Source organism: Gordonia lacunae (genome assembly GCF_002149015.1).
GTDB lineage: Bacteria > Actinomycetota > Actinomycetes > Mycobacteriales > Mycobacteriaceae > Gordonia > Gordonia lacunae.
The window spans coordinates 57,672-115,211 of record NZ_NGFO01000013.1 but is presented as its reverse complement, the minus strand read 5'-3'; the positions used below and the strand labels follow the sequence as shown (position 1 = coordinate 115,211).

Annotated in this window: 52 protein-coding genes (2 of these 52 running past the window's edge); 37 read left to right on the top strand and 15 right to left on the bottom strand. The window is 69.7% G+C overall.

Annotation, left to right across the window (positions count from 1 at the left end; all coding sequences use genetic code 11):
• Positions 1–202, bottom strand: partial view of a DNA integrity scanning diadenylate cyclase DisA gene (gene disA, locus CA982_RS13055; protein ID WP_064569491.1) — the 5' end (the start) only. 884 nt of this gene lie to the left of the window's left edge; the window shows 202 of its 1,086 coding nt (coding positions 1–202); its start codon is at positions 200–202; its stop codon lies beyond the left edge, outside the window.
• A gap of 86 nt (positions 203–288) precedes the next feature.
• Here disA and CA982_RS13050 point away from each other — a divergent pair, with 86 nt between their 5' ends.
• Positions 289–837, top strand: coding sequence for a PaaI family thioesterase (locus CA982_RS13050; RefSeq protein ID WP_086535740.1), 549 nt, complete (start codon positions 289–291; stop codon positions 835–837).
• Between the two features lie 12 nt (positions 838–849).
• Here the strand turns inward: CA982_RS13050 and radA are convergent, their stop codons facing one another.
• Positions 850–2,229, bottom strand: a complete 1,380-nt coding sequence (gene radA / locus CA982_RS13045; RefSeq protein WP_086535739.1) for a DNA repair protein RadA — start codon at positions 2,227–2,229, stop codon at positions 850–852.
• Positions 2,230–2,316: 87 nt separating this feature from the next.
• A complete protein-coding gene (locus CA982_RS13040; RefSeq protein WP_086535738.1) occupies positions 2,317–2,988 on the bottom strand; it encodes a hypothetical protein in 672 nt (223 codons plus the stop codon).
• Positions 2,989–3,434: 446 nt separating this feature from the next.
• Between CA982_RS13040 and CA982_RS13035 the strand changes: the two genes are divergently transcribed.
• The 3 genes from CA982_RS13035 to ispF are packed head-to-tail and all read left to right on the top strand — an operon-like array spanning position 3,435 to position 5,110.
• Positions 3,435–3,923: a CarD family transcriptional regulator gene (locus tag CA982_RS13035; RefSeq protein WP_004020903.1), complete on the top strand. Its 489-nt coding sequence runs from the start codon at positions 3,435–3,437 to the stop codon at positions 3,921–3,923.
• Between the two features lie 30 nt (positions 3,924–3,953).
• Complete coding sequence (ispD, locus tag CA982_RS13030; protein ID WP_086535737.1) at positions 3,954–4,643, top strand: 2-C-methyl-D-erythritol 4-phosphate cytidylyltransferase; 690 nt, start codon at positions 3,954–3,956, stop codon at positions 4,641–4,643.
• Complete coding sequence (gene ispF / locus CA982_RS13025) at positions 4,643–5,110, top strand: 2-C-methyl-D-erythritol 2,4-cyclodiphosphate synthase (protein WP_086535736.1); 468 nt, start codon at positions 4,643–4,645, stop codon at positions 5,108–5,110. Before ispD ends, ispF begins: the two co-directional genes overlap by 1 nt.
• Here ispF and CA982_RS13020 read toward each other — a convergent pair.
• Complete coding sequence (locus CA982_RS13020) at positions 5,107–6,339, bottom strand: nucleotide disphospho-sugar-binding domain-containing protein (RefSeq protein WP_086535775.1); 1,233 nt, start codon at positions 6,337–6,339, stop codon at positions 5,107–5,109. The two genes, ispF and CA982_RS13020, sit on opposite strands and share 4 nt — an antisense overlap.
• Positions 6,336–7,691 (bottom strand): non-ribosomal peptide synthetase, encoded by a 1,356-nt coding sequence (locus CA982_RS13015; RefSeq protein WP_086535735.1) that lies wholly within the window; start codon positions 7,689–7,691, stop codon positions 6,336–6,338. Before CA982_RS13015 ends, CA982_RS13020 begins: the two co-directional genes overlap by 4 nt.
• A 427-nt stretch (positions 7,692–8,118) precedes the next feature.
• Here CA982_RS13015 and CA982_RS13010 point away from each other — a divergent pair, with 427 nt between their 5' ends.
• The 6 genes from CA982_RS13010 (at position 8,119) to rlmB (ending at position 15,897) form a co-directional block, all read left to right on the top strand.
• Positions 8,119–9,099, top strand: coding sequence for an alpha/beta hydrolase (locus tag CA982_RS13010; RefSeq protein WP_086535734.1), 981 nt, complete (start codon positions 8,119–8,121; stop codon positions 9,097–9,099).
• A gap of 87 nt (positions 9,100–9,186) precedes the next feature.
• Positions 9,187–10,695 (top strand): condensation domain-containing protein, encoded by a 1,509-nt coding sequence (locus CA982_RS13005; protein ID WP_086535733.1) that lies wholly within the window; start codon positions 9,187–9,189, stop codon positions 10,693–10,695.
• Positions 10,695–12,149 (top strand): condensation domain-containing protein, encoded by a 1,455-nt coding sequence (locus tag CA982_RS13000; protein ID WP_086535732.1) that lies wholly within the window; start codon positions 10,695–10,697, stop codon positions 12,147–12,149. The genes CA982_RS13005 and CA982_RS13000 overlap by 1 nt, the downstream gene beginning before the upstream one ends.
• Positions 12,146–13,492 (top strand): condensation domain-containing protein, encoded by a 1,347-nt coding sequence (locus CA982_RS12995; RefSeq protein ID WP_086535731.1) that lies wholly within the window; start codon positions 12,146–12,148, stop codon positions 13,490–13,492. Before CA982_RS13000 ends, CA982_RS12995 begins: the two co-directional genes overlap by 4 nt.
• 63 nt (positions 13,493–13,555) lie before the next feature.
• Positions 13,556–14,947: a cysteine--tRNA ligase gene (gene cysS, locus CA982_RS12990; protein ID WP_086535730.1), complete on the top strand. Its 1,392-nt coding sequence runs from the start codon at positions 13,556–13,558 to the stop codon at positions 14,945–14,947.
• Positions 14,947–15,897 carry a 23S rRNA (guanosine(2251)-2'-O)-methyltransferase RlmB gene (gene rlmB / locus CA982_RS12985; RefSeq protein WP_086535729.1) on the top strand — a complete coding sequence of 317 codons (951 nt, stop codon included), beginning with the start codon at positions 14,947–14,949 and terminating at the stop codon, positions 15,895–15,897. The genes cysS and rlmB overlap by 1 nt, the downstream gene beginning before the upstream one ends.
• 15 nt (positions 15,898–15,912) lie before the next feature.
• On the opposite strand, the gene CA982_RS12980 is transcribed toward rlmB, so the two are convergent.
• Complete coding sequence (locus tag CA982_RS12980; RefSeq protein WP_086535728.1) at positions 15,913–16,671, bottom strand: LamB/YcsF family protein; 759 nt, start codon at positions 16,669–16,671, stop codon at positions 15,913–15,915.
• A 101-nt stretch (positions 16,672–16,772) separates the two neighbouring features.
• Between CA982_RS12980 and CA982_RS12975 the strand changes: the two genes are divergently transcribed.
• Positions 16,773–18,320 (top strand): carboxylesterase/lipase family protein, encoded by a 1,548-nt coding sequence (locus tag CA982_RS12975; protein ID WP_086535727.1) that lies wholly within the window; start codon positions 16,773–16,775, stop codon positions 18,318–18,320.
• 297 nt (positions 18,321–18,617) lie between these two features.
• Here the strand turns inward: CA982_RS12975 and CA982_RS12970 are convergent, their stop codons facing one another.
• Entirely contained in the window at positions 18,618–19,421 is an 804-nt protein-coding gene (locus CA982_RS12970; protein ID WP_086535726.1) for an alpha/beta fold hydrolase, read from the bottom strand.
• A 245-nt stretch (positions 19,422–19,666) separates the two neighbouring features.
• On the opposite strand from CA982_RS12970, the gene CA982_RS12965 reads away from it, so the two are divergent.
• From CA982_RS12965 to CA982_RS12950, 4 genes are all read left to right on the top strand, one after another.
• Positions 19,667–21,643: a hypothetical protein gene (locus CA982_RS12965; RefSeq protein WP_086535725.1), complete on the top strand. Its 1,977-nt coding sequence runs from the start codon at positions 19,667–19,669 to the stop codon at positions 21,641–21,643.
• A 167-nt stretch (positions 21,644–21,810) separates the two neighbouring features.
• Entirely contained in the window at positions 21,811–23,259 is a 1,449-nt protein-coding gene (locus CA982_RS12960; protein ID WP_244176253.1) for a hypothetical protein, read from the top strand.
• Positions 23,256–24,854, top strand: coding sequence for a glycosyltransferase (locus CA982_RS12955; protein WP_244176247.1), 1,599 nt, complete (start codon positions 23,256–23,258; stop codon positions 24,852–24,854). The genes CA982_RS12960 and CA982_RS12955 overlap by 4 nt, the downstream gene beginning before the upstream one ends.
• Entirely contained in the window at positions 24,851–26,506 is a 1,656-nt protein-coding gene (locus CA982_RS12950) for a glycosyltransferase family 39 protein (protein WP_086535723.1), read from the top strand. The genes CA982_RS12955 and CA982_RS12950 overlap by 4 nt, the downstream gene beginning before the upstream one ends.
• 12 nt (positions 26,507–26,518) lie before the next feature.
• Here CA982_RS12950 and CA982_RS12945 read toward each other — a convergent pair whose 3' ends face one another.
• Positions 26,519–27,646 (bottom strand): beta-mannosidase, encoded by a 1,128-nt coding sequence (locus tag CA982_RS12945; protein ID WP_244176245.1) that lies wholly within the window; start codon positions 27,644–27,646, stop codon positions 26,519–26,521.
• A 34-nt stretch (positions 27,647–27,680) separates the two neighbouring features.
• Here CA982_RS12945 and CA982_RS12940 point away from each other — a divergent pair, with 34 nt between their 5' ends.
• A complete protein-coding gene (locus CA982_RS12940) occupies positions 27,681–28,226 on the top strand; it encodes a DUF2599 domain-containing protein (protein ID WP_086535721.1) in 546 nt (181 codons plus the stop codon).
• Between the two features lie 135 nt (positions 28,227–28,361).
• On the opposite strand, the gene CA982_RS12935 is transcribed toward CA982_RS12940, so the two are convergent.
• The 3 genes from CA982_RS12935 to CA982_RS12925 all read right to left on the bottom strand — a co-directional run bounded on the left by CA982_RS12935 (position 28,362) and on the right by CA982_RS12925 (position 31,116).
• On the bottom strand, positions 28,362–29,231 hold the full coding sequence (locus CA982_RS12935; RefSeq protein ID WP_086535720.1) for a metal ABC transporter permease: 870 nt from the start codon (positions 29,229–29,231) through the stop codon (positions 28,362–28,364).
• Positions 29,228–30,046 carry a metal ABC transporter ATP-binding protein gene (locus CA982_RS12930; protein WP_086535773.1) on the bottom strand — a complete coding sequence of 273 codons (819 nt, stop codon included), beginning with the start codon at positions 30,044–30,046 and terminating at the stop codon, positions 29,228–29,230. The genes CA982_RS12935 and CA982_RS12930 overlap by 4 nt, the downstream gene beginning before the upstream one ends.
• 80 nt (positions 30,047–30,126) lie before the next feature.
• The gene (locus CA982_RS12925; protein WP_086535719.1) at positions 30,127–31,116 is read right to left on the bottom strand and encodes a metal ABC transporter solute-binding protein, Zn/Mn family; all 990 of its coding nucleotides are present in this window, start codon (positions 31,114–31,116) and stop codon (positions 30,127–30,129) included.
• Between the two features lie 128 nt (positions 31,117–31,244).
• On the opposite strand from CA982_RS12925, the gene mshA reads away from it, so the two are divergent.
• The 3 genes from mshA to CA982_RS12910 all read left to right on the top strand — a co-directional run bounded on the left by mshA (position 31,245) and on the right by CA982_RS12910 (position 34,925).
• Positions 31,245–32,600: a D-inositol-3-phosphate glycosyltransferase gene (mshA, locus tag CA982_RS12920; protein ID WP_086535772.1), complete on the top strand. Its 1,356-nt coding sequence runs from the start codon at positions 31,245–31,247 to the stop codon at positions 32,598–32,600.
• A 21-nt stretch (positions 32,601–32,621) separates the two neighbouring features.
• The gene (locus tag CA982_RS12915; protein WP_086535718.1) at positions 32,622–33,236 is read left to right on the top strand and encodes a type III secretion system chaperone family protein; all 615 of its coding nucleotides are present in this window, start codon (positions 32,622–32,624) and stop codon (positions 33,234–33,236) included.
• 81 nt (positions 33,237–33,317) lie between these two features.
• Positions 33,318–34,925 carry a 4-coumarate--CoA ligase family protein gene (locus tag CA982_RS12910; RefSeq protein ID WP_086535717.1) on the top strand — a complete coding sequence of 536 codons (1,608 nt, stop codon included), beginning with the start codon at positions 33,318–33,320 and terminating at the stop codon, positions 34,923–34,925.
• 84 nt (positions 34,926–35,009) lie between these two features.
• On the opposite strand, the gene CA982_RS12905 is transcribed toward CA982_RS12910, so the two are convergent.
• Entirely contained in the window at positions 35,010–36,455 is a 1,446-nt protein-coding gene (locus CA982_RS12905) for an APC family permease (protein ID WP_086535716.1), read from the bottom strand.
• A 151-nt stretch (positions 36,456–36,606) separates the two neighbouring features.
• Here CA982_RS12905 and CA982_RS12900 point away from each other — a divergent pair, with 151 nt between their 5' ends.
• The 4 genes from CA982_RS12900 to CA982_RS12885 all read left to right on the top strand — a co-directional run bounded on the left by CA982_RS12900 (position 36,607) and on the right by CA982_RS12885 (position 39,973).
• Positions 36,607–37,353, top strand: coding sequence for a phosphoglyceromutase (locus CA982_RS12900; RefSeq protein WP_086535715.1), 747 nt, complete (start codon positions 36,607–36,609; stop codon positions 37,351–37,353).
• Between the two features lie 82 nt (positions 37,354–37,435).
• Positions 37,436–37,756 carry a GNAT family N-acetyltransferase gene (locus CA982_RS12895; protein ID WP_086535714.1) on the top strand — a complete coding sequence of 107 codons (321 nt, stop codon included), beginning with the start codon at positions 37,436–37,438 and terminating at the stop codon, positions 37,754–37,756.
• Between the two features lie 118 nt (positions 37,757–37,874).
• Entirely contained in the window at positions 37,875–39,290 is a 1,416-nt protein-coding gene (locus CA982_RS12890; protein ID WP_086535713.1) for a sensor histidine kinase, read from the top strand.
• Positions 39,287–39,973 (top strand): response regulator transcription factor, encoded by a 687-nt coding sequence (locus CA982_RS12885; protein WP_010842049.1) that lies wholly within the window; start codon positions 39,287–39,289, stop codon positions 39,971–39,973. The genes CA982_RS12890 and CA982_RS12885 overlap by 4 nt, the downstream gene beginning before the upstream one ends.
• Positions 39,974–39,999: 26 nt before the next feature.
• Here CA982_RS12885 and CA982_RS12880 read toward each other — a convergent pair whose 3' ends face one another.
• Entirely contained in the window at positions 40,000–40,860 is an 861-nt protein-coding gene (locus tag CA982_RS12880) for a DUF3109 family protein (protein ID WP_086535712.1), read from the bottom strand.
• Positions 40,861–40,915: 55 nt separating this feature from the next.
• Between CA982_RS12880 and CA982_RS12875 the strand changes: the two genes are divergently transcribed.
• The 10 genes from CA982_RS12875 to CA982_RS12830 all read left to right on the top strand — a co-directional run bounded on the left by CA982_RS12875 (position 40,916) and on the right by CA982_RS12830 (position 51,045).
• Positions 40,916–41,893, top strand: coding sequence for a Ppx/GppA family phosphatase (locus CA982_RS12875; protein WP_208617937.1), 978 nt, complete (start codon positions 40,916–40,918; stop codon positions 41,891–41,893).
• 51 nt (positions 41,894–41,944) lie between these two features.
• Complete coding sequence (locus CA982_RS12870) at positions 41,945–43,756, top strand: hypothetical protein (RefSeq protein WP_086535710.1); 1,812 nt, start codon at positions 41,945–41,947, stop codon at positions 43,754–43,756.
• Complete coding sequence (locus CA982_RS12865) at positions 43,753–44,682, top strand: sugar phosphate isomerase/epimerase family protein (protein ID WP_086535709.1); 930 nt, start codon at positions 43,753–43,755, stop codon at positions 44,680–44,682. The genes CA982_RS12870 and CA982_RS12865 overlap by 4 nt, the downstream gene beginning before the upstream one ends.
• Positions 44,683–44,720: 38 nt before the next feature.
• The gene (locus CA982_RS12860; RefSeq protein WP_086535708.1) at positions 44,721–45,578 is read left to right on the top strand and encodes a thioesterase family protein; all 858 of its coding nucleotides are present in this window, start codon (positions 44,721–44,723) and stop codon (positions 45,576–45,578) included.
• Between the two features lie 6 nt (positions 45,579–45,584).
• Complete coding sequence (gene proC, locus CA982_RS12855) at positions 45,585–46,445, top strand: pyrroline-5-carboxylate reductase (RefSeq protein WP_086535707.1); 861 nt, start codon at positions 45,585–45,587, stop codon at positions 46,443–46,445.
• Between the two features lie 188 nt (positions 46,446–46,633).
• Positions 46,634–46,867 carry a helix-turn-helix domain-containing protein gene (locus tag CA982_RS12850; protein ID WP_004019963.1) on the top strand — a complete coding sequence of 78 codons (234 nt, stop codon included), beginning with the start codon at positions 46,634–46,636 and terminating at the stop codon, positions 46,865–46,867.
• Positions 46,868–47,193: 326 nt separating this feature from the next.
• On the top strand, positions 47,194–47,295 hold the full coding sequence (locus tag CA982_RS12845; RefSeq protein ID WP_003402602.1) for a 30S ribosomal protein bS22: 102 nt from the start codon (positions 47,194–47,196) through the stop codon (positions 47,293–47,295).
• A gap of 98 nt (positions 47,296–47,393) precedes the next feature.
• Positions 47,394–48,446 carry an NAD-dependent epimerase/dehydratase family protein gene (locus tag CA982_RS12840; protein ID WP_086535706.1) on the top strand — a complete coding sequence of 351 codons (1,053 nt, stop codon included), beginning with the start codon at positions 47,394–47,396 and terminating at the stop codon, positions 48,444–48,446.
• Between the two features lie 189 nt (positions 48,447–48,635).
• Positions 48,636–49,808 carry a lysophospholipid acyltransferase family protein gene (locus tag CA982_RS12835; protein ID WP_208617936.1) on the top strand — a complete coding sequence of 391 codons (1,173 nt, stop codon included), beginning with the start codon at positions 48,636–48,638 and terminating at the stop codon, positions 49,806–49,808.
• 73 nt (positions 49,809–49,881) lie between these two features.
• Positions 49,882–51,045 (top strand): zinc-binding dehydrogenase, encoded by a 1,164-nt coding sequence (locus CA982_RS12830; protein ID WP_086535704.1) that lies wholly within the window; start codon positions 49,882–49,884, stop codon positions 51,043–51,045.
• A gap of 51 nt (positions 51,046–51,096) precedes the next feature.
• On the opposite strand, the gene CA982_RS12825 is transcribed toward CA982_RS12830, so the two are convergent.
• Positions 51,097–53,463 (bottom strand): transketolase-like TK C-terminal-containing protein, encoded by a 2,367-nt coding sequence (locus CA982_RS12825; RefSeq protein WP_086535703.1) that lies wholly within the window; start codon positions 53,461–53,463, stop codon positions 51,097–51,099.
• Positions 53,464–53,571: 108 nt separating this feature from the next.
• Between CA982_RS12825 and CA982_RS12820 the strand changes: the two genes are divergently transcribed.
• Positions 53,572–54,102, top strand: a complete 531-nt coding sequence (locus CA982_RS12820) for an Lrp/AsnC family transcriptional regulator (protein ID WP_086535702.1) — start codon at positions 53,572–53,574, stop codon at positions 54,100–54,102.
• A gap of 23 nt (positions 54,103–54,125) precedes the next feature.
• Here the strand turns inward: CA982_RS12820 and CA982_RS12815 are convergent, their stop codons facing one another.
• A complete protein-coding gene (locus tag CA982_RS12815) occupies positions 54,126–55,253 on the bottom strand; it encodes an HAD family hydrolase (protein WP_086535701.1) in 1,128 nt (375 codons plus the stop codon).
• Positions 55,254–55,414: 161 nt separating this feature from the next.
• Between CA982_RS12815 and CA982_RS12810 the strand changes: the two genes are divergently transcribed.
• The 3 genes from CA982_RS12810 to CA982_RS12800 all read left to right on the top strand — a co-directional run.
• A complete protein-coding gene (locus CA982_RS12810; RefSeq protein ID WP_065629305.1) occupies positions 55,415–55,669 on the top strand; it encodes a glutaredoxin family protein in 255 nt (84 codons plus the stop codon).
• 151 nt (positions 55,670–55,820) lie between these two features.
• On the top strand, positions 55,821–56,609 hold the full coding sequence (locus CA982_RS12805; RefSeq protein WP_086535700.1) for a redox-sensing transcriptional repressor Rex: 789 nt from the start codon (positions 55,821–55,823) through the stop codon (positions 56,607–56,609).
• On the top strand, positions 56,606–57,540 hold the 5' portion of the coding sequence (locus CA982_RS12800; RefSeq protein ID WP_086535699.1) for a glutamyl-tRNA reductase. It continues 484 nt past the right edge of the window; the window shows 935 of its 1,419 coding nt (coding positions 1–935); its start codon is at positions 56,606–56,608; its stop codon lies off the right edge, out of view. The genes CA982_RS12805 and CA982_RS12800 overlap by 4 nt, the downstream gene beginning before the upstream one ends.

The following is a 57,540-nucleotide window of genomic DNA, read 5'->3' as shown; positions in this document are numbered from 1 at the left end:
GCAGTCTCGTCGGCGCGAATTCGACGTCGAGGTGGAAACCGCCGTCGCAGATCTTCTCCACGTCGGAGTCGTGGCCCAGCACGATCAGGGCGCCGGTGCCGCCGCGGAGGATGCGCTCGAGACCGTCACGGAGCCCGGTGCCGGGCGCGACGCGCGCCACCGTCTCACGCGTCAGCTCGGATCTCACGACTTCGGCGACCATGTCTCCCCTTCTCCGCGACCGGTCTTCGCGACCGGGCCAGATGCCCCGCGACATCGGCCGTTGCGATGTGACTAGGGTACCGGGGTGTGAAGAGCAGCAGTTTTGTGGTGCCCGACGAGCTGGACGAGGTGGAACGCCACCCCAAGGCGGCGAAGGCGGGTGAACCCGTGCGGATGCACAACCCCACGTGCTTCGGCTGCGGGCCGGATTCGCCGCAGGGACTGCACCTGGTGGTCCACGCCGGTGAGGGATTCACCGTCGACGCGTCGATGGAGGTCGAGACGCGGATGGAGGGCGGCCCCGGCGTCATCCACGGCGGCATCCTGAGCACCGCCTTCGACGAGGTGATGGGGACCATCCCGCTCCTGATCGGGCCGTCGGGGGTGACGGTGCATCTGGAGGTGGACTACATCCGCCCGATCCCGGTGGGCTCGACGCTGCGGTTCCACGGCAACCTGCTGGGGCGCCAGCGGCGGAAGATCTTCACCGAGGCGATCGCCCACCTCGGCGACCCGGACAAGCCGGTGGCCAGCGCGCATGCGATCTTCGTGACGATCGACGTGCGCAAGCATTTCGCGGAGCACGTCGACAAGAGCGCCCGGGCCGAGGAGTACAAACGGCGGATGTATCCGTAGGGACGCAGCCGGTCAGAAGGGGGCGTCCACCGGGTTCGCGGTGCGGAGACCGACGGCGTCCCCGATGTTCGCGACGCGCAGGATCCGGATGCCCTTCGGCAGTTCCTCGTCCGTGGCGGCGGGGATGATGGCCTCCCGGAAGCCGAGTCGCTTCGCCTCGGCGAGCCGGCGGGCGACCGCCGAGACGCGTCGGACCTCGCCGCCGAGCCCGACTTCGCCGATGACGACCGTCGACTGCGGGATGGGTTGGTTCTTCACCGTCGAGTAGACGGCGAGAGCGATGGCGAGATCGGCGGCCGGCTCGGTCACGCGCATGCCGCCCACGGTGGACAGATAGACCTCGCTCTTCGCGATCTGCTTCAGGCCCCCGCGTGCCTGCAGGACGGCCAGGACCATCGATACCCGGTTCATGTCCAGGCCGGACACCGCGCGCCGCGGGATGTTCATCTCGGTGCCGTTCGCCAGCGCCTGGACCTCCCCGACGAGGGCGCGCTTGCCGTCCATCGTCACCAGCGTGGCGCTGCCGCTCACGTCTGAATCCCGTTGGTGCAGAAAGATTCCCGACGGGTCGGGTACCTGATGGATGCCGTCGTCGCGCTGTTCGAAACACCCCACCTCGTCGGCGGCGCCGAATCGGTTCTTGACGCCGCGGACCATCCGCAGCGTCGAGTGCCGGTCACCCTCGAAGGCGAGTACGACATCGACGAGGTGCTCGAGGGACCGCGGCCCGGCGACCGCGCCCTCCTTGGTGACGTGACCGACCAGGATGACCGCGACCCCGCGGTTCTTGGCGAGCGAGACCAGGGCGGTGGTGACGGCGCGGATCTGGGTGACGCCGCCGGTCACGCCGTCGGCCCCGGACGCGACGAGGGTCTGCACCGAGTCGACGATCATGAGGGAGGGTGCCACCGAGTCGACGTGGCCCAGGATGGTCGCGAGATCGGTCTCCGCGGCCAGGTAGACGTTCGGATGCACCGCGCCGGTGCGCTCGGCGCGCATGCGGACCTGCCCGGCCGACTCCTCGCCGGTGATGTAGAGCGCGGTGCGGTCCTGTGCCGCCCAGTGTTTGACGGCCTCGAGCAGCAGCGTGGACTTGCCGACGCCGGGCTCGCCGGCCAGGAGGATGACCGAACCCGGCACGACGCCGCGTCCGAGTACCCGGTCGAGCTCGCCGATGCCGGTCGGGATCGCAGCCGATGTCTGGGCGTCGACCTCGGTGATGCGCAACGCCGGACTCGACGGCGCCACCGCCGCTGTCGAGCGCGACGACGTCGCCACGTCGGTGACCTCACCGACCGTGCCCCACTCGCCGCAGTCCGGGCAGCGGCCCACCCATTTGGGTACCTGATGGCCGCAGCCGGTGCAGCGGAACGAGGACTTGGTCTTGGCCACCCGGTCAGCCTAGGTGCCGGTCCCGACAAGACGAACGAGGCCCGGCGATGATCGCCGGACCTCGTCGTGACGTGGGATCGTGCGGGGTCAGTGGCCGCCCTCGCCGTTGCCCTCGCCGTCGGCGCCGTGTTCGCCGGTGCCCTCTTCGGCGTGGCCCTCGTCGCCGTGACCCTGGTTGTAGAACGTCGGCTCGGCGTTGCGCGCCACGTCCTGGCGTTCGAGCTTCGCGCCGCCGTCGACCGGGGTGTCGACGGTGGTCTCACCGGCATCGACCCAGCGGCCGTCGGCCTCGCGCTTCTCGAAGGCGAAGGTCAGTTCGGTGGTCAGACCGGCCGCGACGGTGTCGCCCGTGTTGTCCAGCTTCACGCTGAGGCGCTTCTCGAACTCGGGGTTGGCGCCCACCGGGGTGCCGCCGCGGAGTGCGCCGTTGGGCGGGATGACCCGGTCGTCGGCCTCGGCACCCTCGACGAAGGTCACCTGGCCCTCTTCCGGCCGGATCTCCTTGAGGCGGTAGTAGACCAGGGGATCGGAGTTGGCGACCACGAACGCGAGCTCGAACGGTCCGCCGTCGCCGAAGACGGTCGATGCGTCGTCCTCGGGGTACAGGATCTGCACGTCCCGGAGCTCGAGCTGGTCGACGTTGACGTTCGCGCCGTTCACCGCGGGGAGCTGATTGGCGGTCTGCGAGATCTGACCCGCACCGCACCCGGTGGTGCCCAGGGCGACGGCGATGCCGATCGCAGCAACCGCGGTCACCATGCGAGATGGCCGAACCGCCGACCGCCGCGCGGAAAGTGAAAGCACTGACACCCGATCCTCCCAGGTCAAACGAAGCCGACATGCAGCGCGCGAAACCCTGCACTACGCAGCGTAGTGGGCGTGGTGCGGAAAAGTCCGGCCGGGTACCCGATTGGTCTGGCGGTCGCGTGTCGCGGGGCGTCGCGGGCGGTCGGCCGCGGCGTCTCCCGGGGGTCGCCGGGCGGTCCCGCAGTGGCCGCCGCGCGGGGCGGCGACGGGTCGCCGGCGGCATGCCGCGAACGTCGTCCGGTGGGGCCTCCAGTGGGGTAGCCCACCCTCACCGCGCACCCCTCGCGACCTCGGAAGAGCCTGTCATGAAACGCGTTCACCGCGTTGACCTGCACCGTTGGGTGGGTGCCTCGGAACGCCCGTGCTAGACTGGCTCTACTCGAAAGGGGCAAGGAACATTGAATTTCAAAGTTGGCGACACCGTCGTTTACCCCCATCACGGTGCTGCTCGGGTCGAAGACATCGTGACCCGGACCATCAAGGGTGAGCAGATCGAATACCTTGTTCTCAAGGTTGCCGACGGTGACATGACCGTTCAGATTCCCTCGACGAAGCTCGAGTACGTGGGTGTTCGCGACGTGGTCGGCCAGGAGGGTCTCGACCAGGTCTTCCAGGTCCTGCGGGCGCCGCACACCGAGGAGCCGACCAACTGGGCGCGCCGGTTCAAGGCGAACCAGGAGAAGCTGATCTCGGGCGACATCATCAAGGTCGCCGAGATCGTGCGCGACCTCTGGCGTCGCGAGCAGGATCGTGGGCTGTCGGCCGGCGAGAAGCGGATGCTGACCCGCGCCCGTCGCGTTCTGGTCGACGAGCTGTCGCTCGCCCAGAACACCGACGACGAGAAGGCCACCAGCATGCTGGACGAGGTCCTCGCCGCCGCTTCCTGATCACCGGTCGCCACTGGTTCTGGACTCTCAGTGACCACCACGCCGGAGCGATCCGGCGCAAATGTCTGTGTCATCATCCCGGCCGCCGGGTCGGGTACCCGGCTCGGCGAGCCGGTCCCCAAGGCGTTCGTCGACCTCTGCGGCCGCACGATCATCGAGCGGTGCGTCGACAACATCCCGGCATCGCTGGGCGCGTCGGTCGTCGTCGTGGTGCCCGTCGATCTCGTCGACCGGGCACGCACGCTGCTTCCCGACGTCATCGTCGTCGCCGGTGGTGCCCATCGGTCCGATTCGGTGCGCGCCGGGATCTCTGCCGCCGGCGACGCCGGCATCCTGCTCGTGCATGACGCCGCCCGACCGCTCACACCCGCGCGCGTCTTCACCGACGTGGTCGACGCGGTTCGCTCCGGGCATCCGGCCGTGGTCCCCGCGATTCCCGTGGTCGACACCCTCAAGCAGGTCGTCGCAGTCCCGGGCGGCCTCGAGCGCGTGACCCGGACCGTCGATCGCGACGAGTTGCGCGCCGTGCAGACGCCGCAGGGTTTCACCCGCGAGGCTCTCCGGCGTGCTCATGAAGACGCCTCCGGTCTCGCCACCGACGACGCCGGTCTCGCCGAGAGATGCGGGATCGACGTCCACCTCGTCCCCGGAGACCCACTTGCCATGAAGATCACCACACCCTGGGACCTGCGCATCGTGCGAGATGTGGTGGGCCGGTGATGCGGGTCGGCATCGGAACCGACGCCCATCGGGTCGACTCGTCCGCCCAGTGCTGGATGGTCGGCCTGCTCTTCCCCGACGAACCCGGATGCGAAGGGCACTCCGACGGAGACGTCGGCGCTCACGCGCTCTGCGACGCAGTGCTCTCGGCCGCCGGTCTCGGCGACGTGGGTTCGGTGTTCGGGACCGGTCGTCCGGAGTGGGAGGGTGTCTCGGGTGTGCAGATGCTCGCGCATGTACGCACCCTCGTCGAGGCGGAGGGGCTGCGTGTCGTGAATGCGGCCGTCCAGGTCGTGGGCAATCGGCCCAAGATCGGACCGCGCCGCGCCGAGGCGCAACAGGTGCTCTCCGACGCCCTCGGCGGCCCGGTCTCGGTGTCGGCGACGACCACCGACGGGCTGGGCATGACCGGCCGCGGTGAGGGCATCGCCGCGGTGGCGACCGCCTTGCTGGACGCCGCGGGCTAACCCGCGGCGGTCAGCAGGATGTCGCAGGCCCGGTCGACCGCCGCGGCCGGCGGGGTCAGGCGGACGGCCAGCCGTGCGGCGCCCGCCGCGATCGCGGGATCGGTGAGCGGGTCGAGATCGTCCGGGCCGAAGCGGGCGAGACGATTGCCCGCGCCGGCGTTCGCTCGGCGCAGGGCGGCCGCCCACATCGGCTGGTCGGCGCTCAACCAGGCGATGACCGACGGGATCCCCGCACGAGCCGCAGCCGCGGTGGTGCCGGCACCGCCATGATGGACCGCGCCGCGGCACTGCGGCAGCAGGACTTCGTGGTCGACGGGGTTGCTGATGTGCAGAAGTCGATCATCATGTGGCAGAGCGTGTTCGGTGTGTCCGACGACCCGGAGGCCGCGAGCGAGCAGGGTCGCCACGATGCCGGCGATCTGCTCGTCGCCGATCTTCATGCTGCCGAAACCGACGTAGACCGGCGGCTCGCCGTCGGCGATCCAGTCCAGTGCGGCCGTCGTGTCGTCGGAGCCGGCCGACATCGCGTTCCGGGTCGCGGTGTCGGGCAACAGGAAACCGACCAGCGGGCGCTGCGCACCCCATTCCTCGGCGAGGCCCGGGAAGAACGCGGCGTCGTAGGCCTGGATCTCGGGTACACCGCGCGCTCGAAGCCGACGTCCGAGTGGGCCGTTCGCCGGCGGCAGGCCGAGCTCGGTGCGGAGGCGCCGGTCGGCTCCGCGCACCGTCAGCCAGTACGTGCGGTCGGCGAGGGTCCACATGGCCCGGGAGACGGGCCGGGGATAGTGCCTATAGCGGACGTCGAGACTTCCGTTGGGGCGCAACGGACAGTAGTGCAACGGTACGAACGGGATTCCGCGACTCCGGGAGATGGCCTCCCCACGGTCCTGGGCGAGTGGGGCGGTGACCAGCAGATCCGAGGTGTCGGCGAGTTCGGCCATCACCCGCTCGGATGTCGCGCGGCCGTGTTCGGCCACGTCGCCGAGTGCCCGCAGGCGCACGCGCGGATTCTTCGACTTCAGACGCTCTTTCACCAGCGGACTGGCCAGGAGTTCGGCGGTGGAGGGGGCCAGGAGCCGGGTCGGCAGACCCGACGCAGCGGTCATGTCGACCAGGTCCTCCGGCACGGCGAGCCGTACCTCGTGACCGCGTCGGGCGAGCTCGGCTCCGAGGGCGATGGCCGGCTGGATGTCCCCGCGGCTGCCGTGCACCGCGAAGGCGAACCTCATGCGCCCCATAGCTTTCCGGAGATCCCCCAGGCGGTGAGCTCGTCGTCGACGAGGGTCCGCAGACATGCGGCGTCGGGTATACGGACGGGATCGAGTGAACTGACGCTGAACATCACGTGGTCGTCGTTGATCGCGAGCCAGCCGCTGATGCCGCCCTTGCGATCCCGTAGCCGAGCCGGGTCGCCGGTGGCGGTGATGGCCCGGATCGACAGCTCCCCGGGTGTCCCGGTGCCGAGGGTTGCGAATTCGTCGGGCGCCTGGCCGACGTTCGACGCCAGACACAGCGGCGTGGTCACGTTCGAGGCGAGGCGCCGCGTGATCGACCGGCTCAGCGCCTGCAGCACGACCGCTCGCTGCGCGACGGCGCCCGAGTTCGCGGCCAGTCTCCCGTAGGCGTCCTTGCAGGCGGTGCGCACCGCCGTGAGGTCCTCGTAGCGATGCGGGTCGACCTCCACGAAAGCCGTTGCGCCCGAACTGGCATTCGCGCGCCGGTCGTCGAGCGTCCGGGACGAGACGGGCAGCGACACCGGGACCACGTCACCGGGCGAGACGCGTCCGCTGCGTTCCAGGACGCCGACCATCAGCGCGGCGAACAGGCTGTTGTCGGTGCCGCCCCGTGACGTCGCCGCAGCGGTGTAGTCCGCCTGGGGGATCAGGACCGTGACATTCGGCGCGGTCTCGGCGTCGGAGACGTCGGTGCCGGGTGTCGGCCGGCCGGTCACCCGCACCGGCGACGCCGGCGGGGTGGACCGACTCGCGCGCCAGATCCGCACCGCGGTCCGGCCGGCGGTCCACAGCAGATCGGCGGCATCCCGGACGTCGGAGATCAGGCCGGGTTCGGCGCCCGGGACATAGTCCAGGCCGTGGATGGCCTCGATGACCGCCACCGCTCCGGTCCCGCCGTCGGCGATGACATGGGAGATGATCAGCGAGACCAGGACGGAATCGTCGGCCGCGGCCCGCGCGACGACGAGCCGCCAGGCCGGACCGTTCTCGAAGTCGAGCGGGGCGTCGGCCTGGGCGCGTCCCCATGACCCTTCCTCGCCGGCCGGCACCGGATCGTGCTGAACCTCGACCGCGCCTGCCTCCGGGGTGTAGCGCCAGTACGCGCGGCCGGGCCCTCGGTGACGCGCGACGAGCCTGCTCAGGCGTCCGTGGCGGAGTTTCTGTCCCAGCGCGGTGATGGTGTCGACGTAGACCGTGGCCGGGAAACGCCACAGTGTCTGATTCACCACGGGGAGACCGAGGACGACATCCATCCGGACGAAGAGGTCGTCGTCGGCCGTCAGCCGGTCGACGATGGGGTCCGGCGACGACTGGTCGTCGTGGCGGACCAGGGATGCGAAGTTCATGTCTGCCCTGCCGTTGATGGATGCACGCCGTCCGTTGATGTACGCGGGCGTCTACTCGAGGTCTGTTCCAGCGTCCGGGCCATGCTAAGGTAAGCCAACCCTAGGCCAGGCGACGGGTGTCGACAGTGCCCCGGACGCCGCAGGCTTCTTACCACAAGTCGCGCTGCGCCACTTGACTCATGATTGTTGAGGAGCGGTTTGCGATTGCACGATTAGCTTGCCGAACTATCAATTCGGGTTAGATCCGGTTACTGTCGTGACCATCGTGAGACCCGCCGGGGTGCTGCCATGACGTCTGTCAGCCCCGAAAGCCTTGTCAGAAGATGACTTTCCCGCAGAACTCGGAGGACGCGACGACATGACGGGTATTTCCCGCCGGACATTTCCTCGCCGCGGAACAATGCGCACCCTATTCGCAATCGGAGCAATGACAGCGACGATCGGCGTCGTCGGCCCGCTCGTTTCGGCCGGCCCCGCGACGGCCGCGCCCGCTGTCGAGCGGACCGGGGTCGAACGTTCGTTCATCGAGCGCACAGTCGCCGACGGGCCGCATCAGCACCTGGTCGACGTGTACTCCGCGTCGATGCGGAAGACGATAAAGGTCCAGGTCGTGACGCCGCGCGTAGAATCCGGGCCGCGTCCGTCGCTTTATCTGCTCGGTGGTCTCAACGAAGAGGACCCGAACAACAGCATCTGGACGCTCAAGACCGACGTGGCCGGGTTCTACGCCGACAAGAACGTCAACGTCGTCATGCCCATCGCGGGCGACGGCAGCTTCTACACCGACTGGCAGCGCGACGACCCGACCCTCGGGCGCTACAAGTGGGAGACATTTCTCACCCGGGAGTTGCCGTCCCTGATCGACGAGCGGTTCGACGGCAACGGCGTCCGCGGGATCGCCGGTCTCTCCATGGGTGCCGGCGCGGCTCTCGTGCTCGCGGTCCGGAACCCGGGCTTCTACGACGCGGTGGCGGCCTACAGCGGGTGCTTCACCACCACGGGTCCGGCGGGCCAGGCGTACCCCCGGGGGATCGTGGCGGCCTTCGGCGGCAACGCCGACAACATGTGGGGTCCGCCCACCGATCCGGCCTGGGCCGAGCACGACGTCGTCGCCAAGGCCGCGAACCTGCGGGGGTCCACCGTCTACGTCTCCACCGGCACGGGACGTGCCGGCCGGTACGACGCGCCGGGCTACCCGGGCAACGAGAACCCGACCGACCGCCAGGTCATCGGCGGCGCCATCGAGGTCGGCTCCCTCTGGTGCACGCAGCAATTGGATGCCCGGCTCGATCGGCTGAACGTTCCGGCGACCATCCGCTACATCGACCCGGGCACGCACTCATGGCCCTATTGGGTCGACCAGCAACGCGAGAGCTGGCCGACGCTCCGGCGCGGATTGGGCCTGTGAACCCCCCTGCGCCGGGCGCACTCGACGACCGCACCCGAACACCCGCGCCGACGGCGCACATAGACGACAGAAGGTAGGTGGACTGCAATGGAATACACCGAGCTGACCGACTATTCGATGCCCGGCGGCACCGTCACCGCCTGGGAGCCGCAGGTCGACGCCGAAGAATGGCAGACGGACTCCCGACAGCTGTCGTACATGCATCTCGAGCACGCCCGCCGGGCCGTGCGCGAGGGTTCGGAGTGGTACAGCCAGTGGATCGGCACGGCGTTCCGGATCGAACATCCGCTGGATCGGCAAGCCCTGTCCCGCACGATCATCGCCTGGTATCGCCGCCACGAGGCCTTCCGGACCTCGGTGCGCGTCCACGAGCCGCATCACCCGCAGGGCGACCTGACGCGCATCACCGTCGCGGCCGACGCGATCACCGTGCGCGAGCGGGGTTTCGGGGCCGACCTGCCCGCGGGTGAGGTCTCCGAACTGGTCACCGACTACTTCAACCGCACGGTCACCCCCCTCAGCTGGCCGCACTGCATCGCCGTGACGGTGGAGCCGACCGGCGACGACAGCGGGTTCCTGCTGGTGTTCGCGGCTGACCACACCGTGATGGACGCGTACACGCAGGTGTTCGCCATTCGCGAGCTCACCGCGCTCTACGCCGCCGAGGTGACCGGTGAACCGCACGCGCTCAACGAGTTCGGCAGCTACCTCGACTTCAGCGACGCCGAGCGGAGGCTCGGCGAGCAGATCGACGCGAACAACGCCGCGGTCAGCCAGTGGCGCGACTTCTTCGACGACACCCCGACCGCCGTGCAGCCCGAGCCGATCCCGCGTTTCCCGCGGTTCGAGGTCCCGTCCGACTCGCCGCGCACCATCGTCTCGGAAAGACTGCCGGAGAACGGTTTCCAGGCGACGCTGTCGCACTGGCTGCTCGATGCCGCGGAGACCAAGCGATTCGACGCGGTCTGCAAGGGTGCCGGATCGTCGATGACGGCCGGGATCTACACCGCCCTGTCGATGACCTCCGCCGCGCTGTCGGGCAGTGCCGATCTGCGGTTCATCGGACCGGTGCACACCCGGAACGCCATCGAGTGGGGCGAAGCCGTCGGCTGGTTCGTCGGCATCATCCCCGTCGCGGTCCGGCCCGGTCGCCCGGCGAAGTTCACCGATGCCCTGACCGCGGTCGCGGCGACGTCCGCGCAGTACAAGGGCGTGGGGGCGGCTCCGTTCGCGCCGGTCGCCGAATTGATCGGCGGCGATGTGACGCCTCCCGGTTTCGTCGTGTCCTACATCGATCTCCGTCATGCCGAAGGCGCGGCGGAGTGGACCCCGCGCCAGGCGCGGGTGCTGCGCAGCGCGACGCGCGACGCCGACGAGGTCTACTTCTGGATCAACCGGATCCCGACCGGCGTGAACGTGTCCGCACGATTCCCGGCCGACGAGAACGCCGGTGCCGTCGAGGTCTTCCTCTCCACGTTCCAGGCCATCCTGAAGAAGATCGTCGCCGACGGTGACTGCGAATACACCTATCGAGCGGTCGAGTCCGTGCCCGCCGGCGCGCACACCGGAGGATCGACGGCCGCTCTCGGCAGCTGATGGCCGGCGCTCTGCGGTCCGCGGTCGCGACGCCCCGGTTCGGTGCCGCGGGCTCGATGGTCGTGCCGCTCCGCGAGCACCTGTCCGGCGGTCGGACCGTCGAATGGGAACTGCGCGACGCCGAACGCGTGGGCCGTGCCGCGCAGCGGTGGGGCGACGGGGTGTCCTTCCTGCAGTCCGATCACCTCGCGACGATGGGCGACAAGCGGCGCCGCGGCGAGATCCACACCGGATTCCTGCTCGCCGCGCTGCGATTCGACGGCCCCCTCGACGAGGGCGCGATGGCCGCGGCGCTCACCGAGTTCGTCCGGCGACACGAGGAACTGCGCGCGCACTACCGGCCGGGGCCCGATGGTCCCGAACGCTGGGTGAGCGCGGCGGAGGAGTTCGTGATCGACGTCGCCGCCGCCGAGTCCCTCGTGGTGGACGACGCCGACGTCGGGTCGTGGGCGGGGCGTCGGGCATCGGAACGCGCTCGTGCCGAACTGGTTCCGGGCTCGTGGTGGGCGGCGACGGTCGACGACGCCGGCTTCACCTTCTTCGCCGCCACGGACCACGCACACGGCGACGGGTACTCGTCGGTGCTCGCCCTGGCCGAGATCACCGCGCTGTACCGCGCGCATCGGACGGGAGCCGGGTCCGATCTGCCGGACCCGGGCGCTTTCGGACCGGCGATCCTCGCCGAGCGATCCGCCGCGGCCGCGCTCACCGCGGACGACGACCGGGTGGCCGTGTGGCGGGATGCCCTGGCGGACAACGCCGGTCGCGCACCGCGGTGCCCCCTCGACCTGGGGCTCGCCGACGCCGCCCCGGCACCCGCGGTAGCCGTGGAACAATGGCTGCTCGACCCCGACGCGCTCGCGCGCTGCGATGCCCGGCTGGCGGCGACCGGTGGCGGGTTCGCCGGCCTCCTGTACGCCGCGCTGGCAGTGCGTCACCGCGAGATCACCGGGGAGTCACGGTTCTTCGTCTCCACGGTGCTGGCCACCCGCGACACCGAGACCGCGTGGACCCAGGGCTGGTTGTGCAATTTCGCGCCGATCGTCGTCGACCTCCCGGTCGCCGAGGCGGCGACGTTCGACGATGTCGTGCGCACCGCCGGGAACAGCGTGCGCGCCGCGCGCCACGCGGGATCTGCGCCCGCGCACGGGGTTCTGGCGCTACTCGCCGCCGAGGGCGCCTTCCGGGGCCTCGACGGCAGCCCGTACATGGTGTCCTACACCGATCTGGGCCGGCTGCCGATCGGTGACGACCCGGCGCTGGCGACCATGCAGACCTCGAGCGGCGTCGGACCCACCCGGAATGCCAATCTGTGGTTCACACGCACTCCCGATGGACTGGTCGTCCGATGTCATCTGCCCGACAACGAGGTCGCGCGCACGACTGTCGTCGACCACCTCGCGCGGGTCGGCGCCATCCTGAACGACTACGCGAACGAGAGGACCGAGCGGTGAAGCTCTCGAGTTCGGAGACATGGGAGGTCGAACCGGGGGAGCTGGTCCGATGGCGTCCGGTACCCGGGGGGATCTCGACGCAGGCGAGCGCGCCGGTGTCGGAGAACGAGCGGTTCCATCTGGACTCCATCGCGCAGGGGCAACCCGGCTGGATCGCGCTCACGCTCGACTTCCCCGAGCGGCTCGACCTGGGCCGGGTGGGGGAGGTGATGTCGACCGTCATCGCGCGCCACGACGTCCTGCGCAGCCACTACACCGCCACCGACGCCGGATATCAGCGACTGCTGCACGGCGGCGTCGATGTGCGGGAGGGCTCGCGCGAGGCGGATGCCGGGCTCGGCCCCGCGGCGTTCGCGGCCGCGCTGGCCGAGCGGATCACCGCGACCTGCAACCCGTTCGAGCCGCTACCGCACTTCCTGGCCGCCGTCCGGCGGGCGTCGAGCACGACACTCATCTGCGGCTTCGACCACTGCTATGTCGATGCGCGGTCGATGGCACTGCTGTCCTCGGAGATCTGCGAACTGCTCGCCGGCGCGGCGCTGGCGCCCGCGGAGTCCGGCCTGGACGCGCTGTGCCGGGTGGCCGGCGAGGAGGCGGCGGTGGCCCCCGACGACGCCCGACTGGGTGAGTGGGAACGGTTTCTCGCCGCGACCGACTGGCAGGTCCCGGAGTTCCCCGTCGACCTCGGTGTACCGGCGGGGGCCGCCGCCGACATGCGCACGATGGTGACGACCCTGCTGCCCGGCGACACGGCCCGGGCCTTCAGTTCGGAGGTCCATCGGCACGGTGGCCGGACGTACCCCGCGGTCCTCACGTGCGCGGCGAAGGCCCTCAACACCGTCGGCGGTCCCGCCGAGGTGGCGACCGTGGTGCCCACCGGAACCGGCGCCGGACCAGGATGTGTCGGCTGGTCGGTCGGCAACGCGCCGCTGCTGATCACCGCCGGCGACGATCTGTTCGAGGCGGTGCCCGTGAACACCGCCCGGCTCGCCGCAGCACTGCCGCTGGCCGAGATCGGCCTGACGCCGGTCTATGCCGCCTTCGGCCATCGACTCCGCCAACGCCGCAGCGACGTCTTCATGATGTCCTACGTCGACTACACGCGGCTGCCCGGTCCGCATCCGGGCGTACGGGCCGAACAGGTCTCCAGTTCCAAACCCACCGACACCGCGCAGTGGTGGTTCTGGCGGGATTCCGACGGCATCCACGTCCGGGTGCGACATCCCCACACCGAGCGAGCGGTGGCGGTTCTGGCCGCGACCCTCGAGGAGATGCGGACGCTGGTCACCGCGGTCGTCGCGCGGACGGCCGAGCCGGTCGGCGTCTCCGGCGAACGTGCGTGAGGTGCGCGCACCTGCGGCTCGGGCGGTCGGTGGCCAGGTCAGGGTCCGGTAGGATTGCCGGTCGTGACCCTGCGCCTGTATGACACCGATTCCCGAGAGGTGCGCGACTTCGTGCCGCTGCACCCAGGCCAGGCGTCGGTGTACCTGTGCGGCGCGACGGTCCAGGGAGTACCCCACATCGGGCACGTCCGCAGCGGTATCGCCTTCGACATCCTGCGGCGCTGGTTGACCCACCAGGGTCTCGACGTGCTGTTCGTGCGCAACGTGACCGACATCGACGACAAGATCCTGCGGAAGGCCGCCGAGGCGGGACGGCCGTGGTGGGAGTGGGCGGCCACCCACGAGCGCGCCTTCGACGACGCCTATCGTGCGCTGGGGGTCCTGCCGCCGTCGGCCGAGCCGCGGGCCACCGGTTTCGTCACGCAGATGGTCGGCTACATGGAGCGCCTGATCGAGCGCGGCCACGCCTATGTCGCCGACGGCAACGTGTACTTCGACGTCCAGAGCCTGCCGGACTACGGTTCACTGTCCGGGCACCGGCTCGACGACGTGCACCAGGGCGAGAGCGCGGGAACCGGCAAGCGCGATCCCCGCGACTTCACCCTGTGGAAGGCGGCCAAGCCCGACGAGCCGTCGTGGCCGACGCCATGGGGACCCGGGCGGCCCGGTTGGCACCTCGAGTGCTCGGCGATGGCCACCTCACTCCTCGGTGCGGAGTTCGACATCCACTGCGGTGGGATGGACCTCATCTTCCCGCATCACGAGAACGAGATCGCGCAGGCGCATGGTGCGGGAGATCCGTTCGCGCGCTACTGGTTACACAACGGCTGGGTCACCATGGGTGGCGAGAAGATGAGCAAGTCGCTCGGCAACGTGGTGTCGATCCCGGCGATGCTGCAACGTGTCCGCGCCGTCGAGCTCCGGTACTACCTCGGCAGCGCGCACTACCGTTCCATGCTGGAGTACTCGCCGGGTGCGCTCACCGAGGCCGCCGCCGGTTACCGGCGCGTCGAGTCGTTCGTGGAACGGGTCGGTGCGCGGGCGGGCGAGGTGGTCGTCGGCGACGTCGATCCCGAGTTCGCCGCCGCGCTCGACGACGATCTGGGCGTTCCGGCCGCACTCGCGGTGGTGCACAACGTGGTTCGGCAGGGCAACACCGCGCTCGAGTCCGGCGACGGCGCCACCGCGCTGGCGGCGGCCGCCGCGGTGCGCGCGATGATGGGCATCCTGGGCGTCGACCCACTCGACGATCGGTGGGCGGGCACCGCCGACGAGTCGGCCGCCACCTCGGCGCTCGACGTGCTGGTGCGCGCGGAATTACAACGGCGGGCCGACGCGCGGGCCGCCAAGGACTGGGCGACCGCGGATGCGGTGCGGGACCGGCTGGCCGAGGCCGGCATCGAGGTCACCGACACCCCCGACGGTGCGCAATGGGCTCTGAAGGGTGAGGCGTGATGGCAGGGAATTCCAAGCGTAAGGGCGCGATCCGCAAGGACGGCACCAAGAAGGGCCAGACCGTCGGCTCGGGCGGTCAGCGCCGCCGCGGGCTCGAGGCCCGCGGTGCGACGCCGAAAGCCGTTGATCGGCCCTACCATCCGGCCCACAAGCGCGCGAAGGCCGCGTCGAAGTCGGCGACCGGTCGTGGTGGGGCGCGCGCCCGGGACGAGGGGCCCGAGTACGTCCTCGGTCGCAATCCGGTCGTGGAGTGCCTGCGCGCGGGCGTGCCGGCGACCGCGTTGTACATCGCGACCAACTCCGAACCCGACGAGCGGGTCGCCGAGGCGGTCAAGATCGCCGGCGATTCGGCGATCTCCATCCTCGAGGTCGGCAAGCCCGAACTGGATCGACTGTCCACCAACGGGATGCACCAGGGCATCGCCCTGCAGGTGCCGGAGTACCAGTACGCCCATCCGGACGACCTGATGGCCGAGGCCAAGGCGAGCGGCACCCCGCCGCTGCTGGTCGCCCTCGACAACATCACCGACCCACGCAATCTGGGAGCCGTGATCCGCTCGGTCGCGGCGTTCGGCGGACACGGCGTGGTGATCCCGGCGCGTCGCAGCGCGAGCGTGACGGCCGTCGCGTGGCGGACCAGCGCCGGTGCCGCGGCCCGACTGCCCGTCGCCCGCGCCACCAATCTCACCCGCACACTGAAGGACTGGGCCGACTCGGGTGCGCAGCTCGTCGGTCTCGACGCGGACGGTGACGTCACGCTCGACGACTACGACGGCAGCGGCCCGACCGTGATCGTGGTGGGTTCGGAGGGCAAGGGTCTGTCGCGCCTCGTGCGCGAGAGCTGCGACTCGATCCTGTCCATCCCGATGGCCGGTGATGTCGAGAGTCTGAACGCCTCGGTCGCCGCCGGCGTGGTCCTCGCCGAGTTCGCCCGCCAGCGACGCCGGTGACGTCGCCCCGGCCGGTCAGGCCGGCGTGGTGCCGATGTCGATCCCGGCCGCGGTCAGGGCCGCCCGCACGGCGCGCGCGTGCTCGACCGCACCCGGGGTGTCGCCGTGCAGGCAGACCGATCTGGCGTCCACGCCGATCCGTGTCCCGTCGATCGCGCCGATCCGCCCCGTGGTGACGAGTTCGACCACCCGGCGGGCGATCTCGTCGCTGTCGGAGAGCACCGCACCGTTGGTCCCGCGCGGCACCAGCGTGCCCTCCGGGGTGTAGGCGCGGTCGGCGAAGGCCTCGGTGATGGTGTCGAGCCCGGCGCGCGAGGCCCGGGACAGGATCTCCGATCCGGGTAGTCCCATGACGGCCAGCCCGGGGTGGACGTTCCGGACCGCCGTGACCACGGCGTCGGCCTGCTGCGCGTGGTGGACGACCGTGTTGTACAGCGCACCATGGGGTTTCACGTAGGTCACGGCGCCACCCACCGAGCGGGCAAGGGCGTCGAGCGCACCGATCTGGTAGACCAGGTCGGCGATCAGATCCGACGTCGTCATCTCCATGAACCGTCGCCCGAAGCCACTGCGATCGGGGTAGGACACCTGGGCGCCGATCCGGACCCCGGCGGCGACCGCTGCCCGGCAGGTGGCGAGCAGGTCGGCCGGGGTGCCGGCGTGGAAGCCACACGCCACGTTGGCGCTGGTGACGATTCCGAGCATCGCCGCGTCGTCGCCGACGCCCTCGCCGAGGTCGGCGTTCAGGTCGATGCGCGCCGTGGCGGAACTCATGGGGGCATTTTAGTGGGTACAGCGGTGGTCCGAGACCGGCCCGCCGACGCCGGGACGCGCGACCCGGTAGACGGAGTTCCCATTTCGTCTACGGTGGGGGTATGGCATTACTCGACAGTAAGGTGACCACCCGTAACGGCGTGGTCGAGGGCGCCCGGGGGAAACGGCTGCGCAAGGGGACCATCAGCTGGCGAGGCATCCCGTTCGCGGCACCACCGGTGGCTCACCGCCGCTTCCGCGCCCCGGAGCCGGCCCACGACTGGCCCGGCGTGCGCGACTGCACGAAGGTGGCAACGGCGGCGATCCAGGAGAAGCGGTTCACCGCCATCGCGCCCGGCAAGTTCGCGCCGATGGCCGAGGACTGCCTGACGCTGAACGTCTACTCGCCCGACGTCACCTCGTCGGCGCCGCGGCCGGTGATGGTGTTCATCCACGGCGGCGCCTTCATCCTCGGCACGGCGGCCACCCCGCTGTACGACGGGGCCTTCCTGGCCCGTTCCCAGGACGTCGTCGTGGTGACGATCCAGTACCGGTTCGGTCCGTTCGGCTTCCTCGACCTCGGCCAGTTCGCCACCGACGACCGGCCGTTCGACTCCAACGTCGGCCTCCGCGACCAGATCGCGGCACTGCAGTGGGTCCAGGACAACATCGAGGCCTTCGGCGGCGACGCGGGGAACGTCACCATCTTCGGCGAGAGCGCCGGGGGATCGTCGGTGCTGTCCCTGCTGTCGGCCCCGTCGACGACCGGGCTCTACCACCACGCCATCGCGCAGAGTCCTGCTCCGGAACTGATCGTCGAGCCGGACGCCGCGACGATCTACGCGGACGAATTCGTCCGGCTGCTGCGTGACCCGCAGCGTCGTGCCACCTCGCTCGAGCGCGACGAACCGCCGGTCGACACCGTCCATGCGCAGCGCCTGCTCACCTCGCCCAACCCGGCGTTGCTGCTGGCGGCGGGGAACCGGCTGATGCGGTTCGCCGCGAAGACCGCCGGTGGTGCGATCCCGTTCGCGCCGGTGATCGACGGCGACCTCCTGCCGCGGTCGCCGCTGGCCGCCGCCGCGGGCGGGCTGACCCAGCCGGTGCCGCTCGTGATCGGCAGCAACCGCGACGAGGGCAAGCTGTTCGCCAAACTGTGGAACGTGCTGCCCGACGCCGAACGCACGCTGATGCGGGTGGAGGACGACGAGGTCCGCCGCGAGATCGCCTCGCACTACGAGGACGGCGACCGCGACCGCATCCGGCTGGCCGGGGACTCGATCTTCTGGGCGCCGATGAGTGCCTTCGCCGACGGACACAGCGCGGTGGCGCCGACATACGTGTACCGCTACGACTATCGGACGAAGGTCCTCGAGGCCACGGGCTTCGGGGCCACCCACGCCACCGAACTGTTCAGCGTGTTCGGCGCCTACCGGGCGCCGATGGGTGCGGGTCTCGCCCTCGCCGACTGGCCGGCCACCGGTCGGGTCACCAAGAACGTCCAGACCCGCTGGGGCGGGTTCGCCCGCACCGGCGATCCCGGGTTCGGCTGGCCCGCCTTCACGACCGTCGACCGCAAGGTCCTCGTCCTCGACGACCCCGACCACGTCGAGGCCGACCCGGACACCCTGCGCCGCCAGGCGTGGTACCGCGTGCATTCACCGGCCTGACCCTTCGTGGCTCGTCGCTGCGCTCCTCGCACCTCAGGGAGCGGGGGTGGTCGCTTGCGCTCCTCGCACCTCAGGGAGCGGGGGTGGTCGCTTGCGCTCCTCGCACCTCAGGGAGCGGGGGGTGGTCGCTTGCGCTCCTCGCACCTCAGGGAGCGGGGGTGGTCGCTTGCGCTCCTCGCACCTCAGGGAGCCGGGGTGGTCGCTTGCGCTCCTCGCACCTCAGGGAGCGGGGGTGGTCGCTTGCGCTCCTCGCACCTCAGGGAGCGGGGGCGTGTGGTTCTCTCAAGACAAAGGGGGTCAGCCGAACTCCCACACCGACGGTGGGTCGGCGGCGAGGAACGACAGGACGAGCGGGTTGAACAACTCGGGTGACTCCACCGGCAGGATGTGGGTGCCCGGGAGGACCGCCAACCGTCCGCGCGGCAACGTCCGGGCGAGTTCCAGCGCGTGCTCGAGGCGGACGAGGCCCCGGTCGGCGACCACCACGAGCGTCGGCACCTCGACCCCGGCGAACGCCGCGATCTCGCATTCGGGTTCGGTCGTCAGCATCCGGACCGCCTTGTCGAAGACCGCGTCGAAGTGCTCCGGCCCGTCGGGTGACGTGGTGTCGTAGTAGATGCGCAGGTAGTCCACCGTGACCGGGTCGCGCCGCGTCACCTGGTCGATGAAGGCGTCGGCGGCCCGGCCGGCGGCGTTGAGGTAGCCGCCGACGAACACCAGCCGGTGAACCAGGTCCGGACGCTCGCGGGCGACGAGCAGCGCGACCGCGGCACCGTCGGCCCACCCCACCAGATGGGCCGGCCGCCCCACGACGGTCTCGAGATAGACGATCGTGCGTTCGACGATCCGCTGGAGGCTGAAGTCACCCGGGAGGTCGGGACTGTGACCGTGACCGGACCGTTCGGGCACGAACAGGTGCCGACCGGCGTCGAGGAACGCGGGGATCTGGGTCCCCCACGAGGACGCCGAGGCGAACAACCCGTGGAGCAGCACGGTCGGCGGACCGTACGCCTCCCCGGCGGTGAAGTGCCAGATGGTCGCGTCGGCGATGTCGACGTAGACACCGCCGTCGACGTGTTCGCCGGCGTGAACCTGTCGCATCGCGCTCCCTCGAGTTCGCCGGACTCCTCGACCTGCAGGACATGGTCCCAGAGTCGGGAGGTGGTTCGGGGCGTCGTTCGCGAATCGAAACGGCATCGATCCGTCGGGGCGCCCGCCGCCGACCGTCGGCCCGCGGGCAAAGCGGCAGCCCGGTTGAGCGAAAATATGTGCCGACTCGTCTGGTGCGATAGGTTTCCTACGGGGCGGTACCGGGTCGGGAACGGGGGTCACTCGAAGGGTGACATATGCACGTGTCCTTGGGATCTCAAGAGAGGGGATCTCACGCGACGGGATCTCGCGCGCGCCGGCGCGGGCCGGCGGTACTGCTGGCCGGCCTGTTGCTGGCCGGCATCGCTTCGGTGGGGGCGTGGACGTCCCCGCAGGCCGACGCGGCGCCGGGTGATCCGCCTGCGCCGCTGAGCCTTCGCGATCTCGGCTCGTCGACGACCATCGCGTTCCCGGGACAGCAGGGCGAGGTGAGCCTGTCGCTCGCCGTACCGCCGAATCTCACGCCGACCGAGTTGCGCGGTGTCACGCAGTATCCCGCGTTCGTCACCGGTGGGACCATCGACGTCCTGCAGGAGAACCGGCTGATCTCCCGGACGCCGATCAATCCGACTGTCAACTCGCCGATCTCGCTGTCACTACGCGGAGTGCGCGTGGAGCGCAACGCCGCCGACATCGTGCTCCGGACCTATCTGCGCACCGCAGGCTCGTGCCTGTTCGACCCGGACTCGGGGCTGCGCATCCAGAACGCCACCGCCACCTACGGCGGCCGGGAGGCGGAACCGAACAGCGTCGCCGAATTCCTGCCGCCGATCCTCCGCAAGCTGACCATCTATGTGCCCGACGACGTCCGGCCCGCCGAAGGCGCTGCGGCAGTCTCGCTCGCGACCGCGGTGGTCGCCAACTACGGCGCCGCGACGGTGGAGATCGAGACGGACTCGCTGCCGCGCACCGCCGCCGCGCCCACCACGCAGATCGAACCGCTGGAACGCCAGGTGATCATCAACTCCGATCTGCCCGCCGGACTCAGCCTGGGTCGCGGTGCAGGGTGGCCGGTGCTGCGTATCGGTGGCAGCGAGGACGACCTCGCGACGCAGGTCGAGTTCCTCACCTCCGACCTGTCGTCGATCGCCGTCAGCTCCGCGGCGGTCGCCGGACCGCCGTTCGCCGCACCGCAACTCGCGCCGGAGGTCACCACCCTCGCCGAACTCGGTGTGGGAGACCAGCGCGTCTCCGCGACGGGCTGGCCGACCATCTCGTTCGGGATCGACCAGACCCGCCTGGGACGGCCGTCCAAGAACATCCGGATGCAGTTGAAGGGCACCTACACTCCGATGGGCGGCCAGATCGCGGTGTCGATCGGTGACCGGGTGATCGCCTCCTGGCCCGCGGACGCCTCCGGCAGTTATGACTCCTGGGTCGATGTTCCCGCCGACCTGCTCACGCGCTACACCGAGGTCACCGTCACCTACAACCACGGCGACGTCGGCGAACAATGTGGAACGGGGGTGCGCAGTTCGCTGAGCCTGGACTCGTCCGGCGAGGTGCGATCCGAGGTCGCCGACCCGCCGACGCCGTCCGGCTTCGCGTCGTTGCCGCAGGCCCTGATGCCGCGGAACTCGCTGGCCTGGACGACCGGTGACGTCGACGATGTGGCCCGCGCCGTGGCGCTGATGTCCGGCCTGCAGCGACTGTCGGCGGTGCGCCTCGGCGTCGACGTGGTGCCGCTCGACGAGGCGATGTCGGCGTCCGCGCCGGCCGTCGTCATCGCCGCCGACGGCCAGGGACTGCCCGAACTCTCGCTTCCGGTGACCGCCGACGGCGGCACGGTCTCGGTGCTCGACCCCGACGGTCGGCGCGCCGAGGTCCTGCTGTCGCCGACCGTGCGCTTCGGTTCGCTGCAGGTGGCGCGCGACGCCGGGCGCACGGTGCTGGTCGCGACCTCGACCCGGGACCCTGCCGACCTCGACGCCCTGCTCGACTGGCTGGCCGCCGATCCCGATCGGTGGCCGTCGCTGAACGGTGACGCCCTGCTGCAGGTGTCCGGGCAGGAACCGGTGCTGGTGGTCGATGACGATGCCCAGGACTCGGAATCGCCGTCGGACGGCGCGTCGTGGGTGGCGTTCGCCGTCGTCGGGGTCGGCATCGTGGTGGTGGCGGCCGTCGCCGCGACCCTCGTCCTGCGCCGTCGCCGACAACGGACCGCCGAGAGCTGATCGGCGTGCCCGAGGCTTCCGCGACGGCCGCGGCGCAGACCCCGGAACCGCAGACCCCGGACCCGGGGCCGGCTGCGTCGACGAGCGCGGTCACCACGCTCGTCGGCGTCGTCACGCGCCGCAAGCCGGAGAAGCCGCCTGCGGTGTTCGCCGACCACCCGGGGCGGATGGTCGCGCTGCGGTGGGTGTTCCTGATCGGCTGCACGGTGCTCGGGTTCTGGAACACCGTCGTGGCGGTCGTCGACGAACTCGTGGCCCAGACCCTGATCCTGTACGTGCCGGTGCTCGTGGTCCTCGCGCTGATCGCGGTCATCGGTGTCTCGTGGCGCGACTTCGAGGAACTGCCGATCTACGACCGGCAGACCGATGTCATCGTCGGCATGGTGGTGCTGATCCTGGCGCTGGCCATGAAGTATCTGGTCAATCCGCGGTATGCGCGCGCCTATCTGACGACCCACATGGATCTGCTCGCGTTGTGGCTGTTCGTCTTCGGGGCGGCGGTCATGCTGTTCGGCCTGCGACCGGTGGCGCGCTACCGGTGGGTGTGGTTGCTGTTCGTCCTGATCTTCCCGCCCCCGGTCCGCGCGACGGTGCTCCTGATGGGCGGCACCTCGCTGGCCGCGGGCTTCGTCCTGGTGCTGATGGCCGTCGGTGCGACCGCCATCGCCGTGGGCCGGACCTGGCGCCGGAAGCTGTTGGCGGCGTTGCTGGCCGGCGGGGTCGGGCTGGTCGCGTTGTTCGTCTTCGCCGCCCTCGACGCGCCCCGGAACGTGGTGGTGCCGTATCCGGCGTTGATCGCCGCGCTCGCGACGTCGGCGTACATGCTCGTCGACTACCGGCGTCGAGGCGGACGACGGTGGGCGCCGCCGGTCGCCGGCCAGATCAGTCCGCCGAAGGTCGCGTTCGTGGGTCGCCCCGGTCTGGTGGTGCTCCTCGTGGCGATCCTGCTGGCGCTGTGCCCCACCCCGCCGGTCGGCAGCATCTATCAGAGCAACCGGTATGCGCAGCTGGGCATCGGTGAGCCGCTGGTGGTCCCACCCGGCTGGCGGCAGGAGTCCGTCGGCGCCTACGGCTGGGTCTCTCGTCTCTACGGACCGGGCTCGGTGCTGATCCGGCAGGTCATGCTGCAGACGCGGGGAAACCGCGCCTTCGACAAGTTCGCCCGCCCCCGACGGGTGGTCGTCGACAGTGTCGACAGCAGGCGACCGCTGGTCCTCGACGTCTACCCGGACATCTTCCGGTACGACCTGTCCGACGAGCGGTCGAGCCTGCCCGTCGAGGTCGACCTGTCGAACGGGGTGCGCGGTCGCCTGTGGAGCGTGGTCGACGACGAGCGTTATCTCACCTACACGGTGTTGTCGTGGCGGTGGAACAACGGCAACCGCACGCAGCAGATCATGCTGTGGGCGGTCGACAACCACGAGCCCGAGGCCTATTTCCCGGAACCGCGCATCACCATCCTGGCGAACATGAACTCGCTGATGGCGATCCTGTTGCGGGGGAACTCGGTGTTGCTGGACACCGACCCGCAGCTCAAGGACCGGGACCTGCTCGTGGGGCTGGCCGGCGGACTCATCCGCTCCCAGCTCGGCGCCGGGGTAGGGCCGGCGCGATGAGCATCGACGAGGCGAACAGCACCGGGCCGAACAACACCGGGCCGAACAACACCGGCGCCGGCAGCGATGCCGACGCGCCGGGAGTCGCGCGCGGTACACGGCCGACGCGCCCGGTGCCGGAGTTGCTCGCCGACCCGGACTATCGCGCGCAGGCCCTCGAAGACGCCGTCAACCGGCTGCGCAACGCCGACGAGGACATGTCGGCCTCGGTGGCCTTCAGCCGAATACAGAAGATCATCGGCTTCACGCTGCTCGGCATCATCGCCGTCGCGATGGTGATCGAACCGGTCGGCACCTGCGCGACCCTGGTGTCGATCGCCATCGTCGGGTACGTGGTCACGATCGCCGACCGCCTGGTGATCTTCCGGCGCGGACTGGTCAACGGCGCCATTCAGGTCTCCGACGAGGAGGCCCGGTCCATCCCGGACGACGAGTTGCCCGCCTACACCGTGTTCGTCCCCGCCTACGGCGAGCCGGAAGTGGTGGGGCAACTGGTGGCCGCGATGGAGACGATCGAGTACCCGCGGGACAAGCTGCAGGTCCTGTTGCTCCTGGAGGAGGACGACGAGCCGACGATCGAGGCGGCGCGCGGGGTCGAGGAGAACGGGATCGTCACGGTCGTCCTGACACCGCCGGCCCAGCCGCGGACCAAGCCCAAGGCGTGCAACTACGGCATGCACTTCGCGACCGGCGACATCGTCACGATCTTCGACGCCGAGGACAAGCCCGACCCGCTGCAGCTGCGTCGGGCGGTCCACGTGCTCAACAACTCCGGCGACGACTCGGTGGTCTGCGTCCAGGGGAAGCTGAGCTTCCACAACGTGCGCGACAACATGCTCACCGAGTGGTTCACCGCCGACTACGGCATCTGGTTCGGGTTCCTGCTCCCCGGCATGATGGTCAGCCGGGCGCCGATCCCGTTGGGCGGCACGTCGAATCACTTCAGGCGCGATGTCCTCGACACCATCGGCGCCTGGGACCCGTACAACGTGACCGAGGACGCCGACCTCGGTGTCCGCATCGCCGACCACGGATATCGCACCCTCGTGCTCGACTCGGTCACGATGGAAGAGGCCAACGTCGACGCCATCAACTGGGTCCGCCAGCGATCCCGTTGGTACAAGGGCTACATGCAGACGTGGCTCGTCCACATGCGTCATCCGGTCAAGCTGTGGCACATCCTCGGGCCCGTCGCGTTCGCGCGTTTCACGTTGCTGATCGCCGGGACGCCGGTCATCGCCTGTCTGAACATGGTCTTCTGGCTGATCCTGGCGCTGTGGATCGGCGGACAGCCACCGGTCGTCACCGAGCTGTTCCCCGGGCCCATCTACTACCTGTCGCTCATCTCGCTGTTGCTGGGCAACGGTGCCGCGCTGTACATGAACCTCGTCGCGATCCGCGAGGACGACCGCAGCGAGCTGCTCGGCTCGGCGCTCCTGATCCCGCTGTACTGGCTGATGATGAGCGTCGCCGCGATCAAGGGCATGTGGCAGATCCTGGTCAATCCGTCCTACTGGGAGAAGACCTTCCACGGCCTGTCGACCAGCAGTTCGCCGGAACCCGCGGACGAGTCCGAGAAGCCGGAGCCGACGTGACCCGCCGCGTCCCGGCCTCGGTGCTCATCTTCCTCGCGACGTGGATTCCGTATCTCGTGATCGGCGTCTACCTCGCCGCCGAGGTGCAGCTGTTCTTCGGTGACGCGCTGTCGAGGGTCCAGTCGGCACAGAGCGTCCTGTTCAGCCGGACACCGCATCTGGCCGCGATCGGCTTCGTCTTCACCCCGCTCACCGCCATCGTCCAGCTGCCCCTGACCGCGCTCACCCCCTGGATTCCGGAGATGACCACGCAGGCGCTCTCGGCCGTGATCATGTCGTCGGCGTTCATGGCCGGCTCGGTGGTCCAGGCGTCGGGCATCGCGCGCGACCAGGGCCTGCGGCCGCTGGTGGCAGGTACGTTCACCGTCTTCTACGCGATCAACCCGATGATCGTCCTCTACGCCGCCAACGGGATGAGCGAGGCGCCGTACCTCTTCTTCCTCGCGTGGGCCTCCCGTCGGCTGATCCGGTGGGTCTCCTCCGACGACGTCCACGAACTCGTCGTCGCCGGCATCGCGCTCGGGCTGTCGTACCTCACCCGCTACGACGGCGGAGCCGCCGCACTCGCCGCGGCGTTCGTCGTGGGCTGGGTGACCTACTCGCGCCGCGACCGTCGAAAACGGGTGTCGCGCACGCTGCTCGACATCACCCTGATCCTGGCCCCCAGTGCGCTGGCCTTCCTGGCCTGGGCGGCGGCCGGATGGCTGATCACCGGGGACGCCTTCGCGCAGTTCACCTCCGAGTACGGCAACGCCGCGATCATCGCGCAGTCCGGTGGTAGCGGCTCGTCGACGACCGGGGACGCGATCAGGTTCTCGATGACGGAGATGTTCATCCTCGCCCCGTTGTTGCCGGTACTGATCGTCGGGCTGATCGGCGTGCGCGCCCGGCGCCACCGGCTCACCCCGCTGTTGCCTGCGCTCCTGATCCTGGCGGTGCTCGCCTTCCAGGTGTTCGGCTATTCGCGCGGCTCGACCTTCGGCTTCCTGCGCTTCTACATGACGGTCATCCTGCTCGCGGCCGTCGTCGCCCTGATGTCGATCCCGCTCCGGCGACAGGTCCCGATGCGGCGAGAGGGAGCCCACGCCGACATCCTGCTGCCGCGCCCCTATGCGTCGCGGTGGGGGTACAAGATCGCCGCGACCATCGTGATCGTGGTGGTGGCCACCGCGATCCCGGTCACCGCCGTCGGGATGACATCGCCGAAGTACGCGCCGCAGGAGTTCGCGCTCGGGTCGGTGGTCGATCCGCGTCCGGACTCGGTGGACCAGAAGTACCTCGACGAACAGCGGATCGTCCGGTCGTTCTCCACCGAGCGGGCGCTCGCGCAGTACCTCGACGGCATGGACCTGCCCGACGGAGCGGTCCTGTGCGACACCGTGTACGGCTTCGCGGTGGTGGTCCAGTCGACCCGGCCACGCCAGTTCGTCATCCCGTCGGATCGCGACTTCGCGCAGCTGCTCAACGACCCGGTCGGTGGTGGCGTGCAGTACTTCCTCACCGTCCCACCGACCGGCCGGGGACTGGCCGACGCGATCAACCAGCGCTATCCGACCATCTACGAGAACGGCGCCCAGCTCGGTGTTCTCATGCTCGAGGCGCGCAATCAGGGTGCGGATCTACCGGACTGGCGCCTGTACCGGCTCGTGTGACCGACTGTCCGGTCAGGAGGCGTTCTCGCGCACCACGTTCCACGCCGGGTCGTTCGGTCCGATGTCGTAGGTGCATTGCGTGCCACGCGGATCCGGGACGAACGACCACAGCAGGGCGCCGGCGACCCCGGCGGCACGATGGCGCGCGATGATGGTCTCGAACTGCTGGGCCCGGCTCGCCACCGATCGGCACGAGCCGGCGTGGATGCCGATCTCGTTGACCACGAGCGGTTTCCCGAGGGCATGCGCCTGCTCGAGACGCGCGCGCAGATTGCTACCCGCCGGGCCGGACTCGGGGTCCACGTCGGAGCGGTAGTCGTGGAAGTCGAGCACGTCCAGGCCGGTCGAGCGTCCGACCTCGGTGAACCCGCCACCCGCGAGGCCGCACTGGTCGCCGCCCACCAGACCCGAGAAGATCGGCCGATCGGCGTCGAAGGTCCGCAGATGGGCCCCGGCCCGGTCGAAGAACGACTTCAGCACCGCCGTGGCGTCGTCGGGACAGGTGCGATCCCGCCAGTCGCAGGAGGTGGCGCCGCACTCGCTCGCCTCGGGTTCGCCGACGAGTTCCCAGCCGGCGATGGACGGCTCGTCGTGCCACCGCGTCACCGCGAGCTCGACCCACTCGGCGTAGGACAGTCCGCCGACCCGCTGCTCGGTACGCCACCCGTCGACGTAGAAGTCGCGCTCCTTGAATCGCTCGTCCTCACAGTCCCCCGACCCTCCGGTGAGCACGGGCAACACCATCTGACGGTGCCGGGCCGCGGCCTCGAAGACCCGGTCGATCGGACCGAAGTCGAGCAGGCCGCTGCGCTTGTCGACGGCGAAGACCGAGTACAGGTTGAACCTCGTGAGGGCGCGAGGCGGGAGTTTGGCGAAGTAACCGTCGGCGTCCACCTGGGCACCGCACCCCCGGTTGACCGACCAGTCGGTACTGAGCTGATAGGCATTGAAACCCGCAGGCCACCAGGGTTTTCCATCGAGCAGCAGACCCGTCGGGGTGGTCGATGCACGGTGCGACTGGGTCGACTGGGGAGGTCCCGGATCGGGGGTACGCGCACACCCGGCCAGGCACGGCAGGACGACGGCGATCGCGGTCAGGAGCACCGCGAGCGCCCGCTTCGTCGTGCGTCGGTGGACCACAAGGTGCAGGCTACCCGTCACCTAAGGTGTCGGTATGTCGACGTGGTTCCGCAGGGCGGGTACGGGAGTGGCCGGCGGGGGTCGCCGACGGTGGCGTGCCGCGGCCGGCGCGCTGGCCGTCGTCGCGGTCCTGTCCGCGTGCGGGACCGACGCCGCCGAGCCCGGATCGGACGCCGCGAGTACGACCGGCTCGAGCATGGCGAGTCCGTCGCCCACCTCGTACTCGTCGGGCCCGTACTCGCCCACGGAGAGTGCTCCGGCGGTCGTCTACCGCCCGCCCTACATCGAGCGAACCGAATGGACCGACACCGCGGTCGGCCCGAGCCTCTCGGTGTTCCCCACGGACTCCGGGCGCCACACCACCGAGCCCGGCGCGATGGCCGCGGCATGGGCGGAGGTCGTCGCGTCGGATCCCACCGCCGACACCCCCGGCATGCAGGCCCAATTCGACTGCCACTGGCGGTTCGCGCGGATCGTCGAACCCGAGAAGCCCAGCTGGAATCTGGAGCCCGGCCGCCCCGTGGTCGCCGAGGAGGACATGGTCGGCGCCGGCTGCAACCCCGGCTTCCCCGAGGAGTAGCCGCACGCCGTGACCCGCCGCACGCGGTGACTCAGCGCGTGCGATGCACGCCGTGACTCAGCGCGTGCGATGCACGCCGTGACTCAGCGCGTGCGATGCACGCCGTGACTCAGCGCGTGCGATGCACGCCGTGACTCAGCGCGTGCGATGCACGCGGCGGTTGCCGATGATCCGGCACACGACGTAGATCGCGAACGAGATGATCGTGACGAAGACCGACACGGGCAGCTTGGGAGCGAGCGACAGCAGCAGCCCGCCGACCGCCGCGACTTCGGCGAACACGACCGACAGCACCAGCGTGCGCGTCGGATTCGACGTGACGCGGGCGGCCGCGGCGCCGGGGGTGATCATCAGCGACATCACCAGCAGCGCGCCGATGATCTGCACGCCCTGCGCGGCCGCCAGACCCATGATGATCGCGAACACCACGGACAGGGTCCGGATGGGCACGCCCTGCGCCTGCGCGACGCGGGGGTCGGTGGACGCGAACAGCAGCGGCCGGTAGATCACCGCCAGCACGACGACGACGATGCCCGTGGTGATGGCTATCGCGACGAGGCCGTTGATGCCGACGCTGACGACCTGACCGGTCAGCAACGCGAAGCCGGTCCCGATCCGCCCGTAGAGGGCGAGGAACAGCACGCCGATGCCGAGGCCGAACGCCATGACGACGCCGATCACCGAGTCGCGCTCCCGCGCCTTGTTGCCGAGGAAGCCGAACACCGCCGCGGCGATGACCGCGCCGATCACGCCACCCAGGTTGACGCTGAACCCGATCAGCAGGGCCGCCGCGGCGCCGGTCACCGACAATTCGCTGGCACCGTGCACCGCGAACGACATCTGCCGCGCGACGATCAGCGGACCCAGCAGGCCACCGAGGAGGCCGAGCAGCACCATCGCGAGCAGTGCCTGCTGCATGAAGTCGTAGCCCAGCAGGTCGATGGTGGTGGAGAAGTCCCAGAGATCGCTCAACGAGCGATCGGCGGCGGTGTAGGTGGTGCTCATGCCAGACCACCCGAGCGTGCGACACCCGAATCCGTCTCCGCGGCACAGTGATGGGCGTCCTCGCCGCCGATCACGACGAGACGGCCGTTGACACGGAGCACCTCGACGTCGCTGCCGTAGAGCTCGCTCAGCGTCTCCGTCGTCATCACCTCATGCGGCTCGCCGATGCGGAACCGACCGTCGACCAGGTAGAGGACGCGGTCGACGTAGGGGAGGATCGGGTTGATCTCGTGGGTCACGAAGACCACGGCCGTCCCGGCCTCCCGGCGCCGGTGGTCGATGAGTTCGACGACGATCTGCTGGTTCGTGGGGTCGAGGCTGGCGAGCGGTTCGTCGCACAGCAGCAGTCCGGGATCGCTCACCACCGCCTGCGCGACCCGCAGCCGCTGCTGTTCACCGCCGGAGAGGACGCCGAGCGGCGCGTCGGCGTACGGCAGCGCATCCACCGCGCGCAGAGCGCGGTCGACGAGCTCGCGTCGGCGCGCCCGTCCGCGCAAACCCACGCCCCAGCGGCCACCGTCGACACCGAACCCGACGAGGTCCCGTCCGCGGATGGCCATCGGGTCGGCATCGTCCTCGGCGTGCTGCTGCGGGATGTAGCCGACCGCGTCGGTGGTGGTGACACTGCCGCGGTCGAGCGCGTACTGGCGCAGCAGGACCCGGAGGAACGAGGTCTTGCCCGAACCGTTCGGCCCGAGAACCGCGATGAACTCCCCGGGCTCGATGGTCAGGTCCAGGTCGTCCCAGAGGATCCGGTCGCCGAACGCGAGGCGCGCACCGGTGAACGTGACGACCGGACGCGCGTCCGCCCCCACCCCGTTGTCACCGACCCCGTTGTCACCGACCCCGTTGTCACCGACCCCGTCGCTGCTCGACCCGTCGCCGCCTGGCCCGGTCAACGGGAACCGGAACCCAGCGCAGCGGTGAGCGCGTCGATCTGGGCGCCCTGCCAGACGAGGTAGTCGGTGACGCCGTCGGGGAGGGTCTCGGTGAACTTCACGACCGGGACGCCCGCCGAGCCCGCGACGTCGCGCATCGCCTGCGTCACCGGGTCCACGGCCTGGGTGTTGTAGATCAGCACCTTCGCCCGGCGGTCGACCAGGATGTCCTGGAGGGCCGCGCGGTCGGCGGCCGCCGGCGACTGGCCTTCCTCCACCGCCTGGGTGAACCCGGCCGGGGCGATGTCGACGAGTCCGGCCTCGGTCAGCAGGTAGCCCGCGAGCGGCTCGGTCTGGGCGACCTCGGTGCCCGCGTGCTGCTCCCGGATCGTCGTGAGCTTCGCCCGCAGGCCGTCGATGCCCGTGGTGAAGGTCTCGGCGTTGGCGCGGTAGGTCTCCGCGTTGCCCGGGTCCCGTTCGGCCAGCGCGTCGGCGACCTTGTCGGCCACCTGGGCGACGACCGGCAGGTCGTAGAAGACGTGCTCGTTCTGGTCGTCGTGCGAGTGGTCGTGGGCCCCGTCGGAGTGATCACCCCCGGACGCGTGATCGTCGCCGTGCTCGGCATGCTCGCCACCGGCCTCCGACGAGTGCTCCGCGCCGCCGAGCAGGGCGAACGCATCGACCGCCGTCGCGTCGGAGTTCGCCGCGGCCTCCTCCATGTAGGAGTCGTAGTGCCCGCCGTTGAAGACGAGGATGTCGGCGTCGGCGATGGTCGCGGTGTCGGCGGCGGACGGCTCGAACTCGTGGGGGTCACCGTCGGCGTTGTTGTACAACGCGGTGACCTGGGCCTTGTCCCCGGCGACGGCGGCCGCCACCGAACCCCACACGTTCGTGGAGGCGACGACGGTCGGGGGGCCGTCGCTCCCGCCGGAATCGTTCGAGCAGGCGGACAACACCAGGGCGGCGGCGGACAGCACGCCGGCCGCGGCCAGCAGGGATTTCCTCATCGACAACCTTTACGCAAATGACAATCGTTACCGAAAGCAGTCTAGGTGATCGGGACGGCGGGCGTGCAGGGTGTCCGCACGCCGGGGGACGCGTCGCGGAGATGCGGCATTTCTCTATGGTGGAGGCCATGACCTCCAGCCCGTTCCCGCGGCGTGTCGCGCTGATCTCCGTGCACACCTCGCCGCTGGCGCAACCGGGCACCGGAGACGCCGGAGGAATGAACGTCTACGTCTGGCAGACGGCGACCCGGCTGGCGCGTCGCGGAGTCGAGGTCGAGATCTTCACCCGCGCGACGTCGTCGGCCGACGCGCCCTCGGTCGCCGCCGCGCCGGGGGTCACGGTGCGCAACGTGGTCGCCGGCCCCTTCGAGGGCCTCGACAAGCGCGACCTACCCGCTCAGCTGTGTGCCTTCACGGCCGGGGTGCTGCGCGCCGAGGCCGCGCAGGCGCCCGGCTACTACGACGTGATCCACTCGCACTACTGGCTCTCCGGACAGGTGGGCTGGCTCGCCCGCGACCGGTGGGGTGTCCCGCTGGTACACACCGCGCACACCCTCGCCGCGGTCAAGAACGCGTCGCTGGCCGATGGCGACACGGCCGAGCCCCAGCTCCGTGTGATCGGGGAGCAGCAGGTCGTCGGGGAGGCCGACCGAATGGTCGCGAACACGCAAACCGAAGCAGCCGAACTGCTCTCGATGTACGGCGCCGCCGCAGAGCGTATCGACGTGGTGACGCCGGGGGCCGATCTGGACTGCTACACACCGGGATCCGCCTCGGCGGCCCGCGCCGCTCTCGACCTCGATCCCGACGAGATGATCGTGACGTTCGTCGGCCGCATCCAACCGCTCAAGGCCCCGGATCTCCTCGTGGCCGCGGCCGCACCGCTCATCCGCGAATCCGCGGCGTCCGGCCGGAAGCTGCGGGTGCTGATCGTCGGCGGGCCGTCGGGCTCGGGCCTGCAACGGCCCACCGCACTGATGGACCAGGTCGCCGAACTCGGGATCGCCGATTCGGTGACCTTCCTGCCCCCGCAGCCGGCGGAGCGTCTGGTGCAGGTGTACCGGGCATCCGATGTCGTTGCGGTGCCCAGTCATTCGGAGAGCTTCGGGCTGGTCGCGATCGAGGCGCAGGCGTGCGGGACACCCGTGATCGCCGCGAACGTGGGCGGTCTCGGCGTGGCCGTCGACGACGGCCGGACCGGTGTCCTGGTCAACGGGCACGGGGTCGGGGACTGGACGAATGCGCTCGAGAAGCTACTCGCTCAACCCGATCGTCTCGTCGAACTCGGACACAACGCCCGTTCCCATGCCGAGCAGTTCTCCTGGGAACACACGGTGGATCAGCTGCTGGAGAGCTACGGCCGCGCCATGCGGTCGTTCGCCGCGCACCGGAGTCCGGAATCGCCCGACTCGTCGGCGACGGCCGCGGCCGCCGCTCGCGTCCGACGCCGCTGGCGGCGCCGGCGCAACCGGGTCACCGTCTGAAGTCATCGAAGAGAGGATGCCGTGAGTCGCACCGAGGTCGTCGACCTGCTCGAGAAGACGCTGGGCGAGAACGAGATCGCCTTCACACGCAAGAGCGGCGGCGGCGCCGACGTCGACCACGTGGTCGTCGAACTGCCCGGCGAACGCAAACTCAAGACCACCGTGCTGCTCACGGCGAGCGAGCACGGGGTCCGGGTGGAGGCCTTCGTGTGCCGTCGGCCCGACGAGAACCACGCCGGCGTCTACAAGCACCTGCTGAAGCGCAATCGCCGCCTGTACGGCGTCGCCTACACCATCGACAACACCGGCGACATCTATCTGGTGGGCCGCATCTCCGCCGATGCCCTGAGCCCCGGCGAGGTCGATCGCATCCTGGGACAGGTCCTCGAGGCCGCCGACGGCGATTTCAACACCCTGCTCGAGCTCGGATTCCTCACCTCCATCCGGCGCGAGTGGGCGTGGCGGGTGTCGCGCGGTGAGTCCCTGCGCAACCTGCTGGCGTTCGAGCACCTCATCGACAAGGAGTCCCTGCCGGAGGCCGGGGCTCCGCTCGAGGGGCGTTATGTGCCCGGCGAGTCGGTCGTCGAGGGTGCACACCAGGCGACTGACGTCGGGTCGAAATCGGACGAATCGTAGACTCATCGCGAGAGGTCCACGTCACATCGTGTCAACATCCGTTGATACGATGCGGGCGAGAAATTCCCCAATGGAGGTGTCATGAGCTTCAAGAGTCCGTTCCCTGACGTCGAGATCCCCGACGTGAGCGTGTTCGAGTTCCTGTTCGGTGCGGTGGCCGAGGAGGACCTGTCCCGTATCGCGCTGGTGGACCCGAAGTCGGGGGCGACGACGACGTATGCGCAGTTGATCTCGCAGATCGACGCGGCGGCGGGTGCGTTGGCGTCGCGGGGGATCGGTGTGGGCGACGTGGTGGGCATCCTCTCGCCCAACATCCCGGCGTTCGCCACGGTGTTCCACGGCATCCTGCGCGCCGGTGGCACCGCCACGACGATCAACGCGCTGTTCACCGGTCCCGAGATCGCCAAGCAGTTGCGGGATTCGGGCGCCAAGATGCTGGTGACGGTCTCACCGATGCTCGAGCAGGCCAAGGCCGCCGCCGCCGAGGTGGGGCTCGCGGATGCGGACCTGATCGTGCTCGACGGCGACGGGCAGGACGCCTCGGGGCACCCGAACGCGGCGGATCTGCTCGGGGCGGGACTGTCCGCGCCGGAGGTGTCCTTCGATCCGTCCACCCATGTCGCGGTGCTGCCGTACTCGTCGGGGACGACGGGCAACCCGAAGGGTGTGGCGCTCTCGCACCGCAACCTGGTGGCCAACGTCGCCCAGATCCGTCCCCTGCAGGGCATGGGCGCCGACGACGTGGTGATCGCGGTGCTGCCGTTCTTCCACATCTACGGGATGACGGTGCTGCTGAACGCGGCGCTGTACAACCGGGCGTCGCTGGTGGTGATGCCGCGGTTCGATCTGGTCGAGTTCCTGGAGAACATCCAGAACCACAAGGTGACGATGGCCTACATCGCCCCGCCGGTGGCGGTGGCGCTGGCCAAGCACCCGATCATCGACAACTACGACCTGTCCTCGCTGCACACGATGATGTCGGGCGCCGCGCCGCTCGACGACGAGCTGGGTCAGGCGGTGGCCAAGCGACTGGACCTGCACATGCTGCAGGGCTACGGCATGAGCGAGTTGTCGCCGGTCAGTCACATCATCCCGGCCGACACCCCGGGTCTGCTGGGGCAGCAGGATCCGCCGCTGTCCTCCACGGGCTGGGCGGTGCCCAACTCGGAGAACAAGATCGTCGATCCCGCCTCCGGCGCGGAGATCGAGCTGCCGAGCGAGGGTCTGTCCGAACCCGGCGAGCTGTGGGTCAAGGGCCCCAACGTGATGCTGGGTTACCTCAACAACGAGCAGGCGACCGCCGACACCATCGATGCCGACGGTTACCTGCACACCGGTGACATGGCGCAGGTCGATCCGACCGGCTGCGTCTACATCGTCGACCGGCTCAAGGAACTCATCAAGTACAAGGGCTACCAGGTGCCGCCCGCCGAGCTCGAGGCGCTGTTGCTGACCAACGACAGGATCGCCGACGCCGCGGTGATCGGCGTGATCGAGCCCGAGTCCGGTGAGGAGATCCCGAAGGCGTTCGTGGTCCGCCAGCCCGATGCCGAGATCTCCGCCGAGGAGGTCATCGAGTTCGTGGCCTCGAAGGTCGCCCCGCACAAGAAGGTCCGCGCGGTGGAGTTCATCGAGACGATCCCGAAGTCCGCCTCGGGCAAGATCCTGCGCAAGGATCTCCGGAAGTAGTTCGGCCCCTGAGGCCTGTACGACGCTGAGACCCGTATGACGTTGTGCCCGGAATCCGGGCACAACGTCATACTTTTTCTGTGCTCAGGGGATCTCGTGCGGCGGGATGTCGTCGTAGTGCGCGTCGGTCGTGCCCGAGCGCCTGCGCCACCAGTAGGTCAGGGCCCACAGGACGACGCCGAGGAGCAACAGCCAGCCGGCGATCACGTACTGCTCGGGATCGCGCCCGGTGACCGGCAGCGTCAGGTATCCGCACGTGAGCGCGCCCAGGACCGCGATCGGGGTGTAGGTGCGGAAGTGCTTGTGCCCCACCTTGTCCTTGCGCAGCACCAGGACCGAGACGTTGACAACGGTGAACACCGCGAGCAGCAGCAGTGCGGTGGTGCCGCCGAGGAGCCCGACGATCGAGCCCGCGGGGTCGGCGCTGACGTAGGTCAGCAGGCACAGGGCGATGACGGTGGTGAAGACGACGGCGGCGAACGGTGTCCGGCGCCCCGGGTGCACGTAGGCGAGGAACTTCGGGAGCACCCCCTGCTTGGCCATGCCGTACAGCAACCGGCTGGCCATCATCATGTTGATGAGTGCGGTGTTGGCGACCGCGAACATCGAGATCCACGGCAGCAGGTCCGACATCGGGAAGTCCGGTGCCGCGGTCTGCACGACGTCGACGAGCGGGGTCTCGCTCTCGGCGAGGACGCCGACCGGGACGATCGCCACCGCACAGATCGCGATGAGCACATAGACGACCGCGGTGATGCCGAGACCGCTCAGCATGACCTTCGGGAAGATCCGGACGGGTTCCTTGCACTCCTCGGCCATGTTCACCGAGTCCTCGAAACCGACCAGGGCGAAGAACGCCAGCGATGTCGCCGCGGTGACCGCGATGAAGACGTTCTTGTCGTCCGGACTCTCGAAGGCCACCACCGCATCCCAGTGATCGGCGTTGCCGCCCACGATGAACCAGTAGCCGATGAACAGCACCAGGAGCAGGCCGGTCAGCTCGACGAGGGTCAGGACCACGTTGGTGCCCACACCTTCGGCGACGCCGCGGAAGTTGATGAACATGACGAGCAGCAGGAATCCGATGGCGATGGCGAACAGGGCCGGGCTCGTGGCGTCGGGCTTGTCGCCGCTGAAGGCGGTCAGCATGTTCACCGCGAACGCGCGGGACGCGGTGGTCGCCGAGGTGATACCCGAACACATGACGGTGAACAGCACGATGAACGTGATGAAGTGGACGCCGAATGCCTTGTGCACGTACAGCGCAGCGCCGGCGGCCTGGGGATACTTCGTCACCAGCTCCAGATAGGAGAACGCCGTCAGCGTCGCCACCGCGAAGGCGATCAGGAACGGCAACCAGGCCGCGCCGCCGACCTCGCCGGCGACCTGGCCGGTGAGCGCGTAGACGCCGGTACCCAGGATGTCGCCGATGATGAACAGCAACAACAGCTTCCAGCCCAACACGCGTTTGAGCTCGGGCTGCTTCTCCGCATTCTGGCCGGTCGCGCCGGCGTCTGTACTGGCTGTCATGCGCTCACGCTAGACCTGCCCCGGTCCGTTCGCGCGGCGAATCGACGGGTTCATTACCATTCGGCCGATCCGCGGCGCGCACCGGGGGTCTTCCCGGGATCGGACCGCCGGTGCGCGGAGGGTGCGCGCCGTCTGTGGAAAACTATCGGCCATGAGCAACGGCACCTTGATCCTGATGCGTCACGGCGAGAGCGAATGGAATGCGTCCAACCAGTTCACCGGCTGGGTCGATGTGGCGCTCACCGACAAGGGCAAGGCCGAGGCCGAGCGCGGGGGCGAGCTCCTCGTCGAGCACGACCTGCTGCCCGACGTCGTCTACACCTCGCTGCTGCGTCGCGCGATCACGACCGCGCACATCGCCCTGGACCGGGCCGATCGGCTGTGGATCCCGGTGATCCGCGACTGGCGCCTCAACGAGCGTCACTACGGCGCCCTGCAGGGCCTCAACAAGGCCGAGACCAAGGAGAAGTACGGCGACGAACAGTTCATGCTGTGGCGTCGCAGCTACGACACCCCGCCGCCGGCGATCGAACCCGACGCCGAGTACAGCCAGGTGGGCGATGCCCGGTACGCCGACCTCGACGAGGTCCCGCTGACCGAGTGCCTCAAGGACGTCGTCGAGCGGTTCATCCCGTACTACCTCGAGACCATCGTCGCCGATGTCCGCGCCGGCAAGACGGTCCTGCTGGCGGCTCACGGGAACTCGTTGCGCGCGCTCGTCAAGCATCTCGACGGCATCTCCGACGAGGACATCGCGGGGCTCAACATCCCGACCGGCAACCCGCTGCGCTACGACCTCGACGACGACCTGAAGCCGCTGAACCCGGGTGGTACGTACCTGGACCCTGAGGCGGCCGCCGCCGGTGCCGCAGCGGTGGCCGCCCAGGGGCAGAAGTAGGCGCCGGAGTCCGTCCCGGACAACCAGACGTGACACATTTCGCCATGGCGTCGACGGTGTGGCGCGCGCTACATTAGACGGCATGGCGGATGTGGGAAACCTGCGAATCGAGCATTCACCTGCGCAGGAACGGTACGAGGCGATCCTCGTCGCCGATTCCTCGGGCGAGGACGAGGTCGTCGGCTACCTCGACTATGTCTCCGAGCCGTACCAGGTGGTCGTCACGCACACCGTGATCCGGGAGCAGTTCAGCGGTCACGGCTATGCGGGACAACTCGTCCGGGCCGTCCTCGAGGACATCCGCGGCAACGGCAAGCAGGTCGTGCCGGTCTGCTCCTATGTGCAGCGTTTCATCGAACGCCACCCCGAGTTCGCCGACATGGCGGTGCCGGTTCCCCAATGACCGTCACGGTCGGGCTGGTCCCAGCACTCGCAGGGTCTCCGGCCAACTCCGCGTGAACAGCTGCCGAACACCTTCGTCAGATGTGCGTTCGGAGTTGGTCGAGCCGTAAGCTGCCCCTGTGACCGCCGCAATCTCCGCCGCGACGATCGCGTTCGTACTCGCGCTCTGCCTCGGTGTCGTGATCGGTCGACGCACCCGGGACCGTGGCCGGTCCCGCGGACTCGCGTTCATCGATCGCCTCTCGCGTGGTTCCGCGTCCGCCGACGCCGCCGCGACCGTCCGCCACGTGACCCTCGGTCCCCGCTCCGTGCCCTCCTGGGCGGAGGTCCGCGACTCCGATGTCCAGGCGACCACCGATGACGGCCGGATGACCAAGGCCGGGCTGCTCAGCATGGTCGTGCGCAACACCGAGACCGCCATCGCCGTCGTCGACGAGTTCCGCGACGTGGTGCTGTACAACCAGCGGGCCGTCGAACTCGGGCTCGTGCGCGAGATGCTGCTGGCCGACCCCGTGTGGGACGCCGTGAAAGAAGTCCTCGACACCGGCGTCGCCCGCCGGTTCGAGTTCAGCCCGCCGATGTCGAGCCTCGGCTTCGTCTCGACCGGCCGGACCCCACGGCCCAGCGTCGAACACGTGCGCTGCCACGCCAAGATCGTCGCGCAGGGGGACGAACGCTACGTCGTCGCCTACGGGCTCGACGACACCGAACACAAGCGGGTGGAGGCCACCCGGCGCGACTTCGTCGCCAACGTCTCCCACGAGCTCAAGACACCCGTCGGGGCGATCGGCCTGCTCGCCGAGGCGCTGCTGGAGTCGGCCGACGACACCGACTCGGTGCAGCACTTCAGCCGCCGTGTGGTCGGCGAGACCAAGCGCATGGGCAACATGGTGAGCGAACTGCTGGCGCTGTCCCGGCTGCAGGACGGCGTCACACCGGAGTTCACCTGCATCGACGTCGATTCGCTCATCGACGACGCGCTGGCGTCGGCGACCCTCGCCGCCGAGGCGGCCGCGATCGAGCTGCGCGCGGACGACCCGATCGGGGTGACCATCCGCGGCGACCGGCCGCTGCTGCTCACCGCGCTGAACAACCTCATCTCCAACGCCGTCTCGTACTCACCGTCGGACACCGTGGTCTCCATCAGTCGCCGGGTCATCAAGATCGAGGGGCGGCCGATGGTGGCCATCGCGGTCACCGACCGCGGGATCGGGATCGAGCCGGACGATCAGCAGCGCGTCTTCGAACGGTTCTTCCGGGTCGACAAGGCCCGCTCGCGGATGACCGGCGGCACCGGCCTCGGCCTTGCCATCGTCAAGCACGTGGCCGCCAACCACGGCGGCACCATCAACCTGTGGAGCAAGCCCGGAACGGGATCCACGTTCACGCTCTGCATCCCGGAGGATCTCTCGGACACCGGCTGGCCGGTGGCGGCCGAGCAGGCTCTGTCGGACCCCGATTCACCGCCCCGCGCACTTCCCTCCGCGCAGGGCGACGACCCATCTGCCCGACCCACCGAAGGACACACGAGTTGACCCACGTTCTGATCGTCGAGGACGAGGAATCGCTGGCGGACCCGCTGGCATTCCTGTTGCGCAAGGAAGGCTTCGAGGCCAGCGTCATCACCGATGGCGCACAAGCCCTGTCGACCTTCGATCGGGTGAGTCCCGACATCGTGCTCCTCGACCTCATGCTGCCCGGGATGTCCGGAACCGAGATCTGCAAGGCCCTGCGCACCCGGTCGAATGTCCCGGTGATCATGGTGACCGCGCGCGACAGCGAGATCGACAAGGTCGTCGGCCTCGAGCTCGGCGCGGATGACTATGTGACCAAGCCGTATTCGGCCCGCGAGCTGATCGCCCGGATCCGCGCTGTGCTGCGTCGCGGTGGAGATGTGCCCGACGACGGTCTCGAGATCGGGATCCTGGAGGCCGGACCGGTCCGGATGGACGTCGAACGGCATACCGTGTCGGTCAACGGAACGCCGATCACGTTGCCGCTCAAAGAATTCGATCTCCTCGAGTACCTGCTGCGCAATGCCGGGCGGGTGCTGACCCGGGGTCAGCTCATCGACCGGGTGTGGGGCGTTGACTACGTCGGCGACACCAAGACGCTCGACGTGCACGTCAAGCGGCTGCGCTCCAAGATCGAGCCGGATCCGGCGAATCCCAAGCACCTCATCACCGTTCGCGGTCTCGGCTACAAGCTCGAGGCATGAGCCGCCGGGCCGCGGCCCCCGGCGGACTACTCCGGGGGCTGTAGCTCGTATTTGACGTCGGTCTCGCGGCGTCGCGTCGCGGCCTGCGTCGCCGGATGGATGGCTATGAGGCCCAAGCCGTTTCGGCGCCGGCAGGCGGCCGCGAGTGCGGCGTAGGCGGCTTCGCCGAGCAGCGCGGTGAGCTCGGGCGCATACGATTCCCAGACCTGCTTGGCGCCGACGTGGGCGTCGGGGGAGCCCGAGCAGTACCACTTCAGGTCGTGGCCGCCCTCGCCCCACCCGCGCCGGTCGAACTCCGTGATCGTCGTCTGGAGCACCTGGGTGCCGTCCGGACGTTCCACCCAGTCCTGCTCGCGACGCACCGGGAGCTGCCAGCACACATCCGGTTTGACCGTCAGGGGCTCGAGCCCCTTCCGCAGCGCCATCGAGTGCAGTGCGCAGCCGACGCCGCCGGCGAACCCGGGGCGGTTGAGAAAGATGCACGCGCCCTTGTGAAGTCGGGTCTTCAGGGCGGGTTCGTCATCGAGGTCGCTCTCCTCGAGGTAGCCCTTGGGGCCGACCGGATCCTTGCCCGAGCCCTTCTTGTGGAACTGCCAGTCCGCGGGCGTCAGCATCGCCACCCCGCGCGCGAGGGTCTCGCGATCGTCGTCGTCGGACAGGTAGGCACCGTGACTGCAGCACCCGTCGGTCTCCCGGCCGGGGAGGATGCCCTGGCACGCCGGGGTGCCGAACACGCACGTCCAGTGCGAGAGCAGCCAGGTGAGGTCGGCCTTGATGACGTGCTCCGGATCGGCGGGATCGGCGAATTCGTACCATTCGCGCGGAAAGTCGAGTTCGACCTCCGGCGCGGGATCGATGCGGGGCGCGGACGGCGAGATGGCGGTCACCTCTCATACGGTAGCCGGAATCGGGCGGGGGAGGCCGCTGCACTACCGTTGACCCGTGCGCTTAGGAGTCCTCGACGTGGGCAGCAACACGGTCCACCTCCTGGTGGTCGACGCCCACCGCGGCGGCCATCCCACCCCGATGAGTTCGACCAAGGCGGTTCTGCGCCTGGCCGAGCAGATAGACGCCGACGGCCGGATGAGTGACCGCGCCGTCGCGAAGCTCATCGAGTCGATCGACGAATTCACCCATATCGCCCGGACGTCCGGCTGCGAGCAGATGATGGCGTTCGCGACGTCGGCGGTGCGGGACGCGACGAACTCCGACGGTCTGCTCGACGAGATCGAGCAGCGGACCGGGGTGCGCGTGCTGGTGCTGTCGGGTCGCGACGAGGCCCGCCTCACCTCTTTGGCCGTGCGCCGGTGGCGTGGCTGGAGCGCCGGGCGCATCCTCGCGCTCGACATCGGTGGTGGCTCGCTGGAGATGTCCAACGGCGTCGACGAGGAACCCGACGTGGCGTTGTCGCTGCCGCTGGGTGCCGGTCGACTCACCCGCGAGTGGCTGCCCGACGATCCGCCGGACCGTCGCCGGGTCGGTGTGCTGCGCGACTGGCTCGATGCCGAACTGCGCGCTCCGGCGGCCCAGCTGCTCGCCCCCGGTGCGCCCGACCTGTGCGTCGGCACGTCGAAGACCTTCCGGAGTCTCGCCCGGCTGACCGGGGCGGCGCCGTCGAGCGCCGGACCGCGGGTGCGCCGCGAACTGACGACGAGCGGGCTGCGCCAGCTCATCTCCTTCATCTCCCGCATGACCAAGGCCGATCGCGCCGAACTCGAAGGCGTCAGTTCCGACCGCGCGGGGCAGCTCGTCGCGGGAGCGCTGGTCGCCGAGGCGGCGATGCGCGCGTTGCAAGTCGATACACTGGAAATCTGTCCGTGGGCTCTCCGTGAGGGTGTGATCCTGCGTCGGCTCGACGCCGAGCAGGCCGACTCGCTGGAGCCGACACCCGCGCGCGGCGTGCACGAGGGCGTCGGCTGACCCGGAGCCCCGGACCCAGGACGTTCGAGAACGAGGACGGAGAGCCACTTCATGCCGAAGGATTCGGAGCCCGAATCTCGACCCATCTCGGTGTCGGAACTACTTGCCCGCTCACAGGGGCCGGAGGGGGACTCACCGGCACGATCGCGTGAGGGACGCGGACGCCGGCGCGCCGGACGTGACGGCTCGTTCTCGGTGTCCGCGCTGACCGGCGAGATCCCACGGGTCACCGACGCCGACGCCGACTCCGCGCCACCCGAGCCCCCGGCTCCGGCGGCACCAGCCGCCCAGCCGACACCCGCCACCCGGCCGGACACCCCGGCCCGGCCCGAACCGGCTGCACCTCCCGCGCGTGCCGGACATCCGGAACGGCCCGCCACGCCGGAGCGGGACACGACCCCGCAGGCCCGCCCGGACACGACCGGTGGGCCGTTCCCGCGCTCCGGGAGCCCGATCCCGCGTCGCCCGGCGGACGACCAGCCCGTCGTCGACCGTCCGCGTGCCGACCGGCAGCAGGGTCGGCCGGGCGGCCGCACCGCCAGCGGGATGCCCGGCTATGGCCAGGGGGCCGTCCCGCCGATGGCGACCCGCGACTTCAGTTCGGAGGCGGTGGCACGACGTCTCGGCCAGACCCCGCCGCGTGACACCGCGCCCGTCGACCGGGAATCGGCGAACGCGGTCACCGGCATCATCCCGGTGGTCGGCGAGAACGGTCAGGATCTGTCCGTCGTCGACTCCGACGACGTGGTCACCTACGACCTCAACGAGGTCGACGCGGGTCCAGGCGGTCCCCGCGAGCGGGGCGACGGCGGGTTCTCCGAGGTCATGGACTTCGATGCGTACCGCAACTTCGCCGACGTGGAGGGCGCGGGCGACGGGCCGGGCAGCCGCGATCGGTCCGGCGCCGCGTCCCGGACGAGCACCGCGGCGAAGAAGCCCAAGACGTCCGGCGTCGGCGGACTGGCGCGCAAACTCTTCGGCGGCAAGAAGCGCGAGCGGACCGAAGACGAGCGGACCGTCGACGAGCACCGGTTCGACGACCCCGACCAGCATGCCCACGATCACGACCAGTACGAGCCCGCCGGTGGCGAGCCGACGTCCGACTGGGCGGCGACCGCGGCGGCCGCTGCGACAGCGGGCGGGACGACGGCGGCGATCGCCGCGGCGCGGCCCGACGTTCACCCGGCCCACGACGACCGCACCGACGACGACCACACCGACGACGACCACACCCACGATGACCGCGCCGAGAGCGACCCGATCGCCGACCGCTCCGCCGACGACCGCACGACGGACCGGCGCACCGACGACCATCCGACCGAGGCCATCGCGCCGGTGGGGTCCGACCACGACGACACGGGCCGCGTCGACCTCGTGAAGGACGAGGAACAACCCCGGGGTTCCGCGGAGGCGGGGGAGCCGGACGAGTTCGTCGCCCTGCACGACACCACGGACATCGACGAGACGCCCGGGGCCGAATCCGGACACCCGACTCCTGCGGACGATCCGGCCCGGCACGGCGATCCGCACGCCGCCGGGGTGGCTCCGGCCGAGCACGCGGAGGCCGACGACGCCCCGGAGGTGACAGCCGAGGAGGCCGAGCAGTCGCCGGTGAAGGCGTGGCTGGTGCTGTTCGGGCAGGCGGTGGTCGGTCTGGCCGTCGGTGTCGGCCTGTTCTGGGGCTTCACCGAGCTGTGGCGGTGGAATCCGTACTTCGCGCTGGTGCTCGCGGTCCTGGTCATCTTCGGCATCGTGACCCTCTCCCACGTGGTCCGGCGCACCAAGGACCTGCCGACGACGCTGCTCGCGCTCGGTGTGGGTCTCCTGGTCACCATCGGGCCCCTGGTGTTGTTGGCCGCGTGAGCCGGCCCGAACCGAGCGGGCCGACGGCGCCGGATCACCCGCGTCCGGCGGCCGAGATCCCGATCGGGCTCTCGACGGCGTCGGTGTATCCCCAGAACACCGAGGCGGCCTTCGCCTACGCCGCCGAACTGGGCTTCGACGGCGTGGAACTCATGGTGTGGGGTGACTCCCTCAGCCAGGACATCCGCCGCGTCGAGTACCTCTCGGAGCACTATCAGGTGCCGGTGCTGTCCATCCACGCGCCGTGTCTGCTCATCACCCAGCGGGTCTGGGGACGTGACCCGGTCGTGAAGCTGGCGCGCGCGGTGGAGGCGGCCGAGGATCTGGGCGCGTCGACCGTCGTCGTGCATCCGCCGTTCCGGTGGCAGCGTGGCTACGTCGCGGCCTTCGACGATCTCGTCGACGAGCTCGAGGCGGACAGCGGCATCGCCGTCGCGGTGGAGAACATGTTCCCGATGCGCGCCGACCGGTTGTTCGGCGCGGGTGAGCCCTCGGTCCGCCGCCTGGCCAAGCGGGGCGGCGGTCCCGGTCTGGCCGCGTCGGCGTTCGGCAAGTCCATCGACCCGACCGACGACGGCTACGCCCACTACACCCTCGACCTCTCGCACACCGCGACCGCAGGCGTCGACGCCCTCGCCCTTCTCGACCGCATGGGATCACGGCTCAACCACCTGCACCTGGCCGACGGCCACGGGGCGGCCACGGACGAGCACCTCATCCCCGGCGACGGCGGCCAGCCCTGTGCGGAGGTGTGCCGGCGCCTCGCGGCGAGCGACTTCGCCGGGGCGGTTGTGCTCGAGGTCACCACGGGTAGTGCGCGCACCAAACCCGAACGCAGCGCGCTGCTGGCCCGTTCGCTAGATTTTGCGCGGCGGCATCTCAAACGGGAGCTGCACCCCGAGCCGCTCGGCCAGTTCAGCAGCTGACGTCTCGGGGGACGAGTCTCCTCGACGAAGGCGGGACGATGACCAGCAAGATCACCGAGGTGCAGGAGCTGACCGAGGTGGACCGCAGCGGTCCGGACTCGATCACCCTGCGGGCGCACATCGACGAGACGTTCACGATCGGTCCCAAGGTGCACGGCGGCACGCTGCAGATGGTGGTCGCGAAGGCGGCCCGAACCGCGCTGACGGCGCTGACCCCGGACGGTGATCGCCTCGCCGAGGCGGCGGCCGCGATGATCCCGGTGGCGATCTCCAGCGACTACCTCACCGCCCCCGACGCCGCGGACATCGATCTGGTGATCACCGTGCGCAAGCGCGGCCGCACCGTCACGGTCCTCTCGGTCGACGCGGTGCAACTCGGTCGTACCGTTGTGTCGTCGTCGGTGACGATGGCCCGGCCCGACAGCGGCCGCCCGCACCATTCCGCTCCCACGGTCCTCGACTCACTGCCCGTGGAGCCGTCGCCGACGGGAATCCCGCTCGACGGTTCGCCCATCGCCGAGGTCAATCACCTGGGGTCCGCCATCGATCTGGTCCTCGACTCCGAGACCTTCCCCGTCGTCCGCGGCGAGACCGGCGAGCCGCTCGTCCGGGGGTGGATCCGGCCGAAGGGCGTCGAGCCCGACGAGTACTTCACCGTCCTGGTGGGCGACATCTCACCGCCCGTCGTGATGAACCTGGCGCTGTTCGGGTGGGCACCGACCGTCCAGCTGACCACCTACGTCCGCCGGCACCCCGCGCCCGGCTGGCTGCGATTCGCCGCGACGAGTTCGGAGGTCGGCCCCGGGATGTTCGAGGAGGACCACCTCGTGGTGGACTCGACCGGGACCGTCGTCGCACAGTCCCGTCAGCTCGCCCTCATCCCCTCAGGAAGGTAGACATCCGTGTCCGAACGCATCGCCATCATCGGCGGAGGCAAGATCGGCGAGGCACTGCTCGCCGGTTTGATCGGTGCAGGCACCCCGACCAAGGACCTCGTCGTCGCCGAGCGACTGGAGAGCCGGGCCACCGAGATCGCCGATGAGTACGGCGTGCTGGTCACCGACGTCAAGAGCGCCGCGGAGTCGGCGCAGTACGTCTTCCTGGCGATCAAGCCCGACGACGTCGACTCGATCCTGCGGATCCTGGCCTCGGCGGAGGACAACGCGGACTCCGAGCGGGTGACCGTGACGCTCGTGGCCGGTCTGCCGCTGTCGCGATACGAGAGCGCGCTGCAGGCCGGGTCGCCGGTCATCCGGGTCATGCCCAACACCCCGATGCTCGTGAACGAGGCGATGTCGGCGGTGTCGGCCGGTCGCTACGTCGGTGACGAGCAGCTGCAGGCCGTGGTCAAGATCCTGCAGACGGTCGGCCGCGTGACGGTCGTACCGGAGAAGCAGATGGACGCGGTCACCGCGGTGTCCGGTTCGGGGCCGGCCTACGTCTTCCTGCTCGCCGAGGCGATGATCGACGCCGGCGTGGGACTCGGATTGACCCGCGCCCAGGCCTCGGAGATGGCGGTCCAGACCATCCGCGGTGCGGGCATCCTGCTGAGCGACTCCGGGCTGTCCGCCGTCGATCTGCGCGCGGCCGTCACCTCGCCCGGCGGGACCACCGCCGAGGCCATCCGGGAATTCGAGGCCAACGGCCTGCGGCACGCCGTGTACCAGGCGACCCGTGCGTGCGCGGCCGCCAGTGCCCGCAGCGGACGTCGAGTGGAAGTCGAGGGTTTGGCGCAGGGACACGCCGTCACCGACACCCCATGAATTGTGGTCGAACGGCCGACAAACCCCAGCATGTTGGGGTCGAGTCACAGGAATCTCAGAAATACCGGTCTCTCACGTCGCTTTTTTCACATCTGCCACGCTAAGCTTCTTTAAGCACGTGCGTGTCTGATGTCCGCAGGAGGGGAAGCCTGCGGCCGCGACGCGTGCACCGGAGGTATGAGTGATTCATGGCACCTGCAGACACTCCTGGTGACAGGACAGGCGCAGTGAGCAATGCGGCTTCGGCGTCGCAGTTCCTCACTGTCGCCGAGGTTGCATCGTTGATGCGCGTTTCGAAGATGACCGTCTACCGTCTCGTCCACAACGGCGAACTGCCCGCGGTTCGGGTCGGACGCTCGTTCCGTGTGCACGCGAAAGCGGTCCACGACTATCTGGAGACGTCGTACTTCGACGCCGGCTGATCCGACGCACGTCGGACGCCTGAACAGCAGTTTTCTCGACAGACCTCCGTGGCCGGCCCCATGCCGGCCACGGAGGTCTTCTGCTTCGACGGTGCCGGCGGCGGAAGGGTGAGTCGCCACGACAGGCCCGGTACGGGCTGTGTAGGCCACCGCGATTTCCCGATCCGGCGTGCCGCCCGGTAGGCTCGGTGGTCGCGTACCTGGATGCGCCGGTGAGCCCTACGGACACACCGCCGCTCGTCGCTTCGCTCCCGGCGCCGTTCCCGGCTGAAGTGCAGACCAGGGCCGAACAAGTACATCAGTGTCAATCGTGAGGAAGCGCCCCGATGGGTTCAGTGATCAAGAAGCGCCGCAAGCGCATGTCGAAGAAGAAGCACCGCAAGCTGCTGCGTAGGACCCGGGTGCAGCGTCGCAAACTCGGTAAATAGGCCTTTCTTCGGCATCGGGACCCGCTCCGGCGGGTCCTTTTGTCGTTCCGCGGCGGCCTCATCGGGCCGAATCCGCCGACTGCCGATAGCCTCGACGTATGGCCGAACCCACCTCCGCCCCGCCTCGGGTGGTCCTGGTCACCGGGGCGTCGACATTCCTCGGTGGCTATCTCGTGGCGCGTCTCGCGGCCAACCCCGACATCGAGACGGTGCTCGCCGTCGACTCACGGGTGCCGCGCAAGGACCTCCTGCGGCGAATGGGGCGGGCAGAGTTCCTGCGGGTCGACATCCGGCGCCCGACCATCGCGAAGGCGCTCGCCGCCTACAACGTGGACACGGTCGTCCACGCGGCGACCTCGATCGCCGACACCGCCCCGCACTCGGCGGCGATCAAGGAGTTCAATCTCGTCGGCGCGATGCAGGTGTGCGCGGCATGCCAGCGCACACCGTCGGTCAAGCGCCTCGTGCTGCGCTCCACCGCCATGGTCTACGGCGCGAGCAGTCGCGACCCGTCACATTTCTCCGAGGAGACCCGGGCGCCCCGCGAGCCGAAGCGTGGATACGGTCGAGATCTACTCGACGTCGAGGGTTATGTGCGTGGACTCGGCCGTCGCCGACAGGACATCGACATCACCATCGTCCGTCCCCAGGCGATGTTGGGCCCGCGCATCACCACCCGGATGAGTTCGTACCTCTCGCTACCGGTCGTGCCGACGGTGATCGGCTTCCAGCCGCGGCTGCAGTTCCTGCACGAGGAGGACGCGCTGGCGGCGATGGAGCACGTGACCCTCGCCGGCAAGGTCGGCACGTTCAACGTCTCCGGTGAGGGCGTGGTGACACTCACACAGGCGATCCGTCGGGTCGGACACGTCGAACTGCCAGTTCCGAGCAGTCTCCTGGCCCCGATCGCGGGAGTGTTCCAGGACTTGCGGTCGGCGAAGCTGAGGTCGTCACAGACGGAGTTCCTCACGTACGGGCGAGTGCTCGACACGACGCGGATGCGGACGGAGCTCGGCTTCGTCCCGCGGTACACGACGCTCGAGACGCTGGACGATTTCATCGAGCGGAGCGGGGTGACGCCGGTGATCGGGACCGATTCGTGGAGATCGCTCGAGCAGCGGGTCGTCGCGGCGGCTCACCAGTTGCAGTGAAATTTCGGGTCATGATGGTGACGAAGTCGACGTGGGCATGCGCAACGTGAGTGCAACCTCTAGAATTGGACGTCAGACCCACATGGCGCCACGCCGCGAATTGTTCTCCGCGACGGCTCGAGCGCAGAACATCAGCGCAGATCCGGGCCCCGGCCCGGCCCGGATCCCGTACCCAGGAAACAAGTAGGGGTGAGCACTTTGGCAGGTGGCGGAGCGACAGATGCACGTACCGCGAAAGTCATTCAGCTCTACACGTCCCCGTCGGGTCCGGACGCGCGTGGCGTCCGGGAGTCCGACCGCCGCCGCCACCCGAGCCAGCAGGTCGGTCACGATCGGTCGAAAACCGCTGCGCCGCAACGCGGATCGATGCTCGGGCACCCGAACACCGATGGTTTCGGCCGGGCGCCGGCGCGGGTGACCCCGATCAGCGACGAGATCACGCTCCCCGATGAGGCGCTGGGCGTCGAACATCGCGGCCCGTCGAAGTCGAGTCCGCTGTTCAGCCTCGGCGGACTCCGCGGCGCCGTCGCCGACACCCTCACCTCGACCGCCGGGTTCATCCGGGAGCGCATGGCGGGGGAGTACGAGGTCGACGAGTTCGGTTTCGACCCCCACTTCACGGAGTCGGTGTGGTTCCCGGCCGTCCGGCAGGTCTACGAGAAGTGGTTCCGTGTCGAGGTCACCGGTATCGAGAACCTGCCGCGCGAAGGCGGGGCGCTCCTGGTCGCCAACCATGCGGGCACCATCCCGGTCGACGCGGTCATCACCTCGCTGGCCGTGCGCGACAACCACCCCGAAGGCCGATTCCTGCGCGTGCTGGCCGCCGACATGGCCTTCGACACCCCGGGGATCAGCGAGGTGGCCCGACGGATCGGGGCGACGCTGGCGTGCAACTCCGACGCCGACCGGCTCCTGCGTGCCGGCGAGCTGACCGCGGTCTGGCCGGAGGGGTACAAGGGCATCGGCAAGCTGTACAAGGACCGCTACAAGCTGCAGCGCTTCGGGCGCGGCGGGTTCGTGACCACCGCGCTGCGCAATGCCGCGCCGATCATCCCGGTGTCGATCGTCGGCTCGGAGGAGATCTACCCGATGCTCGCCGACCTCAAGCCGCTCGCCAAGATCCTCGGTCTGCCGTACTTCCCGGTGACCCCGCTGTTCCCGTGGCTCGGTCCGCTGGGCATGGTGCCACTGCCGTCGAAGTGGCACATCCACTTCGGGCGTCCCATCGAGACCGGGTCCTACGACGAGGCGTCGGCCGACGACCCGATGGTGGTCTTCGATCTCACCGACCACGTGCGCGAAGAGATCCAGCAGACCCTCTTCCGGATGCTCAGCCGCCGCGGGAGTGTCTACTTCGGCTGACCCCGGCACCCCGCGGGTCGGTGGCGCGCGCGTTCGGTGCCCACACCCGTCCGTCAGCTGATAACCATGGAGCATGCGTGCAGTGGTGTGCCGGAACGGCGAGCTGACGGTCGAGGAGATCCCCACCCCCGAGCCCGGTGCGGGGCAGGTGTTGCTGCGGGTGCTGCGGGCGGGGATCTGCGGGTCGGATCTGCACGCCCGCGTCCACTGCGATGCCACCGCCCAGGTGTCCGCCGAGGTGGGCTACGACGCCTTCATGCGCTCCGGGCAGTCGGTGGTCATGGGACACGAGTTCGCCGGCGAGGTGGTCTCCTACGGGCCCGGATGCCGTAAGCGGTGGGCGCCCGGCACGCCCGTGGTGTCCGTGCCGATGATCCGGCACGGTTCGGAAGCGCACCTGACCGGACTGTCGGAGTCCGCGGCCGGTGGCTATGCCCAGTTCGTGCTGGTGTCGGAGGACATGACCTTCGAGATCCCGGAGGGTCTGTCGGCCGAACACGCCGCCCTGACCGAACCGATGGCCGTCGCCTACCACGCGGTCCGGCGCGGCGAGGTCGGGCGCCGCGACGTCGCGGTCGTGATCGGTTGCGGGCCGATCGGTCTCGCGGTGATCACGATGCTGAAGGCGGACGGGGTCCGCACGGTCATCGCGAGCGACCCGTCGCCCGGGCGGCGCGTGCTCGCGCACCGCGTGGGTGCCGACATCGTCGTCGACCCGACGGTCACGTCGCCCTTCGAGCGAAGTGCCGAGGCCGGCAAGTACATCACCCGCGCCCAGGACCTGCTGGGCGCGGCGTTCGACGCGATGCGGACCCTTCGCCGCATACCGCTGGCGCCGTGGTCCTCGCTGTTCCGGATGGCCGATCGGCTGGGTGCGACACCGAAGGGGCCGGTCGTCTTCGAGTGCGTGGGCACGCCGGGGATGATCGAGCACATCGTCACCGAGGCGCCGTTCCGGTCACGCGTCGTCGTGGTCGGGGTGTGCATGGAACCCGACACCTTCCGGCCCGCCATGGCGCTGAACAAGGAGCACGAACTGCGGTTCGTGTTCGCCTACGACCCGGCCGAGTTCTACGACACCCTGCACATGATGGCGAGCGGCAAGGTCGACGTCGCACCGCTGATCACCGCGACGGTCGGTCTCGACGGCGTCGGCGCGGCGTTCGACGCCCTCGGCGGTGCCGAACACCACGCGAAGGTGCTCATCGATCCGATGAGCGAGGTGGCCGCGCTGTAGACGTGCCGTCGACCGTGCGCCCTGCTGGTTGGGCCGGCGCCGAGCGGGCCGTCAGCGTCGAAGGTCCAGCGCTGCCCGGATGATCGATTCGGTGTCGATGCCGTGGAGGCGGTAGACGTCGTCGAGCGAACCCACCTGGCCGAACCTGCTGACACCGAGGGCGGCGCCGCGAACCGCGTTGACGCCGGTCAGGAACGCCAGGGTGTGCGGGTGGCCGTCGAGGACGGTGACCATCGGTGCCGCGCGGTCGGCGGGGAAGACCTGGTCGAGGATCCACGACGGTGCGTCGGACAGGCCGCGCCGGGCCTGCGTCGCCTCGAAGACGAGCCCGGGGCTGGTGACGCACACGACGTCGGCGTCGACGCCCTGGCCGGCGAGTCGGTCCGCGGCGGCCAGGGTCTCGGTGATCACCGCGCCCATTCCGACGAGGGTGATCTGCGGGGAACTGGCACGCCGCAACAGGTATGCGCCCGCGACCGCATGCCGGCGTCGTCGTTCCCGGGCGGCGGGGTCCGCCGGGACGTCGGCGAGGCGCTGGTCGACCGGGCGCGTCGACAGGCGCAGGTACGACGACGTGCCGTCCGGCCGGCCGAGCCGGGCGATGCAGGACAACAGGATCCACTCCACGTCGAGCGCGAAGGCCGGCTCGTAGGTCACGCAGCCGGGTTGTTCGAGGCCGATCGACGGTGTCGTGATCGACTGGTGGGCACCGCCTTCCGCGGCGAGGGTGACCCCGGAGGGAGTTCCGACCAGGATCGACTGCCCGCCCGCGTAGATGCCGTACGACCACGGTTCCAGGGCCCGTTCGACGAACGGGTCGTAGAGCACGCCGATCGGGAAGAGCGGCTGACCCCATCGGCTCCACGTCGCGCCGAGTTCGCCGATCAGCCCGGCCAGATTGGTCTCGGCGATCCCGAGCTCCATGTGCTGACCGGTCGGACGTTCCCGCCAGTGCATGATCGTCTCGGTGTCGTCGTCGAACCAGTTGCGCCGCTCGTCGGGCGACCAGACGCCCACCTTGTTCAGCCAGCCCGCGAGGTTCGTCGTGGAGCTGACGTCGGGACTGACCGTGACCACGCGCGCCGATGCCTCGGGCGCCTCGCGCGACAGGGCGAGCAATGCCCGGCCCAGTGCCGCCTGCGTCGTCGATGTCCCCGTCGGGGTCTTGCCGATGTCGGTCGGCACCGCCGGGGGAGCGGTGGATTCGACAGGGTCGCGACGCAGCCTGCGCGCGACGGTGTCGCACAGCGCGGCGGCCTCGGTACCGTCGGCGAACCCGGACCACGGATCCTCGACGGCCATCCCGAGGCTCGTGGCCAGTTCGCCGTACTGCTCGACCGTCAGCAACGACGAGTGGTTCTGCGGATGGCCTTCGGTCGGGAGTCCGTGGCCTTTGATGGTGTAGGCGAGGATGACCGTGGGTCGGGTGTCGTCGATCTGCTCATAGGCCGTGCGCAGGGCGTCGAGGTCGTGGCCCCCGAGGTTGCGGATCGCCGCGAGCAGGGTTGCGTCGTCGACATCGGCGATGACCCGGGCGACCTCGTCCGCATCGGAACCTTTGCCCGGCAGGCGATGTCGCAGCTCGTCGGCGTCGCAGCGAAGGAGTCGCTGGTATTCGGGGTTGGGCATGTCGAGGATGCGGGTGTGCAGTGCCGAACCGCCGTCGCGGTCGAAGAGGGTCTCGAGCAGGCGGCCGAACCTGACGGCGATCACCTGCCACCCCGCCGCGGCGAACATCGCTTCCAGCCGGCCGGCGGCGATGTTGGGGACGACACGATCCAGGGACTGCCGGTTGAGGTCGACGACCCAGACCAGTTCGCCCAGTTCGGCGACCGACGGGTCGAGGATCGCCTCCCAGACCGCCCCCTCGTCGAGCTCGGCGTCGCCGACGAGCGAGTACTGGCGGCCGAGCACCGTGTCCGACCGGCGATCGGCCCGGACCGCCTCGCTTCCCGCGGCGTCACCGCCCAGCCTGGTGTCGATGTACCGGCGGGCCATCGCGCCCCAGATCGGCGCGGTGGCGCCGATGCCCACCGACCCCGTCGAATAGTCGACCGGGTCAGGGTCTTTGGTGCGACTGGGATAGGACTGCAGGCCGCCGAACTCGCGGAGCGTCGTCAGATACGACTCGTCGAGCAGGCCGAGCAGGTAGTTGATGCCGTGCAGGACCGGTGCGGCATGGGGTTTCACCGACACGCGGTCACCGGGTCGGAGTTGTTCGAACCACAGCGACGTCATGATCGACACCATCGAGGCGCACGATGCCTGGTGTCCACCGACCTTCATCCCCGTCGGATTGGGGCGAACGAGGTTGGCGTGGTGGATCATCGAGGTCGACAACCACAGCACGCGGTCTTCGACCGTCCGCAACGCGTCGGTGGTCGTCCGGGCATCGCCGGCTGGGCTCGCGATCGTCATGATGTGCTCCCGGTGGAGTGTGCTGGTCCGGTGGGGTGTGCAGTTCGCCCTTGTCAGGGGACCATCCGCTTACAATTCTGGCAACAGAGGCCGAGTTCATTCAGCAGAATGCACACCCTGGTCGTTCCGGGGGTGCGAAAGGTTGGCAGTGTGCCCAGCGACGGACAGATCGACGCGATCGACGCCCGCATCCTGCGGGCGCTGAACGACGAGCCGCGGGCGACGGTTCTCGCCCTGGCCGAGAAGACCGGACTCTCGCGCAACACCGTGCAGGCCCGGCTGTCCCGACTCGAGCGCGACGAGGTGCTGCTGCCGTTCGACCGCCGGATCGATCCGTCCGCGTTGGGATTTCCGCTGAGTGCGTTCATCTTCACCAGCGTCACCCAACGGTCACTGGCGACCATTGCCGAGGCGCTCGACGCCATCCCCGAAGTCGTGCAGGTGCACGGACTCAGCGGCGTCACCGACCTGCTGATCCAGGCGGTCGCCCGCGACGCCGACGACCTGTACCGGATAGCGGGCCGCATCCTCGACATCGACGGCGTCGAGAAGACCACGACCTCGCTGGTCATGCATCGGCTCGTCGACCACCGGGTCGGCGGGTTGCTGGATCGTCTCGCCGACGAACCGCGGGCGTGATCGCGTCGGTATGAGCGGCGGGGTCAGCGCTGGCGCAGGAACCGGGCGGCGGCTGCGGCGCCCCCGCCCGCGGCGCCGAGCACGATCGCGGTCCCGGCCCCGTACTTGGCGGCCTTGCGCGCGGTGCGGAAGTCGTACATCTCCCAGCCGCGGACCTTGGCGACGTCGCGCAGGTCGGTGTCGGGGTTGATGGCCACCGCGCGACCGACCAGCGACAGCATCGGCACGTCGTTGTGCGAGTCCGAGTACGCCGTGCAGCGTTTGAGGTTGAGACCCTCGCGGATGGCGAGGGCGCGGACGGCGTGGGCCTTACCGGGGCCGTGCAGGATGTCGCCGACGAGCCGGCCGGTGAAGACCCCGTCGACGCTCTCGGCGACGGTGCCCAGCGCGCCGGTCAGCCCCAGCCGGTCGGCGATCGTCTGCGCGAGCTCGACCGGCGTCGCGGTCACCAGCCAGACCTGCTGCCCGGCGTCGAGATGGCGCTGGGCGAGGGCCCGGGTGCCCGGCCAGATCTTGTCGGCGATGTAGTCGTCGAAGATCTCCTCACCGAGCTCGACGAGTTCGGAGGTCGGCTTGCCTGCGATGAAGGACAACGCCTTCTCCCGGCCCTCGGCGACGTCGCGGGCGTTCTCCTTGCCGGTGATCCGGAACTTCGCCTGCGTCCACGCGAAGTCCATGATGTCGCCGTAGGTGAAGTACTTCCGGGCGGCCAGGCCGCGGGCGAAGTGCACGATCGACGCGCCTTGGACCAGGGTGTTGTCGACGTCGAAGAACGCGGCGGCGGTGAGGTCGCGTCGTGGTTCGCCCGGGATGTCGGCCGTCTCGCGCGACCGCAGCGAGTCGACTGCGGCCTTCGCGCTCGCCTCGCCGGCCAGGGTCTGGCGGAGTTCGTGGGCGGTCTGGCGGAAGCGACCGGTGGCCGCGGTCGCCCGCTGGGAGATCCAGGTGGTGACCCGGTTGGTCTCGTCGTCGACGAGTTCGTGGAGTTCGGCGTCCTCGTCGAAGTCGTCGGTGAACTCGACGCGGGCGGCATGCGCCTCCCAGTCGTCGCCGGTCGGGCCGTCGCCCTGCATCGGATTGGGCGGGAGATCGGTGGCGTCGTCGGGCGTCTCGTCGTCCTGCCGGTCTTCCGGGCCCGGGATCTCGCCCACTGCCCACCTCCCACGCGTAGCGCCAGCACTGCTTGCCGGGTACAGCCTAGTGGTGCCGGGGCCCGAAGTCCGACCCCCGCGCGCGGTGGCGGATCGCACACCCGCTCGGGGCGGGGTCACCCGGGTGATCCCACGATCACGTCGCTGGGAGGATGGTCGCCATGACGGTGGAACTGTTGACCCGTGCGGGGTGTCAGGCCTGCGCGGCAGCCCGCTCCGACCTGACCCGGATCTGCGCCGACCTGGGCGTCGAGTTCACCGAGGTCGACGTCGACCGGGCAGCCGAGGCCGGCCGGGGCGACCTGCGCGCCGAGTTCGGTGACCGGCTGCCCGTCGTCCTGCTCGACGGCGACGAGCACAGTTACTGGGAGGTCGACGAGCCGCGCCTGCGGGCCGATCTCACCGGCCGGCGCTGAGTCGCTCGATCCCGCGCCGCACGCCTAACACAGCACGGCCGGTCCCGAGGGGCCGTGTGAACAGATTCACAGGCAAGTTATATCCTCGTTCCCGTTGGGAAGAGTCGGGTCTCGGTGTCTGGTCGACGCCGACGGATGTGCGGGAGTGAGTGTGGGCGCGGAGCGTGCGAAGTCGGCTGACGCCGACCCTCCCGCGTCTGCCGTTCCCCCGGTCGACAGCCCGGCCACCGACATCCCCGGGCCGACGGTGGCCCGGCTGGCCACCTATCTGCACGTGCTGCGCTCGTTCAGTCGCCGCGGCATCCTGCTCGCGTCCAGCGGCGAGCTGGCGACGGCCGCGGGGGTCAATCCCGCCATCCTGCGCAAGGACCTCTCCTACGTCGGCGCCAACGGGGTCCGCGGGGTGGGCTACGACGTCGGCAGGCTGACCGCCCGGATCTCGATGACCCTGCACACCGACAGCATCCACACCGTCGCGCTCGCCGGAGCCGGCTCGCTCGGCCGCGCGCTGCTGTCGCACGCCGGGTTCGGGCGCGGATTCCGCGTCGTCGCGATGTTCGACGCCGATCCCACCCTGACCGGCACCGTCCTGGAGTCCGGGGGTCCGCAGGTGGCGCCGCTGACCGACATCGCGACCGTCTGCGCTCGAGCGGTCCCGACGGTCGAGATCGCGGTCATCGCCACGGCCGACGACGACGCCCGGCACGCCTTCGACGCCTTCGTGGCCGCGGGGGTGCGACAGGTGCTCAACGTCACGCCGGTGTCGCTTCCGGCGGAGTCGGATGTTGTCGTCAGACAAGTTGATCTAGCCTTGGAACTACAGGTGTTGGCTTTCCAGGCCTCTCGCGGGTCGCGCGACGACGTCAAGGAGCCGCGCGGAACGAAGCCGGCTCGCGGGCACCAGGGAAACGCAATGGGTGAAGAAACGGTGACAGCGTGAGTGTTCTGTTGTTCGGGGTATCGCACCGCAGTGCTCCGGTCGAGGTGCTCGAGCGGTTGGCGGTCTCCGACCACGACCGCCCCAAACTGATCGACGAACTGCTCTCCTCGCGGGCGATCTCCGAGGCGATGCTCGTCTCCACCTGCAACCGGGTGGAGATCTACGCCGTCGTCGACGCCTTCCACCCGGCACTCGAGGCGGTCGGCACGGTTCTCGGCGACCACTCCGGCATGACCGTCAACGAGATGACCCGGCACGCCTACGTCCGCTACTCCGAAGCCGCCGTCGAGCATCTCTTCACCGTCGCGGCCGGCCTCGATTCACTGGTCGTCGGCGAGCAGCAGATCCTGGGCCAGATCCGCAACGCCTACCTCAGCGCCGACGCCAACGACTCCGCCGGACGCGTCCTGCACGAGCTGGCCCAGCAGGCGCTGCGCGTCGGCAAGCGCGTGCACACCGAGACCGGGATCGACCGGGCGGGTGCCTCGGTGGTCTCCGTCGCGCTGCACCGCGCCAAGTCGTTGCTGACCGATCCCGCGACCGGCGCGCATCGCCTGCGTCGTGCCGTGGTCGTCGGTGCCGGCGCCATGGGCGGCCTGGCCACCGCGCAGCTGGCCCGGGAGGGCGTGACCGAGATGGTCGTCGTGAACCGGACCGTCGACAAGGCCGCCCACCTCGCCGGCAACATCGCCGCCAACCACGGCATCGACGTCCGCGGTGTCGGTCTCGACGACCTGCCGGCCGCGATGGCCACGGCCGACGTCGTCGTCACCTGCACGGGCGCGATCGGCGCGGTCGTCGGCGTCGGGTCGGTGCACTCGGCTCTCGCCTCGCGTGCCCGCGCCGGGAGCGGACTGAACGGGCGGAGTCAGGGCGGCAATGCCGCCGCCCCGCTCGTCATCTGCGACCTCGGCCTCCCGCGCAACGTGGA

Coding starts and splice junctions, on each gene's coding strand:
- CA982_RS13040 (WP_086535738.1), bottom strand. CDS start 2,988: ATGGTGACCGCGGTTGCTGCGATCGGCATCGCCGTCGCCCTGGGCACC.
- ispF (WP_086535736.1), top strand. CDS start 4,643: ATGCGGGTCGGCATCGGAACCGACGCCCATCGGGTCGACTCGTCCGCC.
- CA982_RS13020 (WP_086535775.1), bottom strand. CDS start 6,339: ATGAGGTTCGCCTTCGCGGTGCACGGCAGCCGCGGGGACATCCAGCCG.
- CA982_RS13015 (WP_086535735.1), bottom strand. CDS start 7,691: ATGAACTTCGCATCCCTGGTCCGCCACGACGACCAGTCGTCGCCGGAC.
- CA982_RS13010 (WP_086535734.1), top strand. CDS start 8,119: ATGACAGCGACGATCGGCGTCGTCGGCCCGCTCGTTTCGGCCGGCCCC.
- CA982_RS13005 (WP_086535733.1), top strand. CDS start 9,187: ATGGAATACACCGAGCTGACCGACTATTCGATGCCCGGCGGCACCGTC.
- CA982_RS13000 (WP_086535732.1), top strand. CDS start 10,695: ATGGCCGGCGCTCTGCGGTCCGCGGTCGCGACGCCCCGGTTCGGTGCC.
- rlmB (WP_086535729.1), top strand. CDS start 14,947: ATGGCAGGGAATTCCAAGCGTAAGGGCGCGATCCGCAAGGACGGCACC.
- CA982_RS12980 (WP_086535728.1), bottom strand. CDS start 16,671: ATGAGTTCCGCCACGGCGCGCATCGACCTGAACGCCGACCTCGGCGAG.
- CA982_RS12975 (WP_086535727.1), top strand. CDS start 16,773: ATGGCATTACTCGACAGTAAGGTGACCACCCGTAACGGCGTGGTCGAG.
- CA982_RS12970 (WP_086535726.1), bottom strand. CDS start 19,421: ATGCGACAGGTTCACGCCGGCGAACACGTCGACGGCGGTGTCTACGTC.
- CA982_RS12965 (WP_086535725.1), top strand. CDS start 19,667: ATGCACGTGTCCTTGGGATCTCAAGAGAGGGGATCTCACGCGACGGGA.
- CA982_RS12960 (WP_244176253.1), top strand. CDS start 21,811: ATGGTCGCGCTGCGGTGGGTGTTCCTGATCGGCTGCACGGTGCTCGGG.
- CA982_RS12955 (WP_244176247.1), top strand. CDS start 23,256: ATGAGCATCGACGAGGCGAACAGCACCGGGCCGAACAACACCGGGCCG.
- CA982_RS12940 (WP_086535721.1), top strand. CDS start 27,681: ATGTCGACGTGGTTCCGCAGGGCGGGTACGGGAGTGGCCGGCGGGGGT.
- CA982_RS12935 (WP_086535720.1), bottom strand. CDS start 29,231: ATGAGCACCACCTACACCGCCGCCGATCGCTCGTTGAGCGATCTCTGG.
- CA982_RS12925 (WP_086535719.1), bottom strand. CDS start 31,116: ATGAGGAAATCCCTGCTGGCCGCGGCCGGCGTGCTGTCCGCCGCCGCC.
- mshA (WP_086535772.1), top strand. CDS start 31,245: ATGACCTCCAGCCCGTTCCCGCGGCGTGTCGCGCTGATCTCCGTGCAC.
- CA982_RS12910 (WP_086535717.1), top strand. CDS start 33,318: ATGAGCTTCAAGAGTCCGTTCCCTGACGTCGAGATCCCCGACGTGAGC.
- CA982_RS12905 (WP_086535716.1), bottom strand. CDS start 36,455: ATGACAGCCAGTACAGACGCCGGCGCGACCGGCCAGAATGCGGAGAAG.
- CA982_RS12900 (WP_086535715.1), top strand. CDS start 36,607: ATGAGCAACGGCACCTTGATCCTGATGCGTCACGGCGAGAGCGAATGG.
- CA982_RS12895 (WP_086535714.1), top strand. CDS start 37,436: ATGGCGGATGTGGGAAACCTGCGAATCGAGCATTCACCTGCGCAGGAA.
- CA982_RS12870 (WP_086535710.1), top strand. CDS start 41,945: ATGCCGAAGGATTCGGAGCCCGAATCTCGACCCATCTCGGTGTCGGAA.
- CA982_RS12860 (WP_086535708.1), top strand. CDS start 44,721: ATGACCAGCAAGATCACCGAGGTGCAGGAGCTGACCGAGGTGGACCGC.
- CA982_RS12850 (WP_004019963.1), top strand. CDS start 46,634: ATGGCACCTGCAGACACTCCTGGTGACAGGACAGGCGCAGTGAGCAAT.
- CA982_RS12845 (WP_003402602.1), top strand. CDS start 47,194: ATGGGTTCAGTGATCAAGAAGCGCCGCAAGCGCATGTCGAAGAAGAAG.
- CA982_RS12840 (WP_086535706.1), top strand. CDS start 47,394: ATGGCCGAACCCACCTCCGCCCCGCCTCGGGTGGTCCTGGTCACCGGG.
- CA982_RS12830 (WP_086535704.1), top strand. CDS start 49,882: ATGCGTGCAGTGGTGTGCCGGAACGGCGAGCTGACGGTCGAGGAGATC.
- CA982_RS12825 (WP_086535703.1), bottom strand. CDS start 53,463: ATGACGATCGCGAGCCCAGCCGGCGATGCCCGGACGACCACCGACGCG.
- CA982_RS12820 (WP_086535702.1), top strand. CDS start 53,572: ATGCACACCCTGGTCGTTCCGGGGGTGCGAAAGGTTGGCAGTGTGCCC.
- CA982_RS12810 (WP_065629305.1), top strand. CDS start 55,415: ATGACGGTGGAACTGTTGACCCGTGCGGGGTGTCAGGCCTGCGCGGCA.